The sequence below is a fragment of the Ensifer sp. LC11 genome, from assembly GCF_001695835.1.
Taxonomy (GTDB): Bacteria; Pseudomonadota; Alphaproteobacteria; order Rhizobiales; family Rhizobiaceae; genus Ensifer.
Genome location: NZ_MBSO01000067.1, coordinates 114,659 through 172,329, shown reverse-complemented (window position 1 = coordinate 172,329; position 57,671 = coordinate 114,659). Strand labels below are relative to the sequence as shown.

Here is a 57,671-nt window from a genome sequence, read left to right as displayed (position 1 = left end):
CGTGGTCGGTGGCGACCAGCACGGCATCAAATGCGGACACCGTGCTCTTTTCGAGCGCGACCGAGCGCCGACCCTTGAGCCCGCCGTACTCGCGCGTCGGCGGAATCTCGGCAACGTAGGGGTCGTGGTAGGCCGTTCGGCCACCGCGTTCTTCGATCAGCTCGATCAGGCGCAAGGACGGGCTTTCGCGAATGTCCGGAACGTTCTTCTTGTAGGCAAGGCCGATGACGAGAACGTTGGAACGGCTGAGCGCCTTGCCCGCATGTCTGTCGAGCGCCTCAGCCAGACGGCTGATGACGTGGCGCGGCATGGCCGAATTGATTTCACCTGCGAGTTCGATGAACCGCGTCGGCAGCTCGTACTCGCGCGATTTCCAGGTGAGGTAGAAGGGGTCGATCGGGATGCAATGACCGCCAAGTCCGGGACCGGGATAGAAGGGCATGTAGCCGAACGGCTTGGTCTTCGCTGCCTCGATAACCTCCCAGACGTCGATGCCCATCGCCTCGTAAACGATCTTCAATTCGTTGACGAGGGCGATGTTCACCGAGCGGAAGATGTTCTCTGTGAGCTTCACGGCCTCCGCCGTGGCGTTCGACGACACGGGCACGACGGTCTTGACCACGGACGCGTAGAACGTCTCCATCAGCCTTGCTGCTTCGGGTCCGTCTCCGGCGACGACCTTGGGAATGCTCACGGTTTCATAAACCGGGTTGCCGGGATCCTCGCGCTCCGGCGAAAAACCGACGAAGAACTCGGCAGCGGATTTAAGCCCGGTTTCTTCGAGGATGGTGCGCACGACGCCATCGGTCGTTCCCGGATAGGTGGTCGATTCGAGGACGACGAGTTGCGCTGGTCTCAAAGTTGCGGCGATCGCGCGCGACGTCTTCTCGACGAAGGAAAGATCGGGGTCGCGGTGTTTGGTCAGCGGCGTCGGCACGCAGATGATGATGACGTCGCAAGCCGCAAGCTTCTGGAAATCGGTGGTGGAGCGGAAGCGGTCGGCAGCACTCTCTTGCGAAAGGGCGGCATCTGAAACCGCCGCGATATAGGATTTGCCGGCATCGAGTGCGACGATCTTGGCGGGGTCGATGTCGAAGCCGGTGACGGGAAATCCTGCGCGAGCCGCCGCAATCGCCAGCGGCAGGCCGACATAACCGAGGCCGATGACGCCAACTTTGGCGCTTCGCGCAGAGATGGAGGACAGCAGGCTTTCGAAGTGAGGTGAGGTCAAGTTTCGTTTCCAGGTCTCGGGGACAGACGGGTGGCGCCGCGCGAACATGTCGTGGTTTGTTGGAGAGAAACAAGCCCCAAGTCAAGCGAGGTGCCCGGTCACGCTGCGAGGCGTGCCGTTGCGCCGGCTATCAATTCTTCGTGCAACAAAAATTTGCCCGGCTACTGGAAATCACCGAGGGCCATCAATATCTGCATTGTAGAAGCGCCGCATTCCGGGTGCCTGCACGTCATCGACGCCGGAATCGGCTGGAGCATTTTCTTAACGGGCACGGCTCATCATCATCCACCGCGAACATAGACCGGCGTTACGCCGGGGCGTTCGCCGTCTCTGGATGCTGAGGGGGCGGTCTGTCATGGTGAGGACGAGGCAATGGCCACGACGAATGACAAGGTATCAGAAATCCTCATCGACAAGGTCGCCGATTGGCTGATGCGAACATCGCTCAGCGACGCGCCGCTGGAGACCATCGTCAGGGGCTTTTGCGAGCGGCTCGCCGCTGCCGGCCTGCCGCTGATGCGCGTCCACCTTTCCTTCTCGATGCTGCATCCGCTCTATGACGCGCTCGGCTTTACCTGGGTCCGCGGCAAAGGCGTTGAGGTGAGCGGTCTGCGGCATGAGGAACTCGCGCTCAATCCCGAGCGCTTCCTGCAGAGCCCCTATTATTATTTGCTCAACAACAATCTCGAGCATGTCCGCCGCCGTATCTACCAGGACACGCCATCCGAGTTCCCGATCTTCGACGATCTGAAGGACATGGGTGCAACGGACTATCTGGCCTTCATGCAGTCGCTCGGCGCGGATTCCGGCCACGGCATGGTGGGGTCCTGGACGACGGATCGCCATGGCGGCTTCACCGACGATGTGATCGGGGCTTTGCTGAAGCTGCAGCATCACCTGGCGGTGGCCGCCAAGATGGCGGTGCTCGGCAAGCTCGCCGACAACATGTTGACGACCTATCTCGGGTCCAGTGCCGGCCGGCGCGTGATGAGCGGCCAGGTGCGCCGTGGCGACGGCGAAACGGTGCGCGCCATTCTCGTCATGGCCGATATGCGCCGCTCGACGATGCTGGCTGAAAAGGAAGGGCGCCAGTCCTACATCGAGACGCTCAATACCTATTTCGATGCAATTGCCGCCCCCTTCAATCGCAATGGCGGTCATATCCTGAGCTTCGTCGGCGATGGCTTCATCGCGGTCTATCCCTGCGGTCGCCACAAGGAGCCCTCGGAATTTGCCGCCCGCGAGGCCTTTGCCGCCGTGCGCGCGGCAACGGCGCGTATGGAGATGCTGAACGGCGAGCGGCGCAAGCAATCCCGCGACCCGATCGGCTACGGTATCGGGCTCCATGTCGGCAACGTGATGTTCGGCAATGTCGGTCTGCGCGACCGGTTGACGTTTTCCGCCTTCGGCTCGGCCGTCAATGAGGTCCAGAGGTTGCAGAACCTGACCAAGAAATACGCCCACAGCGTCGTCGCAAGCGAAGCCTTCGTCAACTATTGCGGCGGCGACTGGACGGCGCTCGGCCAGGAGAAGCTGAGGGGCGTGCGGCAGAAATTTACCATTCTTTATCCCAATGACGCGGCGCTGCTTGCAAGGGCGGACGAGCGCTTTGATGATGTGCTGCAGGATGGACTTTCCGAGGCGGAGCATGTCATGCTGCTTCATCGCAATACGCGCCCGCTCCAGCCGCCGCGCGGCCTTATCGACAAGATGCTTCAATAAGGGGGAAGAATGCTTCGAGCCGTCGTTTTCGCCGCTTCCATCGCCATGGCCGGGAGCGCGATGGCGCAGCCATGGGAAACCAAGCTTTCCGACGGCTTCGAGGGACAGAACTTCGCGCCGGACGGCGGGCTCTACTATCGCGAGAATTTCGAGCAGAGCGCCGGCACGGTCGAGTTTCAAGGCTCCGTCAAACGCACCGGAAACGCTGCGCTCAAGTTGAGCGTCGTTCCGACCTGCCCCGATTCGCTCGACGGTTGCAGCGAGCGCGCGGAGATCTGGGAGAAAACGGCACTGCGGGTGCCCTATGATCAGGGCGTCTGGTACGGCTTCGCCGTCAAGTTTGCAGATCCGGTTCCAAGCGAGGACCACAGGTATCTGATCGCTCAATGGAAACGCGAGATCGATCCCGGGGCAGAGGGCGATTTCAGCCCGTTCCTGGCGCTGCGGCTCGAAGCCGGCAAGCTCTTCGTGACGGTGGAGACCAACTATATCGCGCCGCTCACGATGGGGCCGGAAGGTACGCCGGCAAGCTGCAAGCCGGGTGAAATCCCGGTCTGGGGACGGCCCGGCGTCAACCAGATGCGCATGCTCGTTGCCGCTGATGACAACTGGAAGCTCGAGGACGGCAGCCTGTTCAATGGCTGCACCGATGCGATCACGGTTACCAAACATGGAAACCCGCTGCCCGATCCGAAATCGGGCTGGATCGATTTTGCAATCTTTACGAAGCCCGGTGCCACCGGCTCGGGGCATATCGAGCTCTTCGCCAACGGCAAGCCTGTCATCACGGTGAAGGGGCACGTCGGCCACGCTGACAAGGGCCTCGGCAAGAACCAGTATTTCAAGTTCGGCCCCTATCGGGCGGCCGACACAACCGACTGGACCCTGTTTTATGACGACTTTCGTCGTTCACCGAATTGCGCCGATGTGTTGAAAGACGGTGTGTGCCCATCTCCCTAACTGACTGAAGATGCACGTGGGTAGAGCCTCGGCTGCAACCCGCGATGCTGGACAGCCCTTAGAAGCTGCGCTAGTCTTTTTTAGAGGCGGCGGATAAAAAGCAATGAGGGAAGCGTGCTGCTATGACATCTGGGGCGGACCTGCTTCGAGTTGAAGGTCTGCGGATCACATTCTCGGTGCTCGGCGGCGAAGTGCAAGCCGTCAATAATGCGAATTTCCGAATCCTGCCGGGCAAGGTCACGGCTCTCGTCGGTGAGTCGGGATCCGGCAAATCTGCGATCAGCCAGGCGGTGATGGGCATTTTGCCGAACGTCGCCAGGGTTGGTGGCAAAATTTTGTTCAATGATCCCGGGACGGCGGCAAAACCGATCGACCTGCTCTCGCTGGAGCGGGAGGGGGACGAAATTCGCAGCCTGCGCGGCACGCGCATCAGCAAGATCTTCCAGGAGCCGATGACGTCGCTGTCGCCGCTCCACACGATCGGAAACCAGATTTCCGAGGTGCTGAAGATTCACACGGACGCGGAAAAGGCCGAACGGCGGGCGCGCACGGAAGAGCTGCTCGGCTATGTCGGCTTCGCCAATCCGAAGCGCGCCTACGACATGTACCCGTTTGAACTTTCCGGCGGCATGCGTCAGCGCGCGATGATTGCGATGGCGCTGATCTGCCGACCGGCACTTCTGATCGCCGACGAGCCGACGACCGCGCTCGACGTGACGGTGCAGGCCCAGATCCTGAAACTTCTGCGTGAGCTTCAGGTGAAGCTCAACATGGCGATGCTGCTCATCACCCACGACCTTGGCGTCGTCGCCAATATGGCCGATGAGGTGGTGGTGATCTACCACGGGCAGATTGTCGAGGCGGGGCCGGTCGAGGCGATCTTCCGCAACCCGCAGCATCCTTATCTCAAGGGGCTGATGGCCGCCGTTCCGCACTTTGACATGAAGCCCGGCGAACGCCTCAAGGCCCTGCGCGAAGTCCCGGTCAAGGCCGGATCGGTGCTTGGAACATCCGCAGCCGGCCGACGCGGCGGCCCGGACGTGCTTTTGTCCGTCAGCAACCTTTCCAAAACCTATGGGACGCGGAAGTCCTCGTGGTTCGGCGGCGGTGAGAGTTCGTACCACCGCGCCGTCGATGATGTCAGCTTTGATATCCGCCGCGGCGAATGCCTCGGCCTTGTCGGCGAGAGCGGCTGCGGCAAGACAACCGTCAGCAAGATCCTGATGCGTGCGGTGACGCCCGACACCGGTTCGGTGACCTTCGACAATGGCGAGGGCCCGATCGATGTGCTGAAGGCACAGGGCGACGAGCTGAAGGCGCTGCGATCCAGGATTCAGATGGTTTTCCAGGACCCGGTTTCGTCGCTTTCGCCGCGTATGACGGTCAAGAACATCCTCAGCGAGCCCCTCGAGATCCACGGACGGGGAACGGCGAAGTCGCGCGTCGAGACCGTGCGCGAGCTGCTGCAGGCGGTCGGGCTGGACCAGCGCTTCATCAACCGCTATCCGCACAGCTTCTCTGGCGGTCAGCGCCAGCGCATCGGTATTGCCCGTGCCTTGGCGCTCGTGCCGGAACTGCTGATCTGCGACGAGCCGGTTTCGGCGCTCGATGTTTCGGTGCAAGCGCAAATCCTCAACCTTCTCAAGGATCTTCAGAAGGAATTGGGGCTGACCTGCCTGTTCATTTCGCACAACCTCGCCGTCGTGGACTACATGGCGGATCGCATCGCCGTCATGTGCGCCGGCCGCATCGTCGAGCTCGCCCCGCGCGAGGTGCTGATGCGCAAGCCGGTCCATCCCTATACCAAATCGCTGTTGGCTGCCGTTCCCTATCCGGATCTCGACCGGCAGCTCGACTTCGACAGGCTGAAGGACAGTGAAGGATCGGACATGCGACGCTGGGGGCCGCAGTTCCGTGCTGATGATGCTGGCGACACGCTTATCCCCGCGGATCTCGGCGGCGACCATTTCGTATTGGCACGCCGTTCCGTGGATGCAAGGGAGTTACGGCCATGATCACCCGCCGAACTGTACTGGCATTGCTTGCAACCGTGGCCCTTCCAAAACAGCTGTTTGCGGCTGCAAGCGAGCCGGCTTTCCTGGAAAAGCTCATTGCCGACGGCAAACTTCCGCCGCTCGCCGAGCGGCTGCCCAAGACGCCGCGCGTCATCAATGTCGCCGCCATGGGCCGTCAACCCGGCAAGCACGGCGGCGTGGTGCAGATGATCATCGGCAGCGCCAAGGACATTCGTCTGATGACCATCTACGGCTATGCCCGGCTGGTCGGCTATGACGAAATGCTGAAAATCGAAGCGGATGTGCTTGAAAGCTACGAGGCAGTCGAGGACCGCATTTTTACCTTCCATATCCGGGAAGGGCACAAGTGGTCCGACGGCAGCCCATTGACGTCGGAAGACTTCCGCTATTGCTGGGACGATGTTCTCAACAACGAGAAGCTCACGCCTGCGGGGCTGCCGACCGCACTCGTGATGGATGGCGAAGCCGGAAAGTTCGAGATCATCGACGAACGCACCGTGCGCTATTCCTGGTCGACGCCCAATCCGGACTTCCTGCAGAAGCTCGCCGGCCCCCAGCCGTTGGTGGTGGCAATGCCTTCGGCTTACCTCAAGCAGTTCCACGAGAAGTACCAGGAAGAAGACAAGCTCAAGGCCCTGATGAAGGAGGAGCGTGTCAAGAAATGGAGCCAGCTGCATATGCGCATGGCCCGCTCCTATCGTCCTGAAAACCCGGACCTGCCGACGCTTGATCCCTGGCGCAACACGACGCCACTGCCGGCCGAACAGTTCGTTTTCGAACGCAATCCCTACTATCACCGTGTCGACGAGAACGGTCTGCAGCTTCCCTATATCGACAAGTTCGTGCTCAACGTCAGCTCGTCCGCGCTGATCCCGGCCAAGACCGGTACGGGCGAAAGCGATCTGCAGGCGACCGGTGTCGATTTTATCGACTACACATTCCTCAAGGATTCCGAGAAGCGCTATCCGGTCAAGGTTCTGCTTTGGAAGAAGACCCAAGGCTCGCGCCTGGCACTTCTTCCCAACCTCAATTGCTCGGACGCTGTCTGGCGGGCGCTGCTTCAGGATGTGCGGGTTCGTCGCGCGCTCTCACTCGCCATCGACCGTACAGAGATCAACAAGGCGGTCTTCTACGGATTGACCAAGGAAAGCGCCGACACGGTTCTGCCCGACAGCCCGCTCTTCCGCCCCGAATATGCCAGCGCCTGGGTCGCCCACGATCCGGAGCAGGCGAGTGCGCTGCTCGACGAAGCGGGTCTCACCAAGAAAGGCAGCGACGGCATTCGCATTCTCTCCGACGGCCGTGCCGCACAGATCGTCGTGGAGACTGCCGGCGAAAGCACGCTCGAAACCGATGTGCTGCAGCTCATCACCGACTATTGGCAGAAAGTCGGGATATCGCTTTTCATCCGCACGTCGCAGCGTGACACGTTCCGCAGCCGGGCCGTCGGCGGCGAGATCATTATGTCGATGTGGTTCGGGATCGATAACGGCGTCCCGAATGCCAGCATGAACCCCGGGCAGCTTGCACCGACTGCCGACGACCAGCTGCAGTGGCCGGTCTGGGGGCTCAACTACCTGTCACATGGCGAAATGGGCCAGGCCCCGGACCTGCCGGCCGCCGTCGAGCTGACGGAGTTGCTGCAACGCTGGCGTCATTCGGCGGAGGATGCAGAGCGCACGGAAATTTGGAGCCGGATGCTGTCGATCTACACCGACCAGGTCTTCTCGATCGGGATCGTCAACGCCTCGCTACAGCCGATCCTCGTGGCCAAGAAGCTCAGGAACGTGCCGGAGACGGCGCTCTACGGCTTCGATCCCACGTGCTACTTCGGCGTCTACAAACCCGATACTTTCTGGATCGAGCAGGAAGGCTGACATGCTGCGTTATATTCTCTGGCGTATCGCGGCGATGGTTCCGACCCTGCTCATCATTTCCGCTCTTGTCTTCACCATTATCGAGCTGCCGCCCGGCGACTACTTCGAGAGCTACATCGCCGAGATCAAGGCGCAGGGCGAAGGCGTCGACATGGAGCAGATCGAGGCGCTCCGCAAGGAGTACGGTTTCGATCAGCCGCCGGTGCTGCGCTACATTCACTGGGTTGGCGGCATGCTGCAGGGCGACTTCGGCTATTCCTTCGAGTACGAGCTGCCGGTCGGTGACGTCGTCGGCGACCGGCTTTGGCTGACGATACTCGTGTCCTTCGTCACCATCATCTTCACCTGGCTGATCGCCTTTCCGATCGGCCTTTATTCGGCGACCCATCAATACAGCTGGGGCGACTATGGCCTGTCGCTGATGGGTCTGATCGGCATCGCCATCCCGAATTTCATGCTGGCGCTGATTCTGATGTATTTCGCCAACATCTGGTTCGGGATCTCGATCGGTCATCTGATGGACCAGAAATATCTGGCCGAACCGATGAGCTGGGCCAAGGCGAAATCGATCCTCGAACACATCTGGATCCCTGTCATCATCGTCGGCGCGGCGGGCACCGCCGGCATGATCAGGCGCCTGCGCGCCAATCTTTTGGATGAGCTGCAGAAGCAATATGTCGTGACGGCGCGCGCCAAGGGGCTATCGCCGACGCGCACCCTGCTCAAATATCCGCTACGCATGGCGCTGAACTTCTTCATTTCCGATATCGGCTCCATCCTGCCGGCGATCATTTCCGGTGCGGAAATTACCGCGATCGTGTTGTCGCTCGAAACCACAGGCCCGATGCTGATCAAGGCCTTGCAGAGCCAGGACATGTACCTTGCCGGTTCGTTCCTGATGTTCCTCGCCTTTCTGACGGTGATCGGCGTGCTGATCTCCGATATCGCGCTCGCCATTCTCGATCCTCGAATTCGCCTGCAAGGCAGGAGCACCAAGTGACGTCATTTCTTCCGGCGCCCGGCGAGCCCCTGCCGCACTACGTTTCGACCGCCCCGTTCGATCCCTACTCTGTCGAGGCGATGACGGACGAACAGGTGCGCGTCAACCAGGCCTCTCAGCTTCGCCTGATGTGGTGGAAGTTCCGTCGTCACCGGCTGGCGCTCGTTTCCGGCGTCTTCCTGGCGGCACTCTATCTGATGATCGTCATCAGCGAGTTCCTGGCGCCCTATAACCTGCATACCCGCAACATGGATTACATCTACGCCCCGCCGCAGGCGGTGCACCTGTTCCACGAGGGCAAGTTCGTGGGGCCCTTCGTCTATGGCCGAACCATGACGCTGGATATGGACACACTGAAGCGCAACTATGCCGACGATGTCACGGACGTGGAGCCGATCCGCTTCTTCTGCCGTGGTGATAGCTATCGCTTCTGGGGCCTGTTCGAGAGCAATGTGCATCTTGCCTGTCCGGCAAAGGACGGTCAGCTCTTCCTGCTCGGGACGGACCGGCTCGGCCGCGACGTGCTGTCGCGCGTTATCTACGGAGCCCGGATCTCGCTGACAATCGGCCTGCTCGGCATTACCGTCAGCTTCGTGCTTGGTATCGTCATCGGCGGCCTTGCCGGTTATCACGGCGGCGTCTTCGATCTCATCGTCCAGCGCGTGATCGAGGTGCTGCAATCGATCCCGAGCATTCCGCTCTGGCTGTCGCTCGCCGCGATCATGCCTGCGACCTGGAGTCCGATCCTGATCTATCTGGCGATCACCATCATCCTCGGGCTTTTGGACTGGACCGGTCTCGCGCGCGCGGTGCGCTCGAAATTGCTGGCTTTGCGCGAAGAGGACTACGTCCTTGCCGCGCAGCTGATGGGTGCGAAGAGCAGCCGCATCATCGGCCGGCACCTCGTTCCAGGTTTCATGTCGCATCTGATTGCAACCGCCACGATCTCGATCCCGGGCATGATCCTGGGCGAGACGGCGCTTAGCTTCCTCGGCCTTGGCCTCAGGCCGCCCATCACCAGTTGGGGCATTCTGTTAACCGAGGCAAAAAGTGTCAGTGTCATTGCCTTTTATCCCTGGCTCCTATTTCCCACAATTCCGGTCATTCTTGTGATTTTGGCGTTCAACTTCTTGGGAGATGGGTTGCGTGACGCGGCCGATCCCTACAAATGAAGCCCGAATTGACGCCGGCAAGCGGTCGGCGTGAAACGGTTCATTGCACCCTGAGCGAAAGGTTCCTTGCATGATGCGGCGTTTTGAAGATGCCAGGATCCTCATGTATAGCCATGACACGTTCGGGCTCGGACACCTCCGGCGTTGCCGCACGATCGCGCATTCGCTGGTGGAAGACTATCGCGGTTTGAACATCCTGATCATTTCCGGCGCAACCATCGCCGGCGCTTTCGACTACCGCGCGCGCGTGGATTTCGTAAAAATCCCGAGCGTCATCAAGCTGCACAACGGCGACTATACCTCACTCGACCGCCACATCGAGCTGGATGAGACATTGAAGATGCGCCAGGCGATCATTCGCCATACGGCCGAGACCTTCAAGCCCGACATCTTCATCGTCGACAAGGAGCCCATGGGTCTGCGCGGCGAGGTGGAGGAGACGCTGACCTATCTGAAGGCGCATGGCACGACGCTGGTGCTCGGCCTGCGGGAGGTCATGGATGCGCCCCACCTGCTCGAGGCGGAATGGAAGCGGCGCGATACGATGCGCAAGATCGAGCAATACTACGATACGATCTGGGTCTATGGTCCGCCGGACTTCTACGATCCCCTGACCGAGCTCGACGTACCGCCGGCCGTACGCGACCGGATGAATTTCGTCGGCTTCCTGCAGCGCAGCGTTCCGCGGGAGGAATTGCCCGGCCACAAGCCGCAAGGCGACTACATCCTCGTCACGACCGGTGGCGGCGGCGACGGTGCGGACCTGATCCACGATGTCATCCACGCCTATCAGCAGGATCCCGAGCTCAGGCATAATGCCCTGATCGTGCTCGGGCCCTATATGCCGGTCAAAAAGCGGGAGAAGCTGATCCGCAAGGGCAGCAAGATCCCGTTTATCAAGATCATCGAATTCGACAATCGCATGGAAGAACTCATCGCCGGCGCCAAGGGCGTCGTCGCCATGGGTGGCTACAACACCTACTGCGAAATTCTTTCCTTCGACAAGCCGGCCCTGATTGTGCCGCGTATCCAGCCGCGCGAGGAGCAACTGATCCGGGCGCGCCGCGCAGCCGAGCTGGGGCTCATCGAGATGTTGTTGCCGAACGAAGCGGAAGATCCGCTGCGTTTTGCGGCGGCGCTGAAGGCGCTGCCCTACCGCGCCCCGCCATCGAAAAGCAGCGCCAATGGCCTGCGGCTTGAAGGTCTGGTGCATATCTCCGAAATCGTAGGCAAGTGGCTCGACCGGCCATCGAGCGAACACCTCAACATTGTGAAGAAATCGAGCTGAAGCATTGCCGACAGACCGCAAGATTGCAGTCGTGCTGAAGGGCTATCCGCGTCTTTCAGAAACCTTCATCGCGCAAGAACTGCTTGGCCTCGAACGGGCCGGGTTGGATCTCGTCCTGATCGCGCTCAGGCGTCCGACCGATGGCAAGCGCCATCCGGTGCACGATGAGATCCGCGCCGACGTGCACTATTTGCCGGAATATCTGCATGAGGAACCGCTGCGGGTGCTGCGCGCGTTCATCCGATCCGTGCCAAAAGCCGGGTTCTGGCCGGCTTTCGGGTTTTTCCTCAGGGATCTTGGACGCGACTTCAGCCGCAACCGCTTTCGCCGGTTCGGGCAGGCCTTGGTGCTGGCCTCCGAATGGCCGGGTGATCCGCGCTGGCTGCACGCGCATTTCATTCACACGCCAGCTTCGGTGACGGCCTATGCCAGCGTGATTGCCGGCACGCCCTGGACCTGCTCGGCGCATGCCAAGGACATCTGGACCTCGCCAGACTGGGAGCTTTCCGAAAAGCTCGGGCGCGCGCGCTGGACCGTGACCTGTACGCGGATGGGCTACGAGCATTTGAAGAGCCTCACGACCGAGAAGGCAAGGGTGCATCTCAGCTACCATGGCCTCGACCTCGATCGTTTTCCCCGTTTCGAGGGCAAACACTCCGACCGCAATGGGTCCGATCCGTCCGATCCGGTCCGTATCGTCAGTGTCGGCCGCGCCGTCGGCAAGAAGGGCTACGACGTGCTGCTGAAGGCGCTCTCGCTGCTGCCGCGAGATCTGCACTGGCGGTTCGAGCATATCGGTGCCGGCGAGCTGACGGGCAAGCTCAAGCTGCTGGCCAGCGAATTCGGTGTTTCGGATCGGGTCGCCTGGAAAGGCGCGCTCGACCAGACCGATGTGCTTGCGCGCTATCGGGCAAGCGACATCTTCGCGCTTGCCTGCCGGATTACGGCCGACGGCGATCGCGACGGCCTGCCGAATGTGCTGGTCGAAGCGTCGAGCCAGCGGCTGGCCTGCGTCTCGACGGCCGTTTCCGGGGTGCCGGAACTTCTCGACGATGGCGAAAACGGCCGTGTCGTTCCGCCGGAGGACCCGCAGGCACTCGCGGCCGCCCTCGAACAGCTCATCCGTGACCCCGTCCTTCGTCACCGGCTCGGGGATGCGGCGGAGGAAAAGGTTCGCCGGCAATTCGACCATCACACCAGCATCAATCAGCTCGCTGACCTGTTTGCCAGAGAATGGGGAGCCTCCTGATGGGCGCGCGCCGTATCTTCTTCTATGTCCAGCATCTGTTGGGCATCGGCCACCTGGCGCGGGCGAGCCGGATCGCAAGCGCGCTTGCCGCCAGAGGGTTCGATGTCACTGTCGTGACCGGCGGAAACCCTGTGCCGGGTTTCCCGGGGCCTGATGTGAAGCATGTGGCCCTGCCGCCTGTGCTTGCCGGCGACAAAGGGTTTTCCGGGCTTGCCGACAGCGAAGGAATTCCGGTGAGCGATGCGTTCAAGGAAAGGCGCCGCGACCTCCTGATCGAGGCGTTCGAGGCGTGCGATCCGGATATCGTCATCTTCGAAGCTTTCCCCTTCGGGCGGCGCCAGATGCGTTTCGAGCTGATGCCGTTGCTCGAGGTGATCGAAAAGAAGAAACCGCGGCCGCTCGTCGCTGCGTCGCTGCGCGATATCCTGCAAGAGCGGACAAAGCCCGGGCGCGCCGAGGAAACCCTCGACGTGGTCAAGGCGCATTTCGACCTCGTGCTCGTGCATGGCGATCCGGCCTTCGCACGCCTCGAGGAGACCTACCCCTATGCCGCCGAGATCGAGGGCAAGATCGCTTATACGGGTCTCGTGGCGGGAACGGCACCGGAACCTCCGGCGGAAAGGTTCGACGTCCTGGTCTCTGCTGGCGGTGGCGCTGTCGGCAAGGAGTTGATTGGTGCCGCGTTGCAGGCCGCCGAACTGTTGCCGCAGGAGCTGCAATGGTGCCTGGTCACCGGGCCAAACCTGCCGCAGGACGATTACGACGCCTTTGCGGCCGCAGCCGCCGGAAGCGTACAACTGTTCCGTTTCCGCAAGGATTTTGCGAGCCTGCTTTCGGGCGCCCGGCTGTCCGTGTCCCAGGCCGGATACAACACGGTGTGCGATATCTTCCGTGCCGGATGCGCATCCCTGCTCATTCCCTTTGTCGCCGGGGGCGAGACGGAGCAGTCGACCCGTGCGGCAAGGCTCGAAAAACTCGGCCTTGCCGGGGTGTTGCCGGAGGCGGAGGTGACGCCCGAGCGGCTGGCGCGTGATGTATCGGCGATGCTGGCGCGGCCAAGGCCAAGTGTCCCGCCGCTGGATCTTAACGGGGCGATCAAGACCGCGGAGATTCTGGAGCGCTGGTCCGGCCGCTGACCAAGCCACGCGGCAGCAATGGCTGCCGCGCAGATCAGGCCGTGCCGATCAGCATGAAGCGCGTGTATTTTTTCGTCGGCAAGGCGCCGGCGAATACGACCGTCGTCAGCGCCGCCTGCCGGGTGAACTCCTCAACCGAGGCCACGCAATTGATGTGCGTGGGTTCGCTGAAGTAATCGTTGGATTGCAGCAGCACGCGCGTGCCGGCTGGAATGCGGCCGAGCCACGATCTGAGGTCGGCGATATGCTCGCAGCTCGTGTTAACAACCAGATCGGCCTGAAGCGCGACGTAGTCGATCCCATACATATCGGCCGTCAAGGCGCGGAATTTGCCTGGGAAGGCTGCATTCAGTGTCTGCGCCACGGCTTCTACATCCGGGTCGATGTCGAAGCTGTCGACGGTCGCGACCTCGAAGCGCGAATCCTCCAGCAGCATCGCGCCCAGAATGCCGTACCAGCCGCCGAGAATGGCGATCTTGCCGTACGAAGGGCCGGCGACCTCCAGGAGTGTATCGCGTGCCCAGATCTTGCAGGCGACCTGCTTGTGATTGAAGGCGTTGGCGATGTGAGCGTCGGGATGTTTCGCGATGACCCGGGCGATGCCATCGATCAGGGGGCTTCGCGTGTAGGTGGCGATACCGCGTGCCAGATCAAAGGCATGCTCGTACCAATCGCCGGTTTGGCAAGACGGATGGCTGGTGTGTTTCATGCGGTCGTTGTAAGCTGGCGGCCAAGCGAGTGCAATAACGGCGTGTGCTTTCGAGACCGCGACCTCTGCAGTTGACTTCAACGCCGCCTGTTGGAAACGGCGTCCATTGCAGATTTTTCTCGCACCTGCATAATCGATCAACCGGATTCGGCGCCGGGCGGAATATGCAGGCGTTCCCTTCGCGAGCGAGGGCCGAGAGGCACCCATCCGGAGGCGTCGCCGAAGAGTGATGCGTGTTGGGGACATATGGCAGCCCGACCCGCCAGCAGCAGTCGTGTTCAATAAGGTCCTATAGCCAGTAACATGGAACCACGCCTTTCCCGCTATATCTGGACCCATACGCGCAAAGATCAGCTTTGGATCCTGGTTGTCGTCGCGCTGTCGATGATCCCCTATTTTCTGTCCTTCGATCTGCCGAAGCAGATCGTCAACGGGCCGATCCAGGGCGATGGTTTTGACAGTCCGGAGGCGACGCAGGCCTTCCTGTCGATTTCATTCGATCTGCCGTACCTTGGCACGATCAATGTCTTTGACGGGTTCCAACTCGGCCGTGAGGGCATGCTGCTCGCGCTCAGTCTGGTGTTCCTGGCGCTGGTGGTCGTCAACGGCCTCTTCAAATTCTACATCAACACCTTTAAGGGCCGGCTCGGCGAACGCCTGTTGCGGCGCATTCGGTTCGAGCTGGTCGATCGCGTCTTGCGCTTCCCGCCCAGCCACTTCAGACGGGTGAAGCCGGCCGAAATCGCGACGATGATCAAGGACGAGGTCGAGCCGCTTGGCGGCTTCACCGGCGACGCCTTCGTCTCGCCGGCCCTGCTCGGAGGGCAGGCGCTGACGGCACTGGTGTTCATCCTTTTGCAAAGCTTCTGGCTCGGACTGATCGCAACGCTGATCGTCGCCGTGCAGGCCGTCATCATCCCGCGCATGCGCAAGCGGCTACTGGTGCTTGGCCGCGAACGGCAATTGACGGCGCGCGAACTCTCCGGTCGCGTCAGTGAAATCGTCGACGGCATCGGCGCGATCCGCGGCCATGATACCTCCAACTACGAGCGCGCCGACATCGCGGCCAAGCTCGGACGGATCTTCAAGATCCGCTATGATCTCTACCAGTGGAAATTCCTCGTCAAGTTCATCAACAACTTCCTGGCGCAGGTCACGCCTTTCCTGTTCTACGCAATCGGCGGCTACTTCGCGCTGCAGGGCCGCCTCGACATCGGCCAGCTCGTCGCCGTCATCGGTGCCTATAAGGACCTCCCGGGTCCGCTGAAGGAGCTGATCGACTGGGATCAGGCCCGCCAGGACGTCCAGGTCAAATATGCCCAGGTGGTGGAGCGATTCAGTGTCGATACGCTGCTCGACCCGAAGGTTCAGGCGGTGTCGACAGTGGCTGTCGAGCCTCTGGCCGGCCCGCTGGCGGCGGTCAATCTGACGGTCACCGACGATGCCGGTTCGACCCTGCTCGACCATGTGTCGCTGCAGGTGCAGCCCGGCGAAAAAGTGGCGCTGACCGGTGGCGGCGAAGTCCTTGCCGAAGCCTTCGGCCGGCTGGTCTGGCCGGCAAGCGGCAAGGTGGTCATCGGCGGGCAGGATATTCTGGACATGCCGGAATCGGTGACCGGCCGGCGTATCGCCTACGCTTCGTCCGACGTCTATGTCTTCCAGGGCAGTCTCGGTGACAACGTCCTCTACGGGCTCAAACATGCGCCGCTCAAGGACCATGTCTATGAGGGCGAGCGCGCGTCGCACCGCAAATGGGAGGTGACCGAGGCACGGCTCGCCGGCAACCCACACCTCGACGTCAACAGCGACTGGATCGACTATGGCGCCGCGGGCGCGAGCGGGCCGGACGATCTGCTCATCCAGATCCGGCCGGTGCTCGATGCCGTGCTGTTGACCAATGACGTCATGGCGCTCGCGGTCCGCTCGACCATCGATCCGCAGCGGCATGCCGAGTTTGCTGCCGGTATCGTGGAGATGCGCAGTGCACTCCGCCAGCGGCTCGAGAAGGAGAAACTCAGCGACCTCGTCGTGTTCTTTGAGCCGGGGACCTACAATATCGAGGCGACGATCGGCGAAAACATGCTGTTTGGCACGATCACCGATCAGGCGATGTGGGCGAACGCGCTTGAGAACCATCCGTTCTTCAAGACGATCCTGCAGCGGGTCGGCTTGCGTGACACGTTCTACGAGATGGGTATCGAGATTGCCGAGAACGTCGTCGAACTGTTCCGCGACTTGCCGCCGGATCACCCGTTCTTCCAGCAATTGACCTTCATGACCGCCGAGGAAATACCGGTTTATGAGGCAATTCTCCAGAAGGTGCGCAGTCGCGGCAAGGCAGAGGTTCCCGAGGACGATCAGATCAAGGTGCTCCGCCTGTGTTTCGATTACATCGAGCCGCGGCATCGTTTCGGTCTGTTGACCGATGAGGTGATGGCAAAGATCGTCGCCGCCCGACGCGAGTTCGATGAGGGGCTGCCGGCCGATCTTGCCGGGATGATCGAGCACTATCGCCCGAACCGTTTCATCGCCTCTGGCAGCATTATCGACAACGTGCTCTTCGGACGCATCGGGCACAAGCATGCAGACGGTTCGGAAAAGATCCGCGCCATCGTTCGCGATCTCTTCGAGGCGGGCGGCCTCTACAACGAAGTGCTTGCCTTTGGTTTCGACTACAATGTTGGCGCCGGCGGCAAGCGCCTGACGGCGGCCCAGCGGCAGAAGCTCGACCTGGCGCGTGCGCTCATTCGCAACTGTGATTTCTACATCTTCAACCAACCGCTCCTGGCGCTGGATCAGCGCGTGCAGGAGCAAGTTGTTCGAAACGTCTTCTCGATGCTCGATCAAAGCGGGCGCGATCCGGCGATCATCTGGGTTCTTGCCAATCCGGCGCTGATGGAACTATTCGACCGCGTCGCGCATTTCGAGAACGGACGCCTGCTGAACGACGCCAATGTGGATGAACGACCCGACTACAAGGAAATGGCATCTTGATGTAATATTAATGTCAGGGCACGAGCATATGGTCCCGCCGCGATGCGGGAGCCAGTTTGCTCCCGACGGGAACTCGGAGACACGGATTGTGATGTTGCTCAAAGATGAAGTCGAAATGCTGCGCCGGATAACCCTGTTTTCAGGATTGCCACCGGCAAAGCTGAAACTTCTCGCCTTCACGTCCGACCGGGTCATGTATAGCGCAGGCGAAGCTTTGTTCTATCAGGGTGACATCGGCGATGCGGCCTATGTCATTCTTTCCGGCAAGGCGGAGGTGCTCATCAACGCGGCCGGCGGCCCATTCAAGATTGCCGAGGTCGAACAGAACTCGATCGTTGGCGAAATCGCGATTCTCTGTAATACGCCGCGTACCGCGACCGTGCGCACCAGCACGCCGCTTGAGGCGCTGCGTATTCGCAAGGACGACTTCCTCAAACTTCTGGCCGATTTTCCGGAGATGGCTGTGGAAATCATGCGCGTGCTTGCCGACCGTCTTGCCCAGACGACGGCTGAACTTAGCGAGGCTCGAGGTCGCCTGGAACCGGTGGACGCCTGAACGTTTCGCCGCGCGTCTGGCTGCTTCCATCAATGCGCTGAAAGGACCGCGCGGGCGAGGCATTCGTTCGCGGCATGGTAGCCCTTCGCAAAAACGATTCCGCTTCATCAGGATATGGGTTAGAGAAACGCCATGCGTTCGATAACCTATTTCCACAAGACCGTTCAGTTTCCGGATAAGCCAGAAAAGAAGCGCTTTTTCGCGCGGCTGCAGAATGGCGACTGGGAGCCTTGCACGTTCCAGAACATCGAGCGCCTGGTCGATGGCAAGACGACCTTCGTCGACATCGGCGGATGGATCGGAGTGACACCCTATTGGGCCGCGCAAATCGCCGATAATGTCATCACCGTCGAGCCTGACCCCGTCTGTTTCGGCATCCTCAAGGAGATGCAACCGCAAAATAGCGGCGAGGTCCGCGTGATCAATGCGGCGCTGTCTGAGGACGACGTGCTGGTTCTGCACTCGGTCGGCGGTGGCTTCGGCAGTTCGGAAACGTCGGCGCTGATCGCCGATGACAACGGGGAAGCGATCCAAGCGCAGACTGTCAAGATCGCCGAGCTTCAGGATATGGCACGCACCGAGCGGCTGTGTTTCAAGATCGACATCGAGGGATACGAGTATCGCGCGCTCGACCAATTCGCAGCCATCGATCGCAACCGGACGGCCGGCGTACTGCTGGCAGTTCACCCGCAAATCCTCTTTGCTTCCCTCAGCGGGTCGTCGCTACTGCGCGTGGCGCGCACGATTTCGGCTACCATCCGACTGATCCGCAGCTTCAGCGGCTTTCGTCTCGACAATCCCCGGGCTATTTGGACGGCGCTGCGCAAATCGATTGCGCGCCGGGAGTTCCGCGGCTTCGATCTGCTGTTCGTCGCCAGGGATCGCGACCGCTACAGCGCCGCGCGTCTTGTCAGACGCGCAAAGGCCGCTGTAGGGCTTTGAATTGCTGCATGTTTTTGTCCTTTAATCGGCTACGATTAAAGGAAACATGCAGTAGGTCTTCGCAAATCCGTTGCAAGAGCAGCCCTGCCGAAGGTGGGTGAGGCTTCGTGCCACCGTCATCTTTGACGGTTCTCGGCGCGGTTAACCACACTCGAAGTAAAGTTAATTCTTCGTTTAAAGATGATACTTCCGGTGGTATAAGCCGGCTGTTGCTATTTTTTGTTTCTGGTTGCGAAGTGTCGTGAGGACGACCGCATGTCCTGGATATATTTTGTTAGTTTCGCCTATAGCCTGACGGCGTTGTTCCTGCTGGCGATGACCTATATCGAAGGCTTGCAGGCGCGTGCGCCCTGGAACATGTACCGGCTCGCCGGACTTCTGGTGTGCATTTTCTGGCCGGTCCTGTTCCTGTATCTGATGGTTACGATGGCCTCGAAAAGAAGAATTTCGCAGCGCTAGAGGCCAGCGCCCGGACCGCTCCTCCGGGATTTGGCACTTGCGCCGTAGCGTTTACCATACAACCAGAAAATGCCGGAGATTAACCCATGATTCCTTCATGCGGGCTATGGTCTGGCGGTGATCGACCGGTGTGAAAGTATCTGAGCATGTGCGGTTACGGCGGCTATTTCGGGTCAGTCCCGGAGGCAGAGACGCTCCTCAGGAGGATGACCGCTGCGATTGCGCATCGCGGGCCGGATGAGCATGGCATTTTCGTTGCGCCCGAGGCTGGCTTCGGCCATGCGCGCCTGTCGATTGTCGGTCTGGGTGATGGCCAGCAACCGATGTCGGATGATGCGGGCGACCTGACGATTGCCTTCAACGGCGAGATCTTCAACTATGTCGAACTGCGGGAGGAACTGCGGGCCAAGGGGCGGCGGTTCCGCACGTCCAGCGACACCGAGGTCATTCTACATCTCTACGACGTGATGGGCGAGGATTGCCTGTCCGCTCTCAATGGCGATTTTTCCTTTGCGATCTGGGATCGGCGGCGCCAGCGAATGATGCTGGCGCGTGACCGCATGGGCGTGCGCCCCCTGTTCTACACGACCCATGGCGGGACGCTCTACTTCGCCTCCGAAATCAAGGCGCTGCTTCAGGTGCCCGGCGTTTCCGCCGAGCTCGACCCTGTCGCGCTCGATCAGATCTTTACGCTCTGGGCCCCGATCGCACCGCGGACAGGTTTTCGCGAGATTTTCGAGCTCGAACCGGCCCATCTCATGATTGCCGAAAGGGGCAAGCTGTCGATCCGCCCCTATTGGCAGCTCGACTACCCGGACCATGCCGCGCAACCCTTGTTTGCAGACGAGCGGAGCGCTGCCGAAGAGCTGCGCGCCCTTCTGACGGATGCAACCCGCATCCGTATGCGCGCCGACGTTCCGGTTGGCTCCTATCTTTCCGGCGGGCTCGACTCGTCCATCGTCTCGGCCCTTGCCGCCGGGATGGCGCCGCAGGGTCTGCGCACATTCTCGGTGACGTTCGATAGCGCCGAGCACGATGAAAGCGCCTTCCAGACGGAGATGGCGACGGCACTCGGCACGCACCACACGGCCGTCGCCTGTCGTGCGGGCGACATTGCCAAGGCGTTTCCGGAGGTTATCCGCTTCACCGAGCGGCCCATTATCCGCACGGCGCCGGCGCCGCTCTATCAGCTTTCCGGTCTCGTCAGGGAACAGGGATTGAAGGTCGTGTTGACCGGCGAGGGCGCCGACGAGGTCTTTGCCGGCTATGATATCTTCAAGGAGGCTCGGGTACGCCGTTTCTGCGGTCGGCAGCCCGGCTCCCGCATCCGCCCGCACCTGTTCCGCAAGCTTTATCCGTACCTGCCGGGCCTGCAGCAGCAGTCAGCAGAATATCTTGCAGCCTTCTTCGGCGCCGGCGATGTGCCGCTTGACGATCCACTGTTCTCGCATCGCCCGCGGTTCAAGAGCACGGCGGCGACCAAGATCTTCTTCTCCGCCGACCTGCGCGCCACGGTGAAAGACTACGATGCGGCCGAGGATCTGGTGAGCAGGCTTCCCGCTGCCTTCGGTCGCTGGCATCCGTTGCACCAGGCGCAATATCTCGAAAGCCGCTTCCTCTTGCCCGGTTACATCCTCTCCAGCCAGGGCGATCGCATGGCGATGGCGCATGGGATCGAGGGGCGCTTCCCGTTCCTCGACCACCGTCTCGTCGAGTTCGCGACGCGCCTGCCGCCGGAAATGAAGCTCAAGGGGTTGGTGGAAAAACATATCCTGCGCGAGGCGACGAAGGACTTGCTGCCATCGTCCATCGGCCGGCGCACCAAGCAGCCTTACCGCGCCCCCGACAGCCATTCGTTCACCGGTATCGGCGAACTCGATTACGTCCGCGATGCCATGAGCGAGGCACGCATCGGCGACAGCGGCCTGTTTAATCCCAAGGCCGTGACGAAGCTCTACGAAAAATGCCAGGCGCAACCGGTCACCGGCTTTCGGGACAACGCCGCCTTCGTCGGTATCCTGTCGACACAGCTTTGGCTGCAGACTTTCGCCGGCACCAGAACCCGCGCCGCCGAGGCGGCTTGAAACCCATTGGGAAAGGAAAAGATATGACGGAAACGATCAAGGACAGTGTCAGGGCCTTTGTCATCGAAAACTTCCTGTTCGGCGATACGTCCTATGATCTCGCCGAGACGGCATCGCTGATCGAGAACGATATCATCGACTCCACCGGAGTCCTCGAACTCGTCGCCTTCATCGAAGACAGGTTCGGCATCGCCATGGCTGATTCCGATATCGTGCCGGCGAACCTCGATTCACTCGCGCGCATCTCGGCCTTTATCGAGACGAAAGTCGGCGCGCCGGTCACGGCCTAGCGAAGACGCGAGGGGGCGTCCATGCGGTTCGAGCAATTCCTTATCGGCAATGCCGCAAGGCATGCGGCCAAGACGGCGCTGATCACCGATCGCAGGCGCCTCAACTACGGCGAGGTCAACGACCTGTCGAGCCGCTTGGCCGCCGCATTGGTGAATGCTGGCGTCAAGCGCAACGACCGCGTCCTCGTCTTCATGGACAATTGCTGGGAAGCGGCGATCTCGATCTTCGCCATTTTGAAGGCCGGCGCCACCTTCAGCCCGATCAACGCCTCGACCAAGGCGGACAAGCTCGCCTATATCATGACCGACTGCGAAGCGGCGGCGATCCTGACCCAGGCCAAGCTGATGCCGGTGGTAACGGACGCGCAGGCACAGAGCGGCAAGGCGGATATCTTCGTTGCCTCGACGGCGGCGCCCAACGGCCAGACGCCGGCTGGCGCCGGCGCGTTCGACGCCTTGCTATCGGACGAAGCGGCGCCCGTGCCCCATGGCGGCATCGATGTCGACCTGGCCATGCTGATCTACACCTCGGGTTCGACCGGCCGGCCGAAGGGTGTGATGATGACCCATCGCAACATCGATGCGGCATCGGAGTCGATCACCACCTATCTGCGCAACGAGCCCGACGATATCATTCTCAACGTGCTGCCGCTCGCCTTCGACTACGGCCTCTATCAATTGCTGATGGCGATCCGGCTCGGCGCGACGCTGGTGCTTGAAAAATCCTTCGCGTTTCCGCATGCAATCTTCGAGCGTATCCGCGAGGAAGGCGTGACCGGCTTTCCGCTGGTGCCGACGATGGCCGCGATGATCCTGCAGATGCGTGACCTGGAGCCGGGTTTCCTGCCGAGCCTGCGCTATCTCTCCAATACCGCCGCCGCCCTGCCACCGCCGCACATCGCCCGCCTGCGCGAGCTTTTCCCGGGCGCCAGGCTCTATTCGATGTACGGCCTGACGGAGTGCAAGCGCTGCACCTATCTGCCGCCGGAGGAACTCGATCTCCGGCCGGGATCCGTGGGGATCGCCATACCGAACACCGAAGCCTTCGTCGTCGACGACGAGGGCAAGCGTGTGCCGCCGGGCGTTGCCGGCGAGCTCGTCATCCGTGGGCCGCACGTGATGCGGGGCTACTGGCGCAACGATGCCGCGACCGAGCGCATGCTGCGGCCAGGACCGAACCCCTGGGAAAAGGTGCTTTACACCGGCGACCTCTTCCAGACCGACGAGGAGGGGTTCCTCTACTTCGTCGGCCGCAAGGACGACATCATCAAGACGCGTGGCGAGAAGGTCGCGCCAAAGGAAGTCGAGACCGTGCTGCATGCGCACCCCGGCATTGCAGAGGCTGTGGTCGTCGGCGTTGCCGATCCGGTGCTCGGCCATGCGATCGCGGCACTGGTGGTGCGCTCCGACCTCGGCTTGACCGACAAGGATATCATTCGACACTGCACTCGGCATCTCGAAGACTTCATGGTGCCGAAGATTGTCGAGTTTCGCACCGAGCTTCCGAAGACGGATACGGGTAAGGTCAGCCGCAGGCTTGCGGCCGAGACGATGGAGCCTGCACAATGAACATCCGAACGTTAGAGAACACACGTCCGTTCTCCGCCGAAACCCTGACGATTGATCATGCCGCCGAGACCGACCGCATCGTTGCGGGTCTGCGCGAGCAGCTGCGAGGCATGAAGAAGCGCGGCCTGGTGCTTGGGCTTTCCGGCGGCATCGACTCGAGCGTTTCGGTGGCACTTGCCGTGCGTGCTGTCGGCGCCAAGAATGTGTTCTGCCTGTTCATGCCGGAAAATGATTCCGATCCGGAAAGCCTTCGTTTTGGCCGGCTGGTCGCCGAGACGTTCGGCGTCGAAGCGATCGTCGAAGACATCGGTCCGGCCCTGAAAGCCATGGGCTGCTACGAGCGCCGCGATGCCTTCATCCGCGAGCTGGTGCCGGACTATGGCGACGGATGGGCCTCGAAGATCGTGATTGCCAATGCGCTTGAGGGAGAGGGCTACAACATCTCGTCGCTCGTGGTGCAAAGCCCGGATGGCAAGCAGGCGAAACATCGCATGCCGCCGTCGGTCTATCTCGGCATCGTTGCCGCCACCAACATGAAGCAGCGGACCCGCAAGCAGGTCGAATACTATCACGCCGACCGGCTGAACTTTGCCGTGCTCGGCACGCCGAACCGGCTGGAGTATGACCAGGGGTTTTTCGTCAAGAACGGGGATGGCGCCGCCGACGTCAAGCCGATCGCCCATCTCTACAAGTCGCAGGTCTATGCGCTTGCCGCCTATCTCGGCGTTCCCGAAGAAGTTTGCCGGCGCGCGCCGACGACCGACACCTATTCGCTCGAGCAGACGCAGGAGGAGTTCTATTTCTCTCTGCCTTACGACCGTATGGACCTCTGCCTCTATGGTCTCAACAACGGCATCGAGATCGATGCTGTCGCGAAAGCCGCGGGTCTGACACCTGTTCAGGTTGAAAGGGTCTGGGTCGATATCGCCGCCAAGCGCAAGGCGACGCGCTACCTGCATCTCGGGCCGCAGCTCGTGCGGCCGGTAGAGGAAGTTGGTGGTTGAAGCCTCGGAGGACTGACGCAGCCCTTAATCGAAGCTCCCGCCGATCAGGCGGCTCCAGTGCTCTCCGGCAATGCCGTTGAAGAAGCCCTGCCCATCGCGGCAGGCTTGAACAACCGCCTGGTCACGGGAGTGTACGACGGTTGAGGCGACGTGTACGAAAGCGATGCGCCGTCCGAGCATGGCTTCAAGCAGAGCCGGCTGCGTACGACCGCGCAGGCCTGCAAGACCCCGCTTCGACGCCTGATCGATCAGGCAGTCGATGACCGGGCCGGCCTGTCCCGGCAGAGCCAGGATTTGCAACACCCTCCCGATTTCGCCTGCCTTGGCATAGTAGGCGAACGCACCCACGACGGCGCCGGTGCGCGCGGTAACCAACCCATAGGCAAGCTCGCCCTGATCAGGCTTTCGCTCCGCGTCGGCGAGGACGTGATCGAGTTGTCCGTCGTTCCATTCGGGGCGGAGGGGAAACTGCGCGGTAAACTGGTCAACGACGGCCGCAAAGCCGTTGCGGTCGGTTTCCTTTGCCGTGAAGCCGGCTGGCGCCACGCCCGCTTCGGGCAGGGCGGACCAACGTTGCTCGCCATGGCTCATTCGTTTGCGATAGAAATTGTCGAGCGCGCGTGCGAAGGGAGCTGCGAGCCGGGCGGGCTTGATGCGGTTGGCGGCGACACTCAGGCTGAAGGTCGCGGGTCGGATGACGCGCACCCAGTCGAGACTGTATTGCGGCAGCACAGCGCCGCGCAGCCTCGACCACATCTGCGTCGAGACCTCGCTTGCAGTCTCGCTGAAGGAGAGATCTTGCGGACCGGCGAGAAAGGCCTTCAGGATGCGCGCCCCGGCCAAAGGATCGGTCTCGCGGTCTTCGACCATCAGTGAACCGCAGATCGCGGCGCGCAGACGCTTGCCATTCAATGTCATCGGCAGGGCATTGACCCCCACGAAGCCGGTGATGCGGCCGTGGTCGTTCACATGCACGAGAGGGCGGATCTCTGGATCGCAGCCCGGCGCATCGAGATAGAGCTGGCGCATATAGGTGACGAGCGCCGGCGGAGCGGCCCGATCGTCACGGAACACCCGCTGGAACATTCCGGCGACGGCCGAAATGTCCGCACTTTCAAGCGAACGGATTTCGCTCATCTGGCGCGATCTCCGGCCTCTGCCCCGATTTTCCTGACGATGGCAACCCGAGGCTTGCCGTCGTGGTCGACGGCGAAGCTTACAGGTTCATAGATCTTCGTCCTGGAGAGAAGTGCCGCCGCCTGCCGGTCCTGGCCTTCGCCGAACTCGAACAGCAGCCAGCCACCCGGTTTCAGGAAGGCGGCGGCATCCCGGATCAACCGTTGATGGATGGAAATGCCGTAGGGGCCGCCATCGAAGGCTTCGCGCGGCTCACTTTCGAGCAGGTGAGCCCGGTCGCCTTCCAGCCGGCCGGTGGAGATATAGGGCGGGTTGCAGACCACCATGTCGACAATGCCTTCGAGGCTATCACCTTCAAGCGCGGCAAAAAGGTCGCCTTGCCGGATCGAAACGCGCGCGCCGAGAGCAAGCCGGTCGACGTTGCGGCGGGCGAGTGCGACGGTGCTGTCGGTCAGGTCGGCGCCCCAGACACGGGCGGACGGCATTTCGTTTGCGAGACCGAGTGCGAGATTGCCGGAGCCGCAGCACATGTCGATGACCGTGACCTGAGGTGGCCCATCCTTGAGGATCGCCAGCGCTTTTCTTCCGAGCAGTTCCGTTTCTTCCCGTGGAACCAAGACATCGGGCGCCAGTTCGAGCTCGACCCCCATGAACCGATGCAAATTAGCCGGCAGACCTTCAGCAGGTCGGTCGTTCGGATGACTGTCGTTTTGCGGCACGGCCATTCCCTCATGTCCTGGATCGAGTCGTCCTGGAAAAATCTGTGGACGCGCAGGACCTGGACACTACTGTAATCGGGTAAACGGAAGCTGAAATGCAATTGCGACGCGTGCGTTAACCGCGCAATCATCAATTGCCTGCTACCGTGCGCAGCGATCAAAGGCGAATACTCGCTAACATTGAATGCGGCTTTGCGTGACAATGTCGAGTTGGTGTCAAAGGCAGATCGGAATGGCTTCGGAAAGTGTGAAGGAGCGCGCGCACAGACCGTTCCTGTCGATGGTCCTGTCCTATGCTGCATCCGGCGGCAGCCTTGTCATCGGATCTGCCGCTCAGCTTCTAACCTTTGCGATCCTCGCGCGCTGGCTCGGCGTGCACGAATTCAGTGTTTTCGTCGCGATTACTGCCGTCGCCAACATCGCCGTGCATCTGTGCGGCCTTGGCGCAATGGAATGCCTGGTGCGTCGGGTCGCGCGCGATCGCAGCATGTATTCGCGCATGCTCGGCCACAATGTTATTCTGACTGCAATCAGCGGCGTGCTGCTGCTCTTGCTCGGCGCTGTGGTGCTGCCGTTCTTCTTCACGCTATCCCCCGATCCCGCGACCAACGTCGCCGTGATCACGCTGATGCTCATCACCAACGTGATTTTCGTTCGGATCATCGTGCTCGCCGAGCAGATCTTCCTCGCCCATTCCAATTTTGCCTCTGCAAACAAGGTGGTCGTCGGCTTCGCCGTGGCACGCACGATTGCTGCCGCACTCGCCTGCACCGTCTTTGGCGTCGCGACCGTCGCTTCCTGGGCCGTGTGGCAGTTCGTATGCCATGTGCTCGTGGCGCTCGGCTGCTGGCGGGCGGTCAAGGGGCTGGGGCGTCCGACCTATGGCATCGTGCAGGAGGAACTGCCGCAAGGGCTTTATTTCAGCGTGCCGTTCATCCTGCGCGCCGTCAGGCAGAACGCCGACCTTCTGGTCTTGAGCCTTGTGGCAAGCGCTGAGGTGATGTCGAGCTACTCGGTTGCCCGCCGGATGCTGGAAAGCAGCTACCTATCGGTCGAAGCCCTGAACCGGCTGATCTATCCGGGTTCTGCAAGAGCGACGGCAGCCGGTCTGCACCATGCGTTCGAGCGTGTCCGCAAGGTGCTCTTCGCCGCGACTTCGATCAGCATCGCTGCGGCCATCGCTGTCTTCGTGCTGGCACCGGTGCTGCCCTATCTCTTCGGAAGGGATTACGTTTCTCTCGTTTCTTTCGTCCGCATCCTGTGCTGGGTCGTGGTGCCCATCGCCATGTGGGCGGTGGCGATGGAGGCGCTCGGAGCTTCCGGCCATCACCAGGCACGCGCGTCGGTGATGGGGCTCGGCAGCGTTCTCGGCGCCGCGCTTACGGCCTGGGCCACCTGGTATGCGCCGCCGATGGGAACGTTCATCTCCTTCTACGCGATCGAAATCGCAATGGTCATCGTTTCCTGGACCGTTTTCTTGCGGTTTGTGCGACGTGGCAGGGCGCAGGCTGGCCATGCGCCATTGCCGACGGGGATGGCCCATGAAGGTTGAGATCGGCAACATTCAGGCTGAAAGATCCCTTGGGCGGGAAATGCCCCGAATGGGCAATGTACGGGCTATGGAGCCACGGGATATTCCCGCCGTCAGCAGCATGTTCACCCGGATCTTTCGCAAACGCGAGCACGAGGCAAGCGAGGAGCTTCGGCAATACATCGAGACCACCTTCTTCGGGAGCCCGCTCTATTCGCCCGAGAACGGTAGCATCGTCTATGACGACGGGACAGGCAGCATCGGCAGCGCCATACTGGCGCTTCCGATGGAGTTCACGATCAACGGCCGCCGGACGGTAGCCAAACTCCTGTGTGCCTTCATGTCCGAGGGCAAGGCCGGTGCGGTCGGCGCGGCCTGCCTGGCCCGCGCCATGCGGGCCGCAAGGCAGGATATGTGCTTCTCAGACAATTCCTCGCCAGTGAGCGCGGACCATTGGGTTGCCGGCGGCGGCATCGTGCTTCCGATACAGAGCCTCGACTGGCGGCGCTCCTTCCGACCGTTCAAGGCCTGGGCGCTGACGGTGGGCCGACAGGTGCGAATGCTCCGGTCGACCGCGATTGTCGGACCGCTTGCGCTCTTCGACCGGATCTTGCGGCGCCGTCGCCCCAAGACCAAGCCGGCCGCCGCGGCCGGTTGCACAACGCGTCCCATCGATCCGCTGGCTTTTGTGGATCTCGCCGAGCCCATGCTGCAACGCTTTTCAGTCAGGCCCATCTGGTCCCGAGGCGAATTCGACTGGCTGGTGGCGGTTGCACGCCTAAACAAGCCGCTCGGTGACCTTCTGTGCCGGGAGGTCTGCGACGAAAGCGGGCGCGTGATCGGTGCCTATCTCTACTTCGGCAAGGCCCGCGAAACAGCGACGGTGCTCAACATCGTCTGCGAGGCGGGCCGCGAATTCGACGTCACCCAACAGATGTTTCATGCGCTCGATGCCGAAGGCTACGCGCTTGCCGTCGGCAGCGCACAACCCTTCCTGATGAACGCAATCTCGCGCCAAAGGTGGCTTTCCTTCCATCACCGTGGCTATTTTTGTATGGTGACCAAGCATGCCGACCTCAAGGACGCGGCGCTGCGCAATGACATCTATGTCGGTGGACTTGCGTCGGAAAGCTGGAGCCGGTTGCTGACCGATTTCTAGGATTGGGCGGTTAAGTCACCACCTTGACATTTAACGGAATATTCACCGTACAACCTTAATTTTGCGTTAGAGGGGCGCAGCGAGGCGACGATCTTCGCGCCTAGATGGGCGTGCGTGAGGGATGCGTATGTATAGGCCGGACGAGGCCGAAAAGCAGAGGCCCAGGCAGCCGGCGCGCGACCAACGTGCGCTGGTCGAGAAGGGTTCGTTGCTCGATCTGCTGTCGCACGACCTCCACGACGCTGATCACGCGGCTGACGAGCCGGCGCCCGCCCGCAAGCAATCCGATGACGTCCCCAAAGCCTCCAAGCGCCAGCCCGATGCGGCACCGCCAACGATGCACGCGCACCGCGGTAGTTTCGCTCCCGGATTGAGCGACCTTAACAAGATCGGCATCGACGACATCATCAGCTGGCTACGCGACGGATTGCTCTGGATCATCGCTGCGGTGGTTCTCTGCGTGGCGGCTGCGTTCATTTATGCGATGACGGCGACACCGCGCTATACCGTCTATACCGACATCGTCGTCGACCCCTCCAACCTTAACGTCGTCAGCGATGACGTCTTCACGAGCAATCCGCAGCGCGACGCGCAATTGCTGGAGGTGGAAAGCAAGCTGCGCATCCTGACGTCGCGCAACGTGTTGTCGCGCGTGATCGCCCAGCTGCGCCTCGCCGAAGATCCGGAGTTCGTGAAACCTTCGGCCTTCGGATCGCTGAAGAGCCTCTTCTCGACGAAGGCCGAGCAGCGCACCGGCGACGAGCTTGCTGCGATGCGGGCCCTGTCGGAGCGGGTGGAGGCTCGGCGCGAGGAACGGTCCTTCGTCGTGGTGATGAAGGTCTGGAGCGAAGAGGCGGCGAAAGCCGTCACGCTGTCCGACGCGATCGTCGCGGCCTTCGAGCAGGAGCTGTTTCAGTCCTCGGCCGAGAGTGCAGGTCGCGTTGCGCAGAATCTCAACGCCCGCCTTGACGAGTTGCGCCACAATGTCACCGAGGCCGAACGGGCCGTCGAAGACTTCCGCCGAAAGAATGGGCTGCAATCGACCAATGACGGCCAGCTCGTCAGCAATCAGCTTTCGACCGAGTTGAATACGCAGGTTCTCGACGCCCAGCAGCGCTTCATCCAGGCGGAGACGCGCTACAGGCAAATGAACGATGCGCTTGCACAGGGGCGGACCGCGAGCGCTTCGGAATTCGAATCCGTCAATATGACGAACCTGCGCGAGCAGTATAACCTTTTGCAGCAGCAGATCGCGTCGATGCAGCGCACCTATGGCGAGCGCCACCCGCGTCTCGTCAATGCCCGGTCCGAGCGAACGACGCTGGAAGGAGCAATGGCCGACGAGGCGCGCCGGATTCTTGATCGTGCCAAGGCAGACACGGATCGGGAGCAGCAAGCCTTTGCCGCCCTGCGTGCCAAGGCGAGCGACGAGAAGTCGAACGTGTTCTCCGACAACGAGGCCCAGGTACAGCTTCGCGACCTCGAGCGCGATGCCCGCGCCAAGGCTGCCATCTACGAGACGCATCTCGCACGCGCGCAGCAGATCACCGAGCGCCAACAGATCGACACGACCAATGTTCGCGTGATCTCGCGCGCTCTGCCGCCGAACGCGCGCAGTTGGCCGCCGCGTACGGTGGTTCTCGTCGCCGGCGGCGGCATACTGGGGCTCATGTTCGGTATATCCCTTGCGCTCGCACTTGGTCTGTGGAGATACGTCCGTCGTCCGCAGCCTTCGGCCTTGTGAGAGGGCGGCCGTCGTGCCCGATGTCAGCGGCAGAGCGTCGAGTTCCCAAGAAACCTTGAGGATCCGCATAGGAACCTTCCTGTTTCTGGCCATTGCCATTTATTACTGGATTCCCTTCCATTCCTTCGTCGACCTGACCAAGGAAAGTCTGCTGGAACCCGGTGGTGATAATTCCAGCCGGCTGAACCAGATCGTCGCGCTCCTCCTGTTCGCAGGCGCCTCCTGTTATGGTTTGCTGCATCCGATGCGAAGCGGGCTGCTGCAGCCGCGCGCGCTGCTCGCGGTCTTGCTTCTGTGGGTTCTGTTCGTCTGCCTGGTCTCAGCCCATCCCGGCAACGGCGTGAAAGCGATCATCCTGACGACGATGGTGGCGGTAAACGCCAACGTCTATCTGTTGTTGCCGGCCAACGAGCGCCATTTCGCCAAGATGCTTGCGGTCTCTACCCTGGTGATGCTCGCCGTTGCCTACTACGGCGTTCTGTTCAAGCCGTTGCTGTCCATTCACCAGGCCAACGAAGTGCTTGAGCCGATGCATGCGGGGCTGTGGCGTGGTCACTTCCGCCATAAGAACGAAGCGGCCGTCGCCATGGTGCTCGCCTCCTTCTTCGGTCTCTTCGTCTTGCACAGATGGTCGAAGCTTGTCGGATTGACGATCATCGGCCTCGCCTTCTTCTTCCTCATCCATACGGGCGGCAAGACGTCGACGGCGATGCTGCCAGGCATCCTGATGCTGGCGTGGCTCTTCGAGCGCGTGCGCCTGCTGCGCATCCCGATTGCTGTTGGCGGCGTGGCTCTGTTCAACCTGTTTGCCGTCGGCTCCGCCGTCTTCCGGCCGCTCGGCGAATTTGTCTCGTCGCTCGGCATCGATGCGACGTTCACGAACCGCGCCGATGTCTGGCGCTTCGCCTTCACGGTGATCGCCGAGCAGCCATTTATCGGACGCGGCCTCAAGGCATTCTGGCAGACCGAGGAAGTGGTCTTCAGCGGCGGCAATATCGAGACCTGGGCGGTTCGCGCGGCGCATGCCCACAATTCCTATCTTGAGACCCTTCTGGTGATCGGCATCCCCGGGCTGCTGCTCACGCTGTTTTGGCTGGTGGTGCTGCCCCTCTATCATGTCTCGCGCATTCCGCCGGCCCGGGAGCACAGCGACCTCACGCGGCTGTTCCTGAGAATCTGGCTCTACGCGATCTACAGCGCCAGCCTCGAGGCCTTCTTCTTCGATGGACCGAACGTGCTTTGGTTTGCCTTGCTTTTTGCGATTTGCGGTTTGCGCCTGCAGTCTTCGGCAGCGCTTGCAACCGAACCACGCCAGCTTGGACAAAGGATAGTGGCGCATGCCTAACATTTCTCAGGCTCTGTCGCGGGTTGACGGTCTTGTGGATCGTGTCGCCAACCGGCTGATCTGGCGTTTCGCGTCGAAACCGCGCGACGTCAAGACCGATGTACCCCTCGTTTCCTTCACCTTTGACGACGTTCCAGACAGCGCGCTTCACAACGGCGCGGCGATCCTGGAACGCCATGGTGCCCGCGGGACGTTCTATATTGCCGGTGGGCTCGCCGGACGGGTCGAGCCCGATCGAACGCTGATCTCGCCACAGGGCTGTGCCGATCTTGCCGCTCGCGGCCACGAGATCGGCTGCCATACCTATTCGCACAGGAAGATCCGGGATATGAGCGGCGCGGCTCTTGCCGCGGATCTCGACCGCAATGCCGACTATCTGAGGCGCAGCGGCGTCGATGCGGCCACGACCAACTTCGCCTTTCCCTACAATGCCGCCTGGCCGCTTTCGCGCCGGGAGCTGGGACGGCGTTATCGAACCTGTCGAGCGGCCGGCGAAAGCGTCAACCGCGCATCCGTCGACCCGCTGATGCTGAAGGCGGTGGAGATCCGCCAACCGGAAACGGAGGCGCGAGCGCTGACCGGATGGATCGACGATGTGGTCGCGCGGCCCGGCTGGCTCGTGTTCTTCACCCATGACATCGCATCGCGGCCGACGTCTTATGGCTGCACACCGGAAACCTTTGATCACCTCGCGCAATACGCGGTGGCGAAGGGCTGCGTCGTCCTGCCGGTCGAGCGGGTGCTTGACAGGCTCGGTTGGTAGGAGGGGGCATGACGGGGCACGCAAACGGCAGCAACAGGTTGCTCGCGATCAACAATTACTTCTACCGCCGCGGTGGCGCGGAAGCGGTCTTCTTCGATCATATGAAGATGTTCAGCGACATCGGCTGGGACGTCGTACCCTTCGCGATGCAGCATGAGGACAACGAGTCATCCCCCTGGTCGGACTACTTCGTGTCCGAAATCGAGTACGGCCGGCGCACCAATCTGTTGCGCAAAGTCGTGCAGGCGGCAAGCGTCATCTATTCGCGTGAGGCGCAGCGCAGCGTCACCCGGCTGATCGAGCGCGCCCGACCGTCGATCGCCCATGCCCACAACGTCTACCATCATCTGTCGCCGGCGATTTTCTCGACGCTGAAATCGGCCGGCATTCCCGTTGTCATGACGGCGCACGATCTGAAGCTTGCCTGCCCTTCCTACAAGATGCTGCGCGACGGCGCGGTCTGCGAGGACTGTCGCGGTGGACACGTCTACAACGTGCTGCGCCATCGCTGCATCAAAGGGGAGCTGGCGCTCAGCGCCGTGGTGCTGGCGGAAACCGTGGTCCACCGCGCGTTTGGTCTCTACCGCAACAAGGTGGACCGCATCGTCGTGCCAAGCAAATTCTATGTCGAGAAGCTGGTCGAATGGGGGTGGCCGCGAGAGCGGATGGCGCATATCCCGAACTTCGTCGACGTCGATGTCTACTCCGCCAAGTGGATCGAGGGTGACTATTTTGTCTTCGCAGGGCGGCTCGCTCCGGAGAAGGGGCTGACGACCCTGATCAGGGCGGCTGCATCGTCCAACCAGCGCCTGGTGATCGCGGGAACCGGTCCCGAAGAGGGGGCACTGCGCCAACTCGTGGCGCAGACCGGAGCCGATGTCACCTTCGCCGGCTATCTCTCGGGCCAGGCTCTGCATCGTCTGATTGGAGAATCGCGCGCCCTGGTTCTTCCCTCCGAATGGTATGAGAACGCACCGATCAGCGTGCTCGAAGCCTATGCCCTCGGGAGACCGGTGATCGGCGCGTCGATCGGCGGCATTCCAGAGATGATCCGGGAAGGCGAGACCGGGATGACTGCCATATCCGGTGACGCAGAGGATCTGGCGGCGGCACTCGCAAGGATGGCAGCGCTACCGGTTGCCACGCGCGCGTCGATGGGCGCCGCGGGCAGACAGTGGATTGCCAGTGAATTCTCGGCCGCGGCCTACCGCGGGCGGACACTCGACCTCTATGCCGCACTCGGTGCCGCCTGATCGCGCCGGCATTAACGTTACGATACAATTTGTAGTAACTTGGGCTCGCCCTATGGTATTTGGTCATTTATATAAGGGGTCAATGAAATATCTGGGTGGCTGGTAAGTATTTCGCCGTAAAACCGGAACGGACAACCTTCGAGGCGACGCATGAGCAGGAAGTCTGATGTTTGGCGAGGTCATCGCATGCGACAGCCGGTGATTGCGCTGGAAATGGTTCAAACCGAACTGTCAGAGGGAAGCTTGCCGACGCGCGGCTCGACCTTCTCTGGCCTATCCGCTCAGGGTGGAGCACTCGCCGTACGAAGCGAGCGCAAGCGCGTGATGATGCTGGGCCTGCGTGGCATCCCGAACGTTCAGGGCGGGGTTGAAAAACACGTTGAAATGCTCGCCAGCAAACTCCTTGGAAATGGTTGGGACGTCGAAGTCATTGGGCGCCGTCGTTATCTGGAGGGCGGTGATCGCTACGCCTGGAATGGGGTCGAGGTCGTTCCTCTCTGGGCACCGCGCCGGATGGCGCTGGAGGCCATCGTGCATACTTTCCTCGGTGTCTGCCTTGCTGCGTGGCGTCGTCCCGACGTGTTGCATATCCACGCCATCGGCCCGGCGCTGATGACGCCGCTTGCCCGCATGCTCGGGCTCAAGGTCGTCGTCACCCATCATGGCTACGACTACGACCGACAAAAATGGGGTGGCTTTGCCCGGCGGACGCTGAAGCTCGGCGAGTTCCTGGGCATGCGTTTTTCCAACGGGCGCGTTGCGATATCGCGAGATATCGCCCAGACAATGCGCGCTCGACACCATGTCTCGATGACGCTGGTGCCGAACGGCGTTGCGATCACGCCACCAAGCGGTAACGCGGGAACCCTCGCGGAGTTCGGCCTGGTGCGCCGACGCTACATCCTGCTTGCAGCCCGGATTGTCCCTGAGAAGCGGCAGCTCGATCTCATCCGCGCCTTCGCCAAGTGCGGTTTGGCCGATACCAGGCTCGTGCTTGCCGGCGGCGCGGAATTCGACAGCGCCTATGTGGCGGAGGTAAAGGCGCTTGCGCGCGAGGTTCCTGGCGTGGTGCTCACGGATTTCCAGTCAGGCGACAGACTGGCGGAGTTGTTCGCCAATGCGGCGCTGTTTGTGCTGCCGTCAAGCCATGAGGGCATGCCGATCGCGCTGCTTGAGGCGATGGCTTACGGCCTGCCGGTGCTGGCGAGTGACATTGTCGCCAACCGGGAGCTGGATCTGGCGCCGGACGAGTATTTTCATTTGGGCGACGTCGATGCGCTTGCCGCCGGCATAACCAAAAAACTGGCTGCTCCCTTGAGCGACGAGGAGATGCGCGAACGCGCGGCGCACGCGGAAGCCACCTACAGTTGGACAAACGTGGCGCAAAAAACCGCGGCGGTGTATAGCGCGTTGCTGGCGAAATAGGAGGGCGCGCGCGTCGACCGTGATACTGCATATTGTCTCTTGATCGTAACCGACAAAGGACAAAAACATGCAGCAATTCAAAGTGCTACAGCGACCGTTCCGTGTCTGACAAGGCGAGGCGCTGTAGTCAAAATTGCGCCGGCGCCGGCGCACAGTTTAACAATGCGCGGTTGCGGTCGGGGATCGATTATTGCCGTGCCTCGCACGCTGCCGGGAAGACAAGCTGACAATGAACCTCAAACTCGCCGCCGGCCTACTTGCATGGATCCTGTTTGCCGTGATCGCCTATTCGACAATGTCGCCGCTCGATATGCGCCCTCGTCTCGGGCACCTTGTCCATATTGAGCGCTTCGGGGCCTTCGGCCTGATGGGACTGTTGTTTGCGGTCGCCTATCCGAGGCGGTTGGGGCTGGTGCTGGTTCTGGTCTTTGTGACGGCAATTGGATTTGAGCTGTTGCAGATGGTTTCGGCCGATCGCCACGCGCGTGTGACGGATGTGGCGGTCAAGCTCCTTGGTGGCGCCTGCGGTGTCTTTGGCGGCTGGTTCCTCTTTCGCTTTCGGTTGCCGTTGCTGCGTTTGCTGGGGCGATAAACCAAAACGCAAAATATCGCAGGTAAGATAGGCGACACCCGGAGCAGTTTTTCATGCGCTCCGCCGAGACTGGGGGATCGCGTGGCAGTATCCGTCATCATCAAGACGCTGAACGAAGAGAAGCGCATTGCCGCCACCATCGAAAGTGCGTTGAAGGCGCTCGAAATCGTTGGCGGCGAGGTCATCCTGGCCGACAGCGGCTCCTCGGACAGGACGGTGGAGATTGCCTCGCGCTATCCGGTCGTCATCGCCCAGATCAGCCCGCCGGCGCTTCCGAGTTGCGGAATAGGTCCTCAGCTCGGGTTCCAGTATTCCCGCCACGAGCATATCTGCCTGCTGGATGGCGATATGTTGCTGGACGGCGACTTCCTTGAGGTGGCGTCGTCGTTCCTCGCCGACAATCCAGAGGTCGCGGGCGTGACCGGCCATGTTCAGGAGATGCTCACCTCCAACCTTGAATTTTCCCGACGGGTCACGCGCAACGCGCCGGAAAATAGGATCGGCGCGATTGATCGCATGAATGGCGGCGGCCTCTATCGTCGCGCGGCGATCGAGGCGGTCGGTTATCTCTCCGACCGCAATCTCCACGGCTATGAGGAATTCGATCTCGGCATCAGGCTCAGAAGCGCCGGCTGGAAGCTGCATCGCCTCGACCGGCGTTTCGTCCAGCATTTCGGCCACACGGACAATTCCTATCGGCTGCTCGTTCGGCGCTGGAAGAGCAAATATCTGTTCGGCATCGGCGAGTTGCTGCGCGCTTCGATCGGGCAGCCGTACTTTTTCCAGCTCATCCGGGAATTGCCGGAGCTCAAGCTTTGGGCGCTGGTCTATCTTTGGTGGGCAACATCGCTCGGTCTGGTGCTGTTCATGTCCGACAAGGCGCTTGCCCTTGGCATCGTCCTTGCGATCCTCGTTGGCGTCGTCGGGTTGATGAGCCTGCGCAAGGGCGGATTCAGCATGGGCCTTTATACTGTTGTCGCCTGGTTCTTCCATGCGGCGGCGCTGCCGGTCGGCTTCTTCAGGACGCGCCGCAAACCTGACGCGCCGATCGAGAGCAAGCTGCTCGGAGCTCCGGCATGAAACGGCGGATCGTGCTCGCAGCGGCGGCGATGCTTCTCGCAATCTGCTCGTCCGCGCGCGCATCCGATGCGTGGCTTCCTGTGCGGGACGTTTCTCTTGAACTCGGGGCCGGCAGCCCGCTCGACTTTTCCTCTTTCCTGCCGAACGCGACGATTGACGCGGATCATCGCCTGGTCGCAGGCGCCGACGGTCGGCTTGCCTTCGTGATATCGCCCGAAAAGCCGGAGAGGATGCTCTGTGCGTCGCTTGCCTGGAGCCCGGCCTCCGGCGGGTTTCCGGATCACGACACGGCCGACCGCTATGCCCGGCAACTGGCGATGCGCGGCTACAACCTCGCCCGACTGCACTTTGTCGACGGCAGCCTGATGTTCGGCCGCGACCGGGATTTCGACTTCGATCCCGAGACGCTCGACCGCATTCACTATCTGCTGGCGGCGCTGAAGCGTAATGGCATCTACTGGATGATGGACGGCCTCTCGTCGCTGCGCGGCGTCTATGGCGGCTTTGACGACCGGTGGGATGATGGGGGAAACCTCAAGCTCGAGCTGTTTGTGGATGACCGCGCGTTCGATCACTGGAAACGCATGCAGGAGGCGATCCTTGGGCGCGTGAACCCCTATACGGGCGTTGCGCCGATCCGCGACGATGCCCTGGCCGTCGTCATTCTTGCCAACGAAAACGGGATGGAATTCGACACTGTCGTGCATGATCGGCCGGGGAAGGCGCCCTACGATCTGCTGCTCGCCAAGCCGTTCAATGACTGGCTGGCCAAACGTTATGGTTCCACCGAAGCACTGGCAAAGGCATGGCGGGACCTTCGCTCCGATGAGACGATCGAGGCACGCTCCGTCGAGCTTCCATCCGACCGCTACGTCGACAGTCCCCGGTTGCGCGATCTTCAGGCCTTCTTCATCGAGACAGAGCGGGACACGACCGCGCGAATGAGCGAGGTCCTGCGCAGACTTGGTTACCGCGGGCTGATCAGCAACTACAACAATTGGCCGACGGTCCAGGCGTCGCTCAGCCGGCGCGGCCTCGACGCCGTGACCATGAACACCTATCACGACTGGGTCAGCGGCTACGCGCCGGGCAGCAAAACCACCCAGACGAGTTCGATCCGCGACGGGGTGAGCTATATCCGGATGATCGCGGCGGCGCGCTGGCTCGGCAGACCCTTCGTGATCAGCGAATACGATCACCTCTTCTGGAACCGCTACCGCTACGAGGCGGGCCTGGCGATGCCAGCCTACGCGGCGTTGCAGGGCTGGGATGCGCTTTGCCGCCATGGCCACGGCCCGATCGTGCTCTCCTATGGCGAGCCCTTCCCGCACAAAAAGGCGATGCTGCCCTACGCCATAGCGCTCGATCCGGTTGCGCGTGCTGGCGAGACGCTGTCGGCGCTGCTCTACCGCCGCGGGGATGTGGCGACATCGGATGTGACGGTCCCGTTTGCGGTGCGTGGTGAAAAGGATCTTTCCGACGACATGCAGGCCCGCGAACCGGAGCACCTGACGGACCTCGCATTGCTCGGGCGGATCGGTCTTGAAGACGCAAACAGGCTCGGCAAAATTCCGGCCGTGATGCAGCCTCGCCTGGAAGACAGCGAAGGCATACTCGAAAACCTGCGCCAAAGCGGCGCGCTTGCGAGCAATAACGGCACCAGCATCGATGCCGGCATCTATCAGAGCAGCACCGGCGAGATCCTGTTGAACCGCTTTGCCGGACAATTGCGCGTTGCGACGGCGGCAACGGAGGCCGTCGCCTTCTCGTCGCTGCGAGAGCCTATCGATCTTGGCGTGCTGCGTATCGAGGGAGCTGATGGCAATGGGCTCGTCGCGCTCTCGGCGCTCGATGCGCAAGCATCCCTGGCCAGGAGCCGCCGCTTCCTGCTGATATTTGCGACCGATGCGCAAAATACCGACATGACGTTTCGTGACACCGAGGAGAAGGTGATCGAGGATTTTGGACGGCTGCCGGTCCGGATCCGTGACGGCTATGTCGATCTTGCGCTTGCGCGAACCGCTGAGACCTGGAGCGTTTCACCTGTGGGACTTGATGGCAAGGTTCATGCGGCCGTAGCGGAAGGGAAGGGCGACGTCACCTTCCGGCTCTCCAATGATGTTCCCTCCGGCCCGACGACCTATTTCCTGCTCGAATTGCGATAGGGCGGCTCTGTGCGTCTTGCGGATCAATGAATGGCCATGATGTCGGCCTATGCTCCGCCGCTTTCCAAGCACAGGAGGATACGATGAGAATATCGGAAGCCATGCATCCCGGCGCTCGCTGGATCTCTCCCGAAACGGAACTCAAGACGATCGCGCGCATCATGAGGGACGAGGACATCGGCGCCTTGCCGGTTGGCGAAAACGATCGTCTGATCGGCATGGTCACGGACCGCGACATCGCCTTGCGCGCCTTCGCCAATGCACGCGACCCGGCTTCGATGACGGCGCGGGACGTGATGACAAGGGATATCGTCTATTGCCGTGCCGACGAGACGATCGAACATGCCGTCCACCTGATGGAGGCAAAGCAGGTCCGGCGCCTTCCCGTGATCAACGAGGACAAGCGCATGGTCGGCATGCTGTCACTGGGCGACGTATCCCATGCCAGTAGCCGACAGCTGTCGGGCGAGCTGGCCAAGGCGGTCACGGCCCATCACGTCTGAAGCCGGCTCTTGCGATTGCGGCGCCCTTCAACGGCGCCGCATACAGTTTCGTTGGGTCGATCTGGAGAGGATCAGAACCGGTAGCTGATACCGGTGCCGATCAGCCACGGGTCGAGCTTGACCTTGCCGCTGACGGCTCCGGCGCCGGGCAGGGTCGCGTTGACTTCGGGCTCCAGGAACAGTTTTTTCACGTCGAAGTTCAGGCCCCAGTGCTCGTCGAGCTTGATATCGACGCCGGCCTGGAGTGCCACGCCAAATGTGTTCTTCAGATTGAAGCTCGAGAAATCGCCGCGCGGTTTCTCGTTGTAGAACATCGTGTAGTTCACACCGGCGCCGACATAGGGCTTGATCTCTTCGGTGACATTGAAGTGGTACTGCAGCGTCAGCGTCGGCGGCAGCAGCCAGGCTTTGCCGATCTCGCCGAGACCGGCGATCGAGCCGCTGCCGCGCGCCGTGTGCGGCGTCGTGCCGAGGACCAGTTCGGCCGCGATGTTGTCGGTGAAGAAGTAGGTGATGTCGAGTTCCGGAACGACGGAATTGCTGACGCCGACCTTTTCGCCTTCGAGTGCCGTGCCGTTCAGATAAAGCGAGCCTTTGTCGTCAGGCAGGACGGCCAGCGCGCGGGCGCGGATCATCCACGGTCCGGGTTCGCTTGCGAGAGGCATTTCCGGTGCAGCGACCGCGCTCGGCTCGGAAAGATCTGCCGCCGTCGCAATCGCGAGCGGTGCCGCAAGCGCGGCAAAGAAGACGGCAGATGGCAGAATGGCGCGAGTAGGCATGATTTCCGGACCCCCAGAAGAAGTTGAACATCGCCGGTCAGGGCGTTCGGCGGCAGGGATTCTGCGGCCGGCGGCACTATGCTCAAGGCTGATGTCTCAGGGGTTGTCCTGGATCAATGCGGGTGAAAATCACCAAGCCCTTGGGGATAAAGGCGGATTCGTCCGAGTGAGCGATTTCCGCGCCAACCCTTTGTCAGGCGGGCATGCGCGGAATGCTGGCGAGAAGACGCTGGGTATAAGCGTGTTTCGGTGCGGCCAAGATGTCGCGGGTCTTGCCGCTCTCGACCACCCTGCCACGCTCCAGAATGACCATTTCCTCGCAGAGTGCTGCGACGACACCGAGGTCGTGGGAAACGAAAACCAGCGTCAGCCTTTCGGCGAGCGTCTTGAACAGTTCGACGATGCGGATGCGGGTCGACAGGTCAAGCGCGCTAACCGCTTCGTCGGCGAGCACGATCTGCGGACCGGCGACGATGGCACGGGCAATGGCGATGCGTTGGCGCTGGCCGCCGGAAAATTCGTGCGGATAGCGCCGCATCGCGTCGAGCGTCAGGCCGACGGCCTCGAGCGCCTCGGCAACCGCTTGCGTCCGATCGCCCGGGATCCGCAGCGATCTCAGCGGCTCAGCGATGATGTCGATCACCCTCTGACGCGGGTCGAGGGAGGAATAGGGGTCCTGGAAGACCGGTTGCACAGCGCGACGGTAGCGCTGCATGAAGCCGCCGTTGCCGGGGTCGAGGATCTCGTCGCCGAAGCGGATGGTGCCGCTGGTCGGGCGAATGAGCCCGAGCATGAGCCTGAGCAGCGTCGTCTTGCCCGAGCCGGATTCTCCGACAAGGCCGACACTCACGCCGCGACGCACCGAGAGCGAGACGTCGTTGAGTGTGGTCTGCTCGCGGGAATAGCCGAAACTGACATTTTGTACATCGAGCATCATGATCCGGTTGCCCCCAACGCTTCGTCGAACAGGCGGGCCGCTTCGACCAGGGTCCTCGTGTAATCGTGCTGCGGTTTGCCGAAGACCGCGCCGACCGGCCCTTCCTCAACGGCAATGCCGTTTTTCAGCACGATGACGCGCTCCACGACGTCTGCAACGACGGGCAAGTCGTGGCTGATGAACAACAGTGCCATGCCGGTCTCGCGCACCAACTGGTCCAGTAGCTTGAGGATTTCCGCCTGGGTCGTGACGTCGAGCGCGGTTGTCGGTTCGTCGGCAATCAGGAGCTTTGGCCGGCAGGCAAGTGCCATGGCGATTGCGACGCGCTGGCGCTGGCCGCCGGAGACCTCGTGCGGATAGGAATTGATGATGCGTTCGGGCTGCGGCAGCGCAACCTTGTCGATGAGGTCGCGGACTTCGCGTTGAACGACGTCCTTCGATGCCCTCCTGCCGTCGCGTTCCAAACGCCGGCGAACGGGCTCGGCGATCTGCCGGCCGATCTTCATCAGCGGGTCGAGCGCGGTCAGCGGTTCCTGGAAGACGACGGCCGCGGCCACACCGCGCAATCGGTTCATCACCCGGTCGGCGGCGCCGACCACCTGTTGTCCGTCGAGTTCGATCGAACCGCTTACGCTGATCGACGGCGGCAGCAGGCCGGTCGCTGCCATCGCGGTCATCGATTTGCCGGAGCCGGACTCACCGATCAGTCCGATGCGCTCGCCCGGCTGGACCGTAAAGAAAAGATTGGACACCAGCGGCTTGTCGCCGGCGCGGATGTTGAGATCGCGAATGTCGAGAAGCGGCTTCATCGCGATCTCCCGCGTGTCGGATCGGCGATATCGCGCAGCCCGTCGGCCAGAAGGTTCATGCCAATGACGAGCGCAACGAGTGCGATGCCCGGTGCGATCGCGCCGATCGGTGCCGTGTAGACGGTGCCTTGCGCTTCCTGCAGCAGCCGTCCCCAGGAGGCGTTCGGCGGCGGCGCGCCAAGGCCGAGATAGGAGAGCGACGCTTCGGCGATGACCGCCAGGCCGAACTGCAGGGCGAAATTGACCGACAGCGTCGGCCAGATGTTCGGCAGCACATGGCGCAAAACGACGCCGGCCCAGGAGGTCCCCGACGTGCGCGAAGCGACGATATAGTCCTGCCTGAGCACGCGCTTGGCGAGGATGCGGGTGAGCCGGGCGACGATGGCGGAGATCGCGAGGCCAAGCGCAAGGATTGCGGTCCAGAGGCTGGCACTGTCGCTTGCGGCCACCACCAGCATGGCCAAGAGAAGCGTCGGAAAGGCGATCAGGATGTCGAGGGTTGCGGCCATGACATCGTCGGCAAGGCGCGTGGCGAAGGCGGCGAGAACGCCGAGGCTGACGCCGATGGCGGCGCCGATTGCGACCGCACCGGTGCCGACGAGGAGCGCCGTGCGCGCGCCGATCATCAGTTGCGTCAGCAGATCGCGCCCCAGCCGGTCCGTTCCGAGCCAATGCAACAGCGACGGGGCTTCGAGACGGCCGCCCGAGGCGTTCAGCGGATCGTAGGGCGTCCAAAGCAGCGTGAGAACGGCGACCAGCACATTGATGCCGACCAGTGCCAGGCCGACGGTGAGGGCAAGAGAATGCCGCTGCCCGCGCGTGGAAACGGATGTCTCGACCGGGCTCATGCGTTGCCTCCGACGGCGCGCTCGCGCAGACGTGGGTCGATCAGGCGCTGGGTGAGATCGGCGGCAAAGCCGATCAGCAGCACCAGCAGAGTGGAGATGAACAGCACGCCCTGGACGTTCGGATAGTCGCGCTGCTCGATCGCGAGCAGCAGCATGGAACCTAACCCCGGTAGCGCAAACACGCGCTCGACGACGACGGCGCCAAGCAGCGTCGTTGCGAGTTCGATGCCGAGAATGGAGACGATCGGCACGGCGCCGTTGAGGATGCCGTGGCGGACAAGCGCTTGCGGAAAGCTGGCGCCAAGGGCGCGCGCGGTTCGCAGATAATCGCTGCCGAGTACGTCCTGCGTGGCGGAGCGGACATAACGCAGCAGCGACGCGCCCATGACAAGTCCGATCGTCATCACAGGAAGTGCCAGTGCATAGAACGCCTGCCCTTCGTTCTGCCAGCCGCGCCGGGGAAAGCCGCCTGACGGAAACAGCCGAAAGGTGACGGCGAAGACGGTGACGAGCAGGATGCCGACCCAAAAGACCGGGATGGCGATGCCGAGTTGCGACACGGTCGAGATTAGCCCGCCATACCAGCGGTTGGCCTTGACGGCGGAGAGAATGCCGAGTGGCACGGCGACGAGGACGGCGAGCAAAAAGCCCATCAGCGCCAGCGGCACGGTGACGGTCAGCCGAGCCAAGATTTCCTCGATGACAGGTTTGCCGCTGACGAAGGATGTGCCGAGATCGAAACGGGCGAGGCTACCGGCAAACCGCAGGAACTGCTGCCAGAGCGGCAGGTTCGAACCGACCTGCTCGCGGGCTTTTTCGATCTGCGCGGCGTCGGCGCCGACGGAAAGTAGCGCGTTGGCGGGGTCGCCGGGAAGCAGACGCAAAAGCACGAACAGCACCACTGCCGCAATCAGCAGCGACAGGAGCAGAATGGCGAAGCGGCGGACGAGGTAAGTGAGGATGGCTGCATTCCTTTCTTCTCACGGGATCCGTGATCAGAGGAGTTGGCTTTTGCACCAAAACGGCGAGGGAGGCTAGATCATCCGCTCACCTTTGGCTGGACCTGTGGAAGGTCGAAAAGGCTGGTGATGTGGCGCGGACGGAACGGCTTTGCAAAAATGCAGTCAGCCCCCGGATCGGATCCAGGGGCTGAGGTGCGCGCGACCGGCGCCTACACGCGCCGGCTGGCAATCCCGCTTACTGCTCGCTCTTCTTGATGCCGTAGGCGAAGAACTGCGAGTTCAGCCCGTTGACCGGGTAGCCGGTCACTGCCGAGCTCGAGACGACGATCTGCGGGTAGAGATAGAGCCAGTTGCTGGCGGCATCCTCGGCGATGATCGTGTTGGCTTCCTTGAGCTTGGCGGTCTGCTCGTCGGTGTTGGCGGCTGCCTCCGACGCCTTGATCAGGTCGACGACCCGCGGGTTGTTGTAGCCCCAGTAGAAGTCCGGGTTGCCGTAAAAGACGATGTCGCGGTGGTTGACGTGCTCCTGCAGCGTCGCCTGGAAGTCATGCGCCTTGTAGACCTTGGTGTACCACTCGTTGGCGGTGATCACGTTGATCTCGACCTTGATGTTGACCTTGGCCAGTTCGCTCTGGATGAACTGCGCGACGATCGGATGCGGATCGTAGTTCGGCGTGTCGAGCTTGAAGGCAAAGCCATCGGCAAAGCCCGCTTCCTTCAGCAGCGCCTTGGCGCTCTCGACGTCATAGGCGTCAACGGCGGTGAGATCCACGTACCAGGGATCGGTCGGCGGCACGAAGGAGCCGATCAGCGTGCCGTATTCGCCCCAGATCGACGTCAAGAGCTTCTTGTCGTCGATGGCGCGCGCGATCGCCTTCCTAACCTTGACGTTGTCAAAGGGGGCGACGCGGTCGTTGAAGGCGAGCAGTTCCTTGGTGGTCGACTGGCCGGCGGTGACGGTAAAGTCGGGATTGTCCTTGAACTGGGCAATCGAGTCCGGGCTCTGCACGCTGGTGATGATGTCGACGGCGCCGGTCAGAAGCGCATTGTTGAGCGCCGTCGCGTCGGTGAAATACTGGAAGACGACTTCGCCATTGGTGGGCGCGGTGCCCCAGTATTTGTCGTTGCGGGTCAGCGCCAGCGACGAGCCGCGGCGCCATTCGTCGAGGCGATAGGGACCGGTGCCGTCTTCGCCGGCATTCAGATCCTTCGCCGCGTCGTTGACGATCCAAACGTAACTCAGATTGTAGGGAAGCGAGATCGAGCGGGCGGACAGCTTGACGACAACGGTCTGTTCGTCAGGGGTTTCGATAGCACTGATCGTCGCGAGGCTCTTCTTGCGCGAGCTCTTGGATTGCTCGGCGGTCACGCGCTCGATACTGTACTTCACGTCGACGGCGGTCAGCGGATCGCCGGAGTGGAAGGTGACGCCGGGGCGGAGCTTGAAGGTATAGGTCAGGCCGTCGTCGCTAACGCTCTGCTCTGCAACGAGACCGGGCTGGACGTCGCCGGCATCGGTCAGCGTGAACAGTGCCTCGTAGACATTGCCATTGAAGGCTTCGTTGATGCCCTGGCCGGCGCCGGCGGTGTTGTCGAGGTTCTGCGGCTCATAGAGCGAGCCGATCGTGATCGAGGCGTTGGGGTCAAACTTGGCGTCCTCGGCAAAGACGGCTGTGCTCGACGACAGGGTGAGCGCCAGTGTGGCGGCTGCCATGGTCGAGGCCCGCGCCCGAAGGCCATGTCCCGCGGTCTTGCCAAAGCTGATGATATTGCCAGTCATTTCCCAAACTCCTGCATGATGCCTGTCGCGCGTGTCGCGCTGCCATCCGAATGTATGCCCCGGATGATTGCGATACATCATACTTATTCCCTAGTAATTTAGTGGAAAAATTGGTTCCTTTTGTCAGCCGAAGTTGAAAATTGTGCCCCGGCAACGGCGATGCTGGCGAAGGAGATTTCGGTTTTCGCCTTGAGACGGATTGCTGAGATATATCAGCGAGCGTTCATGAATTCATGAATCTCTGAAGGCGATGGGGCCGCCCAAAGGGAGGCTTTTCCTCGATTGCCGATTGTTCGCTCCATCAAGGCAGCCGGCGAAAGATCGGGCCTTCGAGTGCGGCTGACAAGGATTGTCGTCCACAGTGATTTTCCCTCGAAAATTGCAAAATGCAACAAGTCGACAAAAGGATTCGACAGTGCGGAGATTCTGATATATCGGCTGATTAATCGTTTAATCACGCGATAGCGGAAACCACTGACTTGGCGCGTTCCGGACCAAAACTGACGAGGATTGCCAGAACGCTGGGCGTCTCCGCGGCCACGGTTTCGAACGCGCTCTCGGGCAAGGGTCGTGTGTCCGCCGAGATGGCGGAAAAAATCCGTGCGACCGCCGCCGAACTTGGCTATGTGCCGAGCCAGGCGGGCAGGGCGCTACGCACCGGGCGCACCGGTGTCATCGGCCTCGTCCTTCCCGATATCGCCAATCCACTCTTCCCGCAGATCGCCCAGGCGATCGAGCTCGCCGCCTCGTCCTCTGGCTACGGCGTGCTGATCGCGGACTCGCGCGGCGACGTCTCGACCCAGACCAAGGCCATCGAACGGCTGATCGACCGCGACGTCGATGGCCTGGTGATCGTGCCGCGGCGCGGCACCCGCATCGCCGATGTCGGCTGTCCGGTCGCCGTCATCGACACGCCCTCGACGCCGGGCAACACCGTTGCCGCCGACCATTGGGGCGGCGGGCGGCAGATCGCCGAGCATCTGAAGGCGCTCGGCCACCGGCGTGTGCTCATCATCGGCAACAATCCGGCCTCCAATGTGCAGAACGATCGCTCCGGCGGTATCCGTTCGGTCTTCGGCGAGGGCTACCACACCGATACGCTCTGGATCGAGCCGCTGGAGAAGGCCTCAGGCAAGGGCTGCCTCCTCGGGCTCGCCGAGAAGGTGGCGGAAGGCTACACCGCCTTTGCCTGCATTTCTGATCTCCATGCGCTCCGGGCGCTCACCGAGTTGCAGCGCGCCGGCATCACTGTGCCGGAAAAGGCGAGCGTTACCGGTTTTGACGACCTGATCTGGGCGCCCGTGATCACACCGGCACTGACAACGGCCCGCATGGACATGACCGAGATTGCAGCGATTGCCGTTGCAGCACTCGTCAAGGCGATCAGCGAGCGCGACCCTTCCGATCCGTTGATCGGCGCGCCGGTTACGGCCGAGACGTCGAAGGTGCCGATGCATCTGGTCGTCAGGCAATCGGCTGCAGCGCCGCCCGCTTTTCAATCTGTTCAAACCACCGCCACCGCAGTCACCCCCGTCATCGAAGGAGGACCCCAGCCATGAAGAAGTTCCTGCTTGCATCGAGCGCACTCTTGCTCGTCGCCGCTCCAGCCGCGTCTGCCCAGGAAAAGACGCTTACCATCTCCGTCTACGGCTTTGCCCAGGACGCGTTCAAGGAGCTGGTCTATACGCCGTTCGAACAGAAGTGCGGCTGCAAGCTCGTCGTCGAAACCGGCAACAGCGTCGAGCGGCTGGCAAAGATGGAAGCCAACAAGGCAAGCCCGGTCGTCGACATGGCCGTCGTTTCGATGGCAGACGCGCTTTCCGCCACGCGCGCGGACCTCATTGAAAAGATCGATACGTCGAAGCTTTCGAACTTCAACAAGCTCTACGATCTCGCCAAGGACCCGAACGGCGACGGCATGAGCGTCGGCTACACCTTCTATGCCACCTCGATCGTCTACCGCTCGGACAAGATGGAAGTGAACTCCTGGGCGGATCTTTTGAGCGATGAAAACGCCAGCCACGCCGCCTTCCCGAACGTCACCACCAACCAGGGCCCGCCGGCGCTCTACATGGTCGGCGAAGCCATCGGCAAGAACACGCCTGACCTCAAGGAAGCGATCGCCGCCGTCGGTGCCAAGAAGGACGACATCGTCACCTTCTACGTCAAGTCCTCGCAGCTCGTGCAGCTGATGCAGCAGGAAGAAATCTGGGCAGCCCCGATCGGCCGCTTCTCCTGGGAAGGCTTCACCAAGCTCGGCCTGCCGATCAAGTGGGCAACGCCCAAGGAAGGCCAGACCGGCGGTATGAACGTCATGGTGCTGACTAAGGGCGGCAAGAACCAGGAGCTCGCGCTTCAGTTCATGGACTTCTGGCTCTCGACCGAAATCCAGACGGCTCTTGCCGAAAAGCTCGTCGACAGCCCGGCCAACAAGGACGTCAAGGTTTCGCCGGAGGTCGCTGAAAACCTCACCTACGGCGAAGAGACGGTGAAGAACCTCAAGCTGATCCCGTCGGCCGTCGCCCTCGACAACCGCGAATCGTGGCTGTCGGAGTGGAACGCACAGGTCGGCCAGTAAAATCAAGCAATCGCAACCTTCATCGGCGGGTCATCACCGCCGGTGAAGACCTCATGCGACGGGCGCGATGACACGTGCCCACGAATGCCTCGAAAGGAAGAAGGATGTTCCAGAACCGCGCCGAAGCCCTGGCGCTCGCTCTGCCCGCAGCGGTCTTTGCGGCGATCGTCTTTCTGGCGCCGGTGGTGATCTTGCTGGCGGAAGGCTTTCGCAACGCCGATAGCTGGTCGCTTGTCGCCTATACCAACTTCTTTTCCGATCCGCTGAACCGCACCGTCTTCCTGCGCACCTTCCGGCTTGGCCTGATAGTCACTGCCGTCTCGGCGGTCATCGGCTATGCGGCCGCCTTTGCCATCGTCAATCTGACGCCGCGCAACAAGGGGCAGATGATCGGTCTCGTCGTGCTGCCGCTGATGATCTCGTCGGTCGCGCGCACCTATGCCTGGATCGTCATTCTCGGCCGAACCGGCATCGTCAATCAGGCGCTGCAGCTCGTCGGTCTCTCGGATGAACCGATCCGCTTCCTCTTCACAGAAACCGCCGTGTTCATCGGCCTTTTGCAGCTCTTTCTGCCGTTGATGATCCTGTCGCTGATCAGCGCGCTCGAAAACATGCCGAAGGATGCGATCCCGGCGGCCCGCGTGCTCGGCGCCAACTGGTTCCAGGTGTTCTTCAAGGTCATCCTGCCGCTCACCAAGGAGGGGCTCGTGATCGGTGGAACGCTTGTTTTCACCGGTTCGCTGACGGCCTACATCACGCCGGCAATCCTCGGCGGCTCCAAGGTGCTGATGCTCGAAACGCTGCTCTATCAGCGCGTCACTGTCGCCAATGATTTCGTCGCCGCCAGCGTCATCGCCTTCATCCTGATCGTCATGAGCTTTGCCGCCAATCTTCTCCTGAAACGGCTTGCCACCGCGAGGAACAAGCGATGACCCCGCGCGTCTTTTCCCCCCTGGTCCTATTCCTGGTGATCGGCTTCCTGATCGGACCGTTCTTCATCATCGTTGCCGCTTCGCTCTCAGGCGGCGAGACGCTGGCCTTCCCGCCGCAGGGCTTCTCGCTGCAGTGGGTCGCCAAGGTCTTTACGGTCGAGAGTTTCCGCGAGAGCTTCGCGATCTCGATGCTTTTGGCGATTGGGGGTACGGCGGCCGCGCTCGTGCTCGGCGTCCCCGCCTCCTACGCGCTCTCGCGTTACAAGCTGCCCTTCGGCGAAACCATCCGCACGATCGTCTCTCTGCCGATCATCGTGCCCGGCATCATCGTCGGCCTGGCGCTGCTGCGTTACATCGTCGTGCCTTTCGGCATGAACATCACCTTGACCCTTTTCCTCGCCCACACGGCGCTGGTTCTCCCCTATGCCGTGCGCGTCGTCTCGGCGAGCCTCAACAACCTGCGCTCCGATATCGAGGAGGCAGCGGTGCTGCTCGGCTCTTCGCGCGCCGGCGCCTTCTTCCGGGTGGTGATGCCGAACATCCGCAGCGGCATTCTCGCCGCCTTCATCCTCGGCTTCGTGACGAGCTTCAACCAGGTGCCGGTCTCGCTCTTCCTCTCCGGCCCGGGCGTGCGCACGCTGCCGATCGACATGCTCTCCTACATGGAGATCACCTACGATCCGTCGGTTGCTGCCCTTTCGGCGCTGCTCGCCTTCATGTCCATCGGCATCGTCTTCCTTGCCGAACGCTTCCTGGGATTCTCTCGCTATGTCTGACACCGCCTTCCTCAGCCTTGAAAAACTGACGCTCGCCTATGGCGATACCGTTGCGGTGAAGGATCTCGACCTTTCGATCCGCAAGGGCGAACTGGTGGCGTTTCTCGGTCCGTCCGGCTGCGGCAAGACCACGACGATGCGCTCGATCGCGGGCCTGCTATCGCCGGCCTCCGGCGCGATCAGGCTCGACGGCGCCGATATCACCCGTGTGTCGGCAAACAAACGCTCGGTCGGCCTCGTCTTCCAGTCCTATGCGCTGTTCCCGCACCTGACGGTGTTTGAAAACGTCGCCTTCGGCCTGCGGCTGAAAAAGCTGCCGGCCGCCGAGATCGAGAGCAAGGTGACCGCGGGCCTGAAGTCGGTCGGCCTTTCGAAATTCTCCGCGCGCAAGCCGGGTGAACTCTCGGGCGGCCAGCAGCAGCGCGTGGCACTAGCGCGCTCCATGGTCATGGAACCGAAGGTGCTGCTTCTCGACGAGCCGCTGTCGAACCTCGACGCCCGCCTGCGCCTGGAAATGCGCACCGAGCTGCAGCGGGTTCAGAAGGAAACCGGCGTGACGATGATCTTCGTGACCCACGACCAGGGCGAAGCCCTTTCGCTGGCGGATCGCATCGTCGTCATGCTGAACGGCGCGATCGAGCAGATCGGCACGCCCGAGGATATCTACAACCGCCCGGTCTCGCGCTTCGTCGCCGATTTCGTCGGCTTCGAGAACATCTTTGCCGTCGAGGGCGGCAAGCTTAAGGCCGGCAACGGCCCGATCGATTTTTCCGGATCCCTGCCGCCTGACACGGCAGGGCTTGTGTGGCGTCCGCGCATGGTGACCCTTGGTTCAGGTCCTTTCCAGGGCACCGTGCGCGGAGCCTCTTTCTCCGGCAGCACGCGCGAATATCTGCTCGATTCGCCGCTCGGCGCCATCAAGGCCGAGGAAGATGCCACGCTTGCAGCGCGCGAAACCGGCTCTGCGATTGCCTTCGACCTGCCGGTCGAGAAGGCGGCGCGCCTCAAGAAGTTCGGGTAACCTCCGATGGGTGTCTGGATCGATACGGACATGGGCTTCGACGACATCGCTGCGGTGCTTGTCGTCCTTCATGCCGGTGAAGAAATCGACGGCGTCTCCCTCGTTTTCGGCAACACGCCGCTGGACCAGGTGAAGCGCAATGCGGCCAGCGCGACGCACGCCTTCGGTTGGACCTTCCCCATTCATGAGGGGCGCGCGCTGCCGGTGCTCGGCAAGCTCGAGACTGCCGAACGCATCCTTGGCGCGGCTGGCATGCCGACCGCCGGACTGACGCTGCCGGAAGGCGATTCCTTGCCGCCGAGCGACGCCTTTGCGACACTGTGCTCCTGGCTGGAACAGGAAGGGCCGAAGCGCATTCTGGCGCTCGGGCCGCTCACCAATCTTGCAGCCCTGTGCCTTGCGCGGCCGGATCTTTCTGCGCGCATCACCGACCTCACCTGGATGGGTGGCGGCGTCACCAGCGGCAACCACACGGCATCCGCCGAATTCAACGCCTTTGCCGATCCGGAAGCGCTCGCGATCGTGCTTGCCCACGGCCTGCCGCTGCGCATGGTCGACCTCGATCTCTGCCGCAAGGTTTTCGCCTATCCCGATGATGTCGCGTCGATCCGCTCTGCGGGTGGCGCCAATGCGGCACTGATTGCCGATCTGCTTGCGGGCTACATCTCGATCGGCACCAGCCGCGGCCGGCCGGGCATGGCGATCTATGACCCCTCTGCCGCCGTCGCCTTCGTCAATCCCGGCGCGATCTCCTTCCGCAGCGCCCGTATCGATGTCGAGCTCGGCGGGACACTGACCCGAGGGCGCACCGTGGTTGAGACCCGCGAAAGCCATGCGATCTTTAACGCCGAATATGCCGTCGACGCCCATATCGAGACGACGAGGGCGCAGATCCTGGGCGCGCTGATGAAGGAAGCGCAGAAATGAGTTCGGTGCAGCAGCCTCAGGACCTGACGGATGCGGCGCTCCGCACACGCGCGGTGGCCGCTGCGCGCGGCGCCGAACCGTTTGACGTCCTGATATCGGGCGGTACGCTGGTCGACGTGGTGACGGGCGAACTCCGCCCGGCAGATGTCGGTGTTGTTGGGCCGCTAATCGCGAGCGTTCATGCGCCGGGTGCGCGCAAGGATGCGGCGGCCGTCATCGACGCGACCGGTGCCTTCGTTTCTCCTGGCCTGATCGACACGCATATGCATGTCGAAAGCTCGATGGTGACGCCGGCGACCTACGCCAATGCCGTGTTGCCGCGTGGCGTGACGACAATCGTCTGGGATCCCCATGAATTCGGCAACGTCAACGGCGTTGCCGGCGTGCGCTGGGCCGCGGATGCCACCGCCGGGCTGCCTTTGCGCACAGTACTTTTGGCGCCCTCCAGCGTACCGTCGGCGCCGGGACTGGAGCTTGCCGGCGCCGATTTCGACGCCGATGTGATTGCCGACATCCTGAGCTGGCCGGAAATCGGCGGCATAGCCGAGATGATGAATATGCGCGGCGTCATCGACGGCGAGGCGCGGATCAGCGCGATCGTCCAGGCGGGGCTCGCCGCCGGCAAGCCGGTCAACGGACACGCGCGCGGCCTAACCGGCGCCGATCTCCAGGCCTTCGTCACCGCTGGCGTCAGTTCTGATCACGAGCTTGTCTCGAGCGACGATCTGATGGCGAAGCTCCGAGCCGGATTGTCGATCGAACTGCGTGGCTCGCACGACCATTTGTTGCCGGAATTCGTGAAGACACTCAATGCCTTGGGCCATCTTCCTCAGACGGTGACGCTCTGCACCGACGACGTCTTCTCGGACGATCTCGCTCACGCCGGTGGTCTTGATGATGTCGTCCGCCGGCTGGTCCGCTACGGCCTGCCGGCTGTGTGGGCGCTTCGGGCGGCGACGCTGAACGGTGCAGTGCGCCTCGGCCGGCACGATCTCGGGCTCGTGGCGCCGGGGCGCCGGGCGGATATTGTGCTTTTCGAGGATCTCGCCGATTTCCGTGCACGTAAGGTGATCGTCGACGGCAAGGTGATCGCCGATGCTGGCCGGATGATCGAGCCGCTGCACGAAATCGACGTCGCGCCGCTGCACGGCACGATGAAGATTGCACCTCTGTCGGAGAACGATTTCCGCATTCCTGCAGATGGCAGGAAGGTCCGTGTCGCGACCATCGACCGCCCTCGCTTCACCCAGTGGGGAGAGGCGATTGCCGAGGTCACGGACGGCTTCGTTGTTCCGCCTGACGGTACGACCCTGATCGCCGTGGCGCACCGTCACGGACGCGCCGACAGCGGGCCGCGGGTCGGTCTCCTGTCAAGTTGGGGCTCCTGGCGCGGCGCCTTTGCGACCACGGTTTCGCATGACAGCCACAACCTCACCGTCTTCGGCGGCAATGCCGAGGATATGGCAGTTGCCGCCAACGCGGTGATTGCCGCCGGCGGCGGCATGGCCGTTGTGGCCGGCGGCAAGGTCGATGCTCTCCTGCCTCTGCCGCTCGCCGGGCTGGTCTCGGAGGAACCGCTTGAGAAGGTGGCTGCAAGCTTTGCAGAACTTCGCGAGGCGGTCGGCCGCATCGTCGATTGGCAGCCGCCCTATCTGGTGTTCAAGGCCTGCTTCGGCGCGACGCTCGCCTGCAATGCAGGGCCGCACCAGACCGACCGCGGTATCGCCGACGTGGCGACGGGCAAGGTCATGCAAAGCCCTGTTCTGGACGTGCTCGAAGGATGATTTTCTTAGGCCGCCCTCGTAGGGCGGCCCGTGAAGACCGAGGCTCATCCCGCCTCCCTATTTAAGAAAACGCTCTAAAATCTTGAGATCGCACGCTTCCGACCGGTGTTACAGGTCTTGTTCAGACGCGCCTCACTCGGCGCGTGCGAGTTCCTGTTCCACGAGCGTCGACCAGAAGGCGACGCCCGGGCCGATCGCCGCATCGTTGAAATCATAAGCGGTGTTGTGATGCAGCGCGCCGTCGACGGCGGGGCCGTTGCCCAGCCAGACGTAGCAGCCGGGAGCTTCGAGGCCGAAGAAGGCGAAATCGTCGCCCGCTGTCGAGGGCGGGAATGCCGTGCGGGTCTTGTCGCCGAAGACGGCTTGGGCTGCCCTCAGCGCCCGGTCGGTCGCATCGCCGTCGTTGACGACGGGCGGAATGCGGCGCTCGAAGTCGTAGTCGACGGCAATCCCGTACATTTCTGCCGTGCCACGCGCCAGGCGGCCGATTTCCCTTTCGAGCTGGTCACGCACCTCTGGCGTATAGGCGCGCGCGGTGCCGCCGATTTCCACGATGTCCGGGATGACGTTGAGCGCCTTCGGGTCGCCGGCACGCACCGAGCAGGCGCTGACGACGGCCGGCTGCAGCGGATCGACGACACGGCCGACGATCGATTGCAGCGAGGCGAGGAAGGTACCGGCGGCGGTCACTGGGTCCCGGCCGAGATGCGGCTTGGCGCCGTGGGTGCCGACGCCGCGGAAGGTCAGCCGCCAGCTGTCCGAGGAGGCAAGCTGCGGGCCGGCGACGACCGCCATCTCGTCCGGATCAAGGCCCGGCATGTTGTGCAAGCCATAGACCGCGTCGCAGGGGAAAAGTTCGAACAGCCCGTCGTCGACCATGCGCTTTGCGCCGCCGCGGCCTTCCTCGGCCGGCTGGAAGATGAAATGCACGGTGCCGGAGAAATTGCGGGTCTTTGCCAGATGACGGGCAGCGCCGAGCAGCATTGTCGTGTGGCCGTCATGGCCGCAGGCATGCATCTTGCCGGCTTCGCGGGATTTGTAGGGGCGGTCGGCGATCTCCGGCATGGCGAGCGCGTCCATGTCGGCGCGAAGGCCGATCGAGCGAGTGCCGTTGCCCACTTGCAGCGTGCCGACGATACCGGTTTTTCCCAAGCCACGGTGAACCTTAAGCCCCGCGTCCTCAAGCCATTTGGCAACGAGGTCGCTGGTGCGCACCTCCTCGAAGCCGAGTTCCGGATGGGCATGCAGATCGCGACGGAAATCGGTGAGGAAGGTGAGGTCGGCAGCTATTCCGTCTGGCAGGCGCATTGGCAGGCATTTCCTATGGTTCATCCGGCGAAGGGCTTGTGAATTCCGCGCGCTTTGCTCAGCTCGCGGTGCCCTTTCGGTTTGATCGAAGTCGCAAACGGTATAGACGAAAACAGCCGGGATCAGAACAGCGAACCGGATTTTCTGGTCGCCTTTCAATCCGGGCGAAATGCGAAGACGAGGACGAAACCGATGCAGCCTCATGACTTTTGGCAGGAGGTCTACCCGCCGAAAAGTTTCGACATTCAGACGGGTTATCGCGATTTCTTCCCGGCGACACTCGGTGATAACAGCCAGATCCTGCTGCCGATCCGGCCGCTCGCCGATGGCAAACACGCGCTCGCCTCACTGATCGTCAATCAGGCGAGTTTTGCTGTCGAAGACGCGCTGGCAACCGAACTCGCAGCAAAGCTTGCCGTCTTCGAGCCTGACGTCGTCGCCGGCCTGCCGACACTCGGCCTGACGCTTGCCTCCGCCGTCGCGCGCAAGCTCGGCCATGGCCGTTACGTGCCGCTCGGGACATCAAGAAAATTCTGGTATGTCGACGACCTCAGCGTGCCACTTTCTTCGATCACGACGCCGGATCAGAAGAAGCGGCTCTATGTCGATCCGCGCATGCTGCCGCTCTTGGAGGGGAAGCGCGTGGCGCTGATCGACGACGTGATTTCCAGCGGCACTTCGATCGTGGCGGGCCTGAGCTTGATGGATGCCTGCGGCATCGAGCCGGTCGCGATTGGCGCCGCGATGCTGCAGACCGAGCGTTGGCGCCAACCGCTTGCCGATCTCGCATCACATTGGCCCGAGCGCGTCGTCGGCGTGTTCGAGACGCCGATGCTTCGGCGCGACGAAGACGGAAGCTGGCTCGCCGCCTGAATTCCTTTGCACCGTGCGTCGGCCGCGATAGGCTAGTGGCACGGCATCACGAAAGGACCTCCATGCGGTTTGTCAATCCAATCCCTTTCGTCCGCGACATCAATCGATCCAAGGAGTTCTACGAGGAGAGACTTGGCCTTACGGTGCTGGAGGACTTCGGGACCTTCGTCCTCTTCGCAAGTGGTTTTGCGATCCATGAAGGGCGATCGCTGGAACAAACCGTCTGGCGAAGCGAACCCGTTTCGACGGAACGCTATGGACGACGAAATCTGCTCCTTTACTTCGAGCATGACGATGTCGACGCGGCCTTTGAACGCATCGCGCCGCATGTGGAATTGATACACCCCGTCGAGCGCCAAGCGTGGGGACAGCGCGTGTTCCGCTTCTATGATCCGGACGGTCACGCAATAGAGGTCGGAGAGCCGCAGAACCTCGCATCGCTGGACAAACCGGATTAGCTTTCGTTCCCGCAGCCCAGCCTTCTTGCCGAACGCCTCCGCCATCGCGGAAGCGTTCGGGTCTCTGTTTGCGCAACATGCCAGGTGTCGGAACGCTCACCCTCGGGGATCGGCGCTACTTTACCGGTCGTACCTGATAGTAGACCGTCGATTGGGCGCCCGCCTTGGCGATCGTGTAGACGTCGTAGGACGCCTGCGGGTCGTTGCCCATGCCGAGCGAGCCTGCGGGCATGCCGGGCACGGCAATGCCGGCAATGTCGGGTCTCTCAGCCAGAAGCTTGCGGACTGCTTCCAGCGGCACGTGTCCCTCGACGACATAGCCGTCGACGATCGCCGTATGGCAGCCTTCCACGTCGGCGGGAACCGCGAACCGCGTCTTGATCACCGACATATCGGCCTCGTCGTGCACTTCGACCTTGTAGCCGGCGGCTTCCATCGCGTCCGCCCATTGTTCGCAGCACCCGCATTGCGGGTCCTTGTAGACGGCCATGGTACTGGTTGCCGCCGCTGTGCCTGTTGCAAAGAGGGCGATGCCCGCAATCGTGCCTGCAACGAAATGCCTGCGTAGCACGTTCATCGAACACTCCTTTCCGTTTGCCTGATTTGGGGATTGTGAGGCCGGGGCCGCGCGAAGTCGACCCGGGCCGATTGTCACAGTTACTTGACCTCGGTCACGGTCAGCTTGCCCTTGACCCGGTCGGCGACGAATTCAATCGCAGCGCCTTCCTTGAGCTTGGCGAGCACGGCATCGTCGCCAACGCGGAACACCATGGTCATGGCCGGCATGTCGAGGTTCTTCAGATCCTCATGGTCGATCGTGACCTTCTTGGCCTTGGTGTCGATCTTCTTGACGACACCTTTGGTGAATTCCGCTGCCTGGGCGGGAAGGGCAAATGTGGTGGCGGAAACAGCAAGCGCGAGCGCTGCAAAGAGTTTGCCTACGGTCTTCATGTTTCATCCTTTCCTGTGATCGGGATCATTTCTTCACGACGTCGAGCGGGCCGTGCATGCCGGCATCGTAGTGGCCCGGCACAAGGCAGGCGAACTCGAAGGTACCGTCATTGGTGAAGGTCCAGTAGATGTCGCCGGACTTGCCAGGCTCGAGCCGGATCGCGTTCGGATCGTCGTGCTCCATGTCGGGGAACTTCTCCATGGTGATCTTGTGTTCCTGGATCGTCGCCTTGTCGTCGAGGACGAATTCATGC

General features: G+C 62.0%; 51 protein-coding genes (2 of these 51 running past the window's edge). 37 read left to right on the top strand and 14 right to left on the bottom strand.

Going from position 1 to position 57,671, the window contains the following annotated elements:
• Positions 1 to 1,231, bottom strand: the 5' portion of a protein-coding gene (locus tag BBX50_RS27580; RefSeq protein WP_065778466.1) for a nucleotide sugar dehydrogenase. The gene continues 107 nt to the left of window position 1, outside the view; only the first 1,231 of its 1,338 coding nucleotides appear in the window; the start codon lies at positions 1,229 to 1,231; its stop codon lies beyond the left edge, outside the window.
• 372 nt (positions 1,232 to 1,603) lie between these two features.
• On the opposite strand from BBX50_RS27580, the gene BBX50_RS27575 reads away from it, so the two are divergent.
• The 9 genes from BBX50_RS27575 (at position 1,604) to BBX50_RS27535 (ending at position 13,671) form a co-directional block, all read left to right on the top strand.
• Positions 1,604 to 2,953 carry an adenylate/guanylate cyclase domain-containing protein gene (locus BBX50_RS27575; protein WP_065778465.1) on the top strand — a complete coding sequence of 450 codons (1,350 nt, stop codon included), beginning with the start codon at positions 1,604 to 1,606 and terminating at the stop codon, positions 2,951 to 2,953.
• 9 nt (positions 2,954 to 2,962) lie between these two features.
• Positions 2,963 to 3,913 (top strand): polysaccharide lyase, encoded by a 951-nt coding sequence (locus BBX50_RS27570; RefSeq protein ID WP_065778464.1) that lies wholly within the window; start codon positions 2,963 to 2,965, stop codon positions 3,911 to 3,913.
• Positions 3,914 to 4,035: 122 nt separating this feature from the next.
• Positions 4,036 to 5,928, top strand: a complete 1,893-nt coding sequence (locus BBX50_RS27565; protein WP_065778463.1) for an ABC transporter ATP-binding protein — start codon at positions 4,036 to 4,038, stop codon at positions 5,926 to 5,928.
• Positions 5,925 to 7,826: an ABC transporter substrate-binding protein gene (locus BBX50_RS27560; protein ID WP_065778462.1), complete on the top strand. Its 1,902-nt coding sequence runs from the start codon at positions 5,925 to 5,927 to the stop codon at positions 7,824 to 7,826. The genes BBX50_RS27565 and BBX50_RS27560 overlap by 4 nt, the downstream gene beginning before the upstream one ends.
• 1 nt (position 7,827) lies before the next feature.
• A complete protein-coding gene (locus BBX50_RS27555; protein ID WP_065778461.1) occupies positions 7,828 to 8,826 on the top strand; it encodes an ABC transporter permease in 999 nt (332 codons plus the stop codon).
• On the top strand, positions 8,823 to 9,998 hold the full coding sequence (locus BBX50_RS27550; RefSeq protein WP_065778460.1) for an ABC transporter permease: 1,176 nt from the start codon (positions 8,823 to 8,825) through the stop codon (positions 9,996 to 9,998). The genes BBX50_RS27555 and BBX50_RS27550 overlap by 4 nt, the downstream gene beginning before the upstream one ends.
• Before the next feature lie 70 nt (positions 9,999 to 10,068).
• Positions 10,069 to 11,286: a glycosyltransferase family protein gene (locus tag BBX50_RS27545; RefSeq protein ID WP_065778459.1), complete on the top strand. Its 1,218-nt coding sequence runs from the start codon at positions 10,069 to 10,071 to the stop codon at positions 11,284 to 11,286.
• A gap of 4 nt (positions 11,287 to 11,290) precedes the next feature.
• The gene (locus BBX50_RS27540) at positions 11,291 to 12,535 is read left to right on the top strand and encodes a glycosyltransferase family 4 protein (RefSeq protein WP_065778458.1); all 1,245 of its coding nucleotides are present in this window, start codon (positions 11,291 to 11,293) and stop codon (positions 12,533 to 12,535) included.
• Positions 12,535 to 13,671, top strand: coding sequence for a glycosyltransferase (locus tag BBX50_RS27535; protein WP_139108250.1), 1,137 nt, complete (start codon positions 12,535 to 12,537; stop codon positions 13,669 to 13,671). The genes BBX50_RS27540 and BBX50_RS27535 overlap by 1 nt, the downstream gene beginning before the upstream one ends.
• A 34-nt stretch (positions 13,672 to 13,705) precedes the next feature.
• Here BBX50_RS27535 and BBX50_RS27530 read toward each other — a convergent pair whose 3' ends face one another.
• Positions 13,706 to 14,380 (bottom strand): hypothetical protein, encoded by a 675-nt coding sequence (locus BBX50_RS27530; RefSeq protein ID WP_065778524.1) that lies wholly within the window; start codon positions 14,378 to 14,380, stop codon positions 13,706 to 13,708.
• A gap of 303 nt (positions 14,381 to 14,683) precedes the next feature.
• Here BBX50_RS27530 and BBX50_RS27525 point away from each other — a divergent pair, with 303 nt between their 5' ends.
• The 8 genes from BBX50_RS27525 (at position 14,684) to nadE (ending at position 24,278) form a co-directional block, all read left to right on the top strand.
• Positions 14,684 to 17,374, top strand: coding sequence for an ABC transporter transmembrane domain-containing protein (locus BBX50_RS27525; RefSeq protein ID WP_065778456.1), 2,691 nt, complete (start codon positions 14,684 to 14,686; stop codon positions 17,372 to 17,374).
• Between the two features lie 91 nt (positions 17,375 to 17,465).
• Entirely contained in the window at positions 17,466 to 17,930 is a 465-nt protein-coding gene (locus BBX50_RS27520; RefSeq protein ID WP_065778455.1) for a Crp/Fnr family transcriptional regulator, read from the top strand.
• Positions 17,931 to 18,062: 132 nt separating this feature from the next.
• Complete coding sequence (locus BBX50_RS27515; protein WP_083213838.1) at positions 18,063 to 18,872, top strand: FkbM family methyltransferase; 810 nt, start codon at positions 18,063 to 18,065, stop codon at positions 18,870 to 18,872.
• A gap of 255 nt (positions 18,873 to 19,127) precedes the next feature.
• A complete protein-coding gene (locus tag BBX50_RS27510; RefSeq protein ID WP_065778454.1) occupies positions 19,128 to 19,331 on the top strand; it encodes a hypothetical protein in 204 nt (67 codons plus the stop codon).
• Positions 19,332 to 19,477: 146 nt separating this feature from the next.
• The gene (gene asnB / locus BBX50_RS27505) at positions 19,478 to 21,415 is read left to right on the top strand and encodes an asparagine synthase (glutamine-hydrolyzing) (RefSeq protein ID WP_065778453.1); all 1,938 of its coding nucleotides are present in this window, start codon (positions 19,478 to 19,480) and stop codon (positions 21,413 to 21,415) included.
• A gap of 23 nt (positions 21,416 to 21,438) precedes the next feature.
• Positions 21,439 to 21,705, top strand: coding sequence for an acyl carrier protein (locus BBX50_RS27500; RefSeq protein WP_065778452.1), 267 nt, complete (start codon positions 21,439 to 21,441; stop codon positions 21,703 to 21,705).
• A 21-nt stretch (positions 21,706 to 21,726) separates the two neighbouring features.
• On the top strand, positions 21,727 to 23,274 hold the full coding sequence (locus tag BBX50_RS27495) for an AMP-binding protein (protein ID WP_065778451.1): 1,548 nt from the start codon (positions 21,727 to 21,729) through the stop codon (positions 23,272 to 23,274).
• Positions 23,271 to 24,278, top strand: coding sequence for an NAD(+) synthase (gene nadE, locus BBX50_RS27490; RefSeq protein WP_065778450.1), 1,008 nt, complete (start codon positions 23,271 to 23,273; stop codon positions 24,276 to 24,278). The genes BBX50_RS27495 and nadE overlap by 4 nt, the downstream gene beginning before the upstream one ends.
• Before the next feature lie 24 nt (positions 24,279 to 24,302).
• Here the strand turns inward: nadE and BBX50_RS27485 are convergent, their stop codons facing one another.
• Together BBX50_RS27485 and BBX50_RS27480 are read right to left on the bottom strand one after the other, a co-directional pair.
• Positions 24,303 to 25,415, bottom strand: a complete 1,113-nt coding sequence (locus tag BBX50_RS27485; protein WP_065778449.1) for a hypothetical protein — start codon at positions 25,413 to 25,415, stop codon at positions 24,303 to 24,305.
• The gene (locus BBX50_RS27480; protein WP_083213837.1) at positions 25,412 to 26,140 is read right to left on the bottom strand and encodes a HemK/PrmC family methyltransferase; all 729 of its coding nucleotides are present in this window, start codon (positions 26,138 to 26,140) and stop codon (positions 25,412 to 25,414) included. Before BBX50_RS27480 ends, BBX50_RS27485 begins: the two co-directional genes overlap by 4 nt.
• A gap of 226 nt (positions 26,141 to 26,366) precedes the next feature.
• Between BBX50_RS27480 and BBX50_RS27475 the strand changes: the two genes are divergently transcribed.
• From BBX50_RS27475 to BBX50_RS27425, 11 genes are all read left to right on the top strand, one after another.
• Complete coding sequence (locus tag BBX50_RS27475) at positions 26,367 to 27,686, top strand: lipopolysaccharide biosynthesis protein (RefSeq protein WP_065778448.1); 1,320 nt, start codon at positions 26,367 to 26,369, stop codon at positions 27,684 to 27,686.
• Between the two features lie 49 nt (positions 27,687 to 27,735).
• Positions 27,736 to 28,824 carry a GNAT family N-acetyltransferase gene (locus BBX50_RS27470; RefSeq protein WP_244513233.1) on the top strand — a complete coding sequence of 363 codons (1,089 nt, stop codon included), beginning with the start codon at positions 27,736 to 27,738 and terminating at the stop codon, positions 28,822 to 28,824.
• 127 nt (positions 28,825 to 28,951) lie between these two features.
• Positions 28,952 to 30,568: a GumC family protein gene (locus tag BBX50_RS27465; protein WP_065778447.1), complete on the top strand. Its 1,617-nt coding sequence runs from the start codon at positions 28,952 to 28,954 to the stop codon at positions 30,566 to 30,568.
• Positions 30,569 to 30,623: 55 nt separating this feature from the next.
• The gene (locus BBX50_RS27460) at positions 30,624 to 31,913 is read left to right on the top strand and encodes an O-antigen ligase (RefSeq protein WP_244513234.1); all 1,290 of its coding nucleotides are present in this window, start codon (positions 30,624 to 30,626) and stop codon (positions 31,911 to 31,913) included.
• 1 nt (position 31,914) lies between these two features.
• Positions 31,915 to 32,676, top strand: coding sequence for a polysaccharide deacetylase family protein (locus BBX50_RS27455; RefSeq protein ID WP_065778521.1), 762 nt, complete (start codon positions 31,915 to 31,917; stop codon positions 32,674 to 32,676).
• An 8-nt stretch (positions 32,677 to 32,684) separates the two neighbouring features.
• Positions 32,685 to 33,929: a glycosyltransferase family 4 protein gene (locus BBX50_RS27450; RefSeq protein ID WP_065778445.1), complete on the top strand. Its 1,245-nt coding sequence runs from the start codon at positions 32,685 to 32,687 to the stop codon at positions 33,927 to 33,929.
• Between the two features lie 324 nt (positions 33,930 to 34,253).
• Positions 34,254 to 35,354 carry a glycosyltransferase family 4 protein gene (locus tag BBX50_RS27445; protein WP_244513238.1) on the top strand — a complete coding sequence of 367 codons (1,101 nt, stop codon included), beginning with the start codon at positions 34,254 to 34,256 and terminating at the stop codon, positions 35,352 to 35,354.
• 229 nt (positions 35,355 to 35,583) lie between these two features.
• Positions 35,584 to 35,946 carry a VanZ family protein gene (locus BBX50_RS27440; RefSeq protein WP_065778444.1) on the top strand — a complete coding sequence of 121 codons (363 nt, stop codon included), beginning with the start codon at positions 35,584 to 35,586 and terminating at the stop codon, positions 35,944 to 35,946.
• Positions 35,947 to 36,027: 81 nt separating this feature from the next.
• Positions 36,028 to 37,026 carry a glycosyltransferase gene (locus BBX50_RS27435; RefSeq protein WP_065778443.1) on the top strand — a complete coding sequence of 333 codons (999 nt, stop codon included), beginning with the start codon at positions 36,028 to 36,030 and terminating at the stop codon, positions 37,024 to 37,026.
• Positions 37,023 to 39,191, top strand: a complete 2,169-nt coding sequence (locus BBX50_RS27430; protein WP_065778442.1) for a glycoside hydrolase — start codon at positions 37,023 to 37,025, stop codon at positions 39,189 to 39,191. Before BBX50_RS27435 ends, BBX50_RS27430 begins: the two co-directional genes overlap by 4 nt.
• An 83-nt stretch (positions 39,192 to 39,274) precedes the next feature.
• Positions 39,275 to 39,694, top strand: coding sequence for a CBS domain-containing protein (locus tag BBX50_RS27425; RefSeq protein WP_065778441.1), 420 nt, complete (start codon positions 39,275 to 39,277; stop codon positions 39,692 to 39,694).
• A gap of 71 nt (positions 39,695 to 39,765) precedes the next feature.
• Here the strand turns inward: BBX50_RS27425 and BBX50_RS27420 are convergent, their stop codons facing one another.
• The 6 genes from BBX50_RS27420 to BBX50_RS27395 form a co-directional block, all read right to left on the bottom strand.
• Positions 39,766 to 40,473, bottom strand: a complete 708-nt coding sequence (locus BBX50_RS27420; protein ID WP_065778440.1) for an OmpW family protein — start codon at positions 40,471 to 40,473, stop codon at positions 39,766 to 39,768.
• 193 nt (positions 40,474 to 40,666) lie between these two features.
• A complete protein-coding gene (locus BBX50_RS27415; RefSeq protein WP_065778439.1) occupies positions 40,667 to 41,413 on the bottom strand; it encodes an ABC transporter ATP-binding protein in 747 nt (248 codons plus the stop codon).
• On the bottom strand, positions 41,407 to 42,219 hold the full coding sequence (locus BBX50_RS27410; RefSeq protein WP_065778438.1) for an ABC transporter ATP-binding protein: 813 nt from the start codon (positions 42,217 to 42,219) through the stop codon (positions 41,407 to 41,409). The genes BBX50_RS27415 and BBX50_RS27410 overlap by 7 nt, the downstream gene beginning before the upstream one ends.
• Positions 42,216 to 43,067, bottom strand: a complete 852-nt coding sequence (locus tag BBX50_RS27405) for an ABC transporter permease (protein WP_065778437.1) — start codon at positions 43,065 to 43,067, stop codon at positions 42,216 to 42,218. The genes BBX50_RS27410 and BBX50_RS27405 overlap by 4 nt, the downstream gene beginning before the upstream one ends.
• Positions 43,064 to 44,029 carry an ABC transporter permease gene (locus BBX50_RS27400; protein WP_139108253.1) on the bottom strand — a complete coding sequence of 322 codons (966 nt, stop codon included), beginning with the start codon at positions 44,027 to 44,029 and terminating at the stop codon, positions 43,064 to 43,066. The genes BBX50_RS27405 and BBX50_RS27400 overlap by 4 nt, the downstream gene beginning before the upstream one ends.
• 235 nt (positions 44,030 to 44,264) lie before the next feature.
• Positions 44,265 to 45,743 carry an ABC transporter substrate-binding protein gene (locus BBX50_RS27395; RefSeq protein ID WP_139108257.1) on the bottom strand — a complete coding sequence of 493 codons (1,479 nt, stop codon included), beginning with the start codon at positions 45,741 to 45,743 and terminating at the stop codon, positions 44,265 to 44,267.
• 545 nt (positions 45,744 to 46,288) lie between these two features.
• Here BBX50_RS27395 and BBX50_RS27390 point away from each other — a divergent pair.
• From BBX50_RS27390 to BBX50_RS27360, 7 genes are all read left to right on the top strand, one after another.
• The gene (locus BBX50_RS27390) at positions 46,289 to 47,368 is read left to right on the top strand and encodes a LacI family DNA-binding transcriptional regulator (RefSeq protein WP_065778434.1); all 1,080 of its coding nucleotides are present in this window, start codon (positions 46,289 to 46,291) and stop codon (positions 47,366 to 47,368) included.
• Positions 47,365 to 48,387, top strand: coding sequence for an ABC transporter substrate-binding protein (locus BBX50_RS27385; protein WP_065778433.1), 1,023 nt, complete (start codon positions 47,365 to 47,367; stop codon positions 48,385 to 48,387). Before BBX50_RS27390 ends, BBX50_RS27385 begins: the two co-directional genes overlap by 4 nt.
• Positions 48,388 to 48,491: 104 nt before the next feature.
• The gene (locus BBX50_RS27380) at positions 48,492 to 49,319 is read left to right on the top strand and encodes an ABC transporter permease (protein ID WP_065778432.1); all 828 of its coding nucleotides are present in this window, start codon (positions 48,492 to 48,494) and stop codon (positions 49,317 to 49,319) included.
• The gene (locus BBX50_RS27375; protein WP_065778431.1) at positions 49,316 to 50,095 is read left to right on the top strand and encodes an ABC transporter permease; all 780 of its coding nucleotides are present in this window, start codon (positions 49,316 to 49,318) and stop codon (positions 50,093 to 50,095) included. Before BBX50_RS27380 ends, BBX50_RS27375 begins: the two co-directional genes overlap by 4 nt.
• A complete protein-coding gene (locus BBX50_RS27370) occupies positions 50,088 to 51,116 on the top strand; it encodes an ABC transporter ATP-binding protein (RefSeq protein WP_065778430.1) in 1,029 nt (342 codons plus the stop codon). The genes BBX50_RS27375 and BBX50_RS27370 overlap by 8 nt, the downstream gene beginning before the upstream one ends.
• Positions 51,117 to 51,122: 6 nt before the next feature.
• Positions 51,123 to 52,043 (top strand): nucleoside hydrolase, encoded by a 921-nt coding sequence (locus BBX50_RS27365; RefSeq protein WP_065778429.1) that lies wholly within the window; start codon positions 51,123 to 51,125, stop codon positions 52,041 to 52,043.
• Positions 52,040 to 53,827, top strand: a complete 1,788-nt coding sequence (locus tag BBX50_RS27360; protein WP_065778428.1) for an adenine deaminase C-terminal domain-containing protein — start codon at positions 52,040 to 52,042, stop codon at positions 53,825 to 53,827. Before BBX50_RS27365 ends, BBX50_RS27360 begins: the two co-directional genes overlap by 4 nt.
• Positions 53,828 to 53,959: 132 nt before the next feature.
• Here BBX50_RS27360 and BBX50_RS27355 read toward each other — a convergent pair whose 3' ends face one another.
• Positions 53,960 to 55,135, bottom strand: a complete 1,176-nt coding sequence (locus tag BBX50_RS27355; protein WP_065778427.1) for a M20 aminoacylase family protein — start codon at positions 55,133 to 55,135, stop codon at positions 53,960 to 53,962.
• 144 nt (positions 55,136 to 55,279) lie between these two features.
• Here BBX50_RS27355 and BBX50_RS27350 point away from each other — a divergent pair, with 144 nt between their 5' ends.
• Together BBX50_RS27350 and BBX50_RS27345 are read left to right on the top strand one after the other, a co-directional pair.
• Positions 55,280 to 56,008, top strand: coding sequence for a phosphoribosyltransferase (locus tag BBX50_RS27350; RefSeq protein WP_274534043.1), 729 nt, complete (start codon positions 55,280 to 55,282; stop codon positions 56,006 to 56,008).
• A gap of 62 nt (positions 56,009 to 56,070) precedes the next feature.
• The gene (locus BBX50_RS27345; protein ID WP_065778426.1) at positions 56,071 to 56,466 is read left to right on the top strand and encodes a VOC family protein; all 396 of its coding nucleotides are present in this window, start codon (positions 56,071 to 56,073) and stop codon (positions 56,464 to 56,466) included.
• A gap of 115 nt (positions 56,467 to 56,581) precedes the next feature.
• Here the strand turns inward: BBX50_RS27345 and BBX50_RS27340 are convergent, their stop codons facing one another.
• From BBX50_RS27340 to BBX50_RS27330, 3 genes are all read right to left on the bottom strand, one after another.
• On the bottom strand, positions 56,582 to 57,043 hold the full coding sequence (locus BBX50_RS27340; protein WP_139108254.1) for a DUF411 domain-containing protein: 462 nt from the start codon (positions 57,041 to 57,043) through the stop codon (positions 56,582 to 56,584).
• A gap of 80 nt (positions 57,044 to 57,123) precedes the next feature.
• Positions 57,124 to 57,417: a copper-binding protein gene (locus tag BBX50_RS27335; RefSeq protein ID WP_065778425.1), complete on the bottom strand. Its 294-nt coding sequence runs from the start codon at positions 57,415 to 57,417 to the stop codon at positions 57,124 to 57,126.
• 25 nt (positions 57,418 to 57,442) lie between these two features.
• Positions 57,443 to 57,671, bottom strand: partial view of a plastocyanin/azurin family copper-binding protein gene (locus BBX50_RS27330; protein WP_065778424.1) — the end only. The gene runs 257 nt beyond the window's last position; only the last 229 of its 486 coding nucleotides appear in the window; its start codon lies off the right edge, out of view; it ends in the stop codon at positions 57,443 to 57,445.

Bases quoted from the DNA above. Each gene is read 5' to 3' on its own strand.
- BBX50_RS27565 (WP_065778463.1), top strand. From the start codon at position 4,036: ATGACATCTGGGGCGGACCTGCTTCGAGTTGAAGGTCTGCGGATCACA.
- BBX50_RS27335 (WP_065778425.1), bottom strand. From the start codon at position 57,417: ATGAAGACCGTAGGCAAACTCTTTGCAGCGCTCGCGCTTGCTGTTTCC.
- BBX50_RS27465 (WP_065778447.1), top strand. From the start codon at position 28,952: ATGTATAGGCCGGACGAGGCCGAAAAGCAGAGGCCCAGGCAGCCGGCG.
- BBX50_RS27480 (WP_083213837.1), bottom strand. From the start codon at position 26,140: ATGGCCGTGCCGCAAAACGACAGTCATCCGAACGACCGACCTGCTGAA.
- BBX50_RS27570 (WP_065778464.1), top strand. From the start codon at position 2,963: ATGCTTCGAGCCGTCGTTTTCGCCGCTTCCATCGCCATGGCCGGGAGC.
- BBX50_RS27555 (WP_065778461.1), top strand. From the start codon at position 7,828: ATGCTGCGTTATATTCTCTGGCGTATCGCGGCGATGGTTCCGACCCTG.
- asnB (WP_065778453.1), top strand. From the start codon at position 19,478: ATGTGCGGTTACGGCGGCTATTTCGGGTCAGTCCCGGAGGCAGAGACG.
- BBX50_RS27405 (WP_065778437.1), bottom strand. From the start codon at position 43,067: ATGAGCCCGGTCGAGACATCCGTTTCCACGCGCGGGCAGCGGCATTCT.
- BBX50_RS27365 (WP_065778429.1), top strand. From the start codon at position 51,123: ATGGGTGTCTGGATCGATACGGACATGGGCTTCGACGACATCGCTGCG.
- BBX50_RS27375 (WP_065778431.1), top strand. From the start codon at position 49,316: ATGACCCCGCGCGTCTTTTCCCCCCTGGTCCTATTCCTGGTGATCGGC.
- BBX50_RS27395 (WP_139108257.1), bottom strand. From the start codon at position 45,743: ATGGCAGCCGCCACACTGGCGCTCACCCTGTCGTCGAGCACAGCCGTC.
- BBX50_RS27560 (WP_065778462.1), top strand. From the start codon at position 5,925: ATGATCACCCGCCGAACTGTACTGGCATTGCTTGCAACCGTGGCCCTT.
- BBX50_RS27485 (WP_065778449.1), bottom strand. From the start codon at position 25,415: ATGAGCGAAATCCGTTCGCTTGAAAGTGCGGACATTTCGGCCGTCGCC.
- BBX50_RS27340 (WP_139108254.1), bottom strand. From the start codon at position 57,043: ATGAACGTGCTACGCAGGCATTTCGTTGCAGGCACGATTGCGGGCATC.
- BBX50_RS27575 (WP_065778465.1), top strand. From the start codon at position 1,604: ATGGCCACGACGAATGACAAGGTATCAGAAATCCTCATCGACAAGGTC.
- BBX50_RS27520 (WP_065778455.1), top strand. From the start codon at position 17,466: ATGTTGCTCAAAGATGAAGTCGAAATGCTGCGCCGGATAACCCTGTTT.
- BBX50_RS27535 (WP_139108250.1), top strand. From the start codon at position 12,535: ATGGGCGCGCGCCGTATCTTCTTCTATGTCCAGCATCTGTTGGGCATC.
- BBX50_RS27380 (WP_065778432.1), top strand. From the start codon at position 48,492: ATGTTCCAGAACCGCGCCGAAGCCCTGGCGCTCGCTCTGCCCGCAGCG.
- BBX50_RS27430 (WP_065778442.1), top strand. From the start codon at position 37,023: ATGAAACGGCGGATCGTGCTCGCAGCGGCGGCGATGCTTCTCGCAATC.
- BBX50_RS27425 (WP_065778441.1), top strand. From the start codon at position 39,275: ATGAGAATATCGGAAGCCATGCATCCCGGCGCTCGCTGGATCTCTCCC.
- BBX50_RS27410 (WP_065778438.1), bottom strand. From the start codon at position 42,219: ATGAAGCCGCTTCTCGACATTCGCGATCTCAACATCCGCGCCGGCGAC.
- BBX50_RS27545 (WP_065778459.1), top strand. From the start codon at position 10,069: ATGATGCGGCGTTTTGAAGATGCCAGGATCCTCATGTATAGCCATGAC.
- BBX50_RS27525 (WP_065778456.1), top strand. From the start codon at position 14,684: ATGGAACCACGCCTTTCCCGCTATATCTGGACCCATACGCGCAAAGAT.
- nadE (WP_065778450.1), top strand. From the start codon at position 23,271: ATGAACATCCGAACGTTAGAGAACACACGTCCGTTCTCCGCCGAAACC.
- BBX50_RS27450 (WP_065778445.1), top strand. From the start codon at position 32,685: ATGACGGGGCACGCAAACGGCAGCAACAGGTTGCTCGCGATCAACAAT.
- BBX50_RS27515 (WP_083213838.1), top strand. From the start codon at position 18,063: ATGCGTTCGATAACCTATTTCCACAAGACCGTTCAGTTTCCGGATAAG.
- BBX50_RS27470 (WP_244513233.1), top strand. From the start codon at position 27,736: ATGGGCAATGTACGGGCTATGGAGCCACGGGATATTCCCGCCGTCAGC.
- BBX50_RS27530 (WP_065778524.1), bottom strand. From the start codon at position 14,380: ATGAAACACACCAGCCATCCGTCTTGCCAAACCGGCGATTGGTACGAG.
- BBX50_RS27495 (WP_065778451.1), top strand. From the start codon at position 21,727: ATGCGGTTCGAGCAATTCCTTATCGGCAATGCCGCAAGGCATGCGGCC.
- BBX50_RS27420 (WP_065778440.1), bottom strand. From the start codon at position 40,473: ATGCCTACTCGCGCCATTCTGCCATCTGCCGTCTTCTTTGCCGCGCTT.
- BBX50_RS27360 (WP_065778428.1), top strand. From the start codon at position 52,040: ATGAGTTCGGTGCAGCAGCCTCAGGACCTGACGGATGCGGCGCTCCGC.
- BBX50_RS27385 (WP_065778433.1), top strand. From the start codon at position 47,365: ATGAAGAAGTTCCTGCTTGCATCGAGCGCACTCTTGCTCGTCGCCGCT.
- BBX50_RS27510 (WP_065778454.1), top strand. From the start codon at position 19,128: ATGTCCTGGATATATTTTGTTAGTTTCGCCTATAGCCTGACGGCGTTG.
- BBX50_RS27500 (WP_065778452.1), top strand. From the start codon at position 21,439: ATGACGGAAACGATCAAGGACAGTGTCAGGGCCTTTGTCATCGAAAAC.
- BBX50_RS27345 (WP_065778426.1), top strand. From the start codon at position 56,071: ATGCGGTTTGTCAATCCAATCCCTTTCGTCCGCGACATCAATCGATCC.
- BBX50_RS27445 (WP_244513238.1), top strand. From the start codon at position 34,254: ATGATGCTGGGCCTGCGTGGCATCCCGAACGTTCAGGGCGGGGTTGAA.
- BBX50_RS27370 (WP_065778430.1), top strand. From the start codon at position 50,088: ATGTCTGACACCGCCTTCCTCAGCCTTGAAAAACTGACGCTCGCCTAT.
- BBX50_RS27475 (WP_065778448.1), top strand. From the start codon at position 26,367: ATGGCTTCGGAAAGTGTGAAGGAGCGCGCGCACAGACCGTTCCTGTCG.
- BBX50_RS27355 (WP_065778427.1), bottom strand. From the start codon at position 55,135: ATGCGCCTGCCAGACGGAATAGCTGCCGACCTCACCTTCCTCACCGAT.
- BBX50_RS27440 (WP_065778444.1), top strand. From the start codon at position 35,584: ATGAACCTCAAACTCGCCGCCGGCCTACTTGCATGGATCCTGTTTGCC.